The following is a 57,671-nucleotide window of genomic DNA, read 5'->3' on the forward strand; positions in this document are numbered from 1 at the left end:
CAAAAACTTAATGGCGAATAGCCATGACACCCTCACTCAAATTTACCTGAATGCTGGTTTTCAAACTAAATCTAACTTTAATCGTGAATTTAAACGGGTGACTGGCCAAAGCCCCAGTCAGTTTCGAGACTCACTCAATCACGCCAAGCCTTAAACCGCTAGTTTCCAAGTCCCCCGCCAAGCTTAACTTTGGGCACCGTGCTTAACAGTGCTTAACAGTGCTTCGCCATCTGGCCGAGCCCCTGTTAAGCTGGTTTATCCAGCGCAAAGCTAAATTGGCTTCCCTCACCTAAACAAGAATCAACGGTAATGCTGGCGTAATGCAATTGCACAATCCGCTTCGCAATGGCCAGACCCAGGCCACCGTGAGCGCTGCGATCCTGAGTTCGGTTTTCCGCCCGATAATGGGCATCAAAAATATACGGTAGATCATCGGCGGGAATGCCTGAGCCGGTGTCACTCACCACAATATTGAGTTTGTGTGGATCTTGGTGTTGCTGAATGCGCACGCTAATTCGATCGCCGATACTGCAATGACGAATGGCGTTTTCCAGCAGGTTAGTAAATACCCGCTCGATCCGTTGAATATCGGCGTTTACCATTAACGATGGATCTCGAGGCTCTACTTGCATCAGCAGCTGCTTGGCTTGCGCAGCTAAATGTAATTTTTGCATCACATCTTGCGCCAATTCGGCAATCGCCACCGGCTCTTGATTGAGCGTCGCCGATTCGCTGTCCAGATGGGCAAGTTCGAACAACTGCTCCACCAAGGCACTGGTTTTACGGGCACTACTCAGTGCTACCTGAATCAACTTTTCGCCTTCGTCGAAGTTTAAATCGCGATGTTTCAATTGCCAAGTTTCTAGGTAACCCTGCAAGGATGCCAGTGGCGTTCTTAAATCATGCGATACATAAGAGACTAACTCACGGCGCAATTGGTCGGTATCCTTCACCTTTTGATATTGACCTTGAATGGTGGTGGCCATATGACTAAAGGCCGAACCCAGCTTTTGCACCTCGTCGTAGGAGTTATTTTGCCAATGCTCGGCAATGTTGGCGTTTTTCTCTAAACCCACTTGTTGGAATTGATCGATATCTTTGGCGAGGCGACGCAATGGCTTGGTGAGCAGTCCAAAGACCAACACCACCACCAACAAACTAAAGCCCAAAATGAAAAACAAACCAATCAGGCTGAGCTTCATAATATGACTACTTTGTAAAAGCTCAGCCACACTGTCGTAGATCTCGCCACCAATAATGATATATAGGTAAGCTTTTAGCCCGCTTGCATCGCGTATTTCTGCCGCCGAAAATATTTTACTCCGGCTGTTAGAACGAGGATCTTGACCAACAATTGGCACCACATGCCCCCCCTGAATGAAAGCCCGGATCGGGCTTAAGTCAATTTGGGTGCGTTTAATTTTTTGCGGGTCGGCTGAATAAGTCAGCACCTTACCTTGCGGATCCAGAATATAAAATTCGAAACTTGGCCCCAGGATCATCATCGAATGAAAAGCTGCCTCAATCGCCTTGGGATCGAGCTGACCATCTTGAAACAACTGTTGATCGTTCACCAGGTATTCAGCCAACTTTAGGTGTAACTTCTGCTCGATTTCATTTTGATACTGTTGTGAGCTTTGATGGGCCAAGCCAAGCAGTAAGATCCCCGCCAGTATAAAACAAGCCACAACCGCCAACACTAATTTGCTATAGAAAGAGCTAAGCAAGCTAAACATCATTAAATTTATACCCCACGCCCCATACGGTGAGAACATACTGAGGATGAGAGGGATCGCTTTCCAACTTCGTGCGTAAGCGATTGATGTGCGAATTCACCGTGTGCTCATAGCCGCTGTGTTGATAACCCCACACTTCATCTAATAATTGAGTGCGGCTAAACACTAAACCCGGCGATTTAGCCAGATAATAAAGCAAGTCAAACTCGGTGGAAGTAAGCTCCACCACTTGCTGAGCCACCGAGACCTGACGCCGCGCCACGTCGATGCTTAAGTCTTGGCGCTGCATTAACTGCGGTTCGGGGTGATTCTGAGATTGCTGCAACAGGTCAACTCGGCGCAGCATCGCCTTCACCCGCGCTTGTAACTCACGCACACTAAAAGGTTTGGTGAGATAGTCATCGGCCCCCATTTCTAAACCCACCACCCGATCGGCTTCAGAATCCCGTGCGGTTAACATTAATATCGGGGTATTAATCTGTCGAGCCCGTAATTGCTGACAAATATCCAGGCCATTCATCCCCGGCAACATCAGATCCAATACAATTAAATCGAAGGCTTGTTGGCTGGCCTGGATAAAACCTTGGCCCCCATGATCACAACTTTCCACCTGATACAGCAGGTCACCGAGGTTCATAACGATTAAATTATTGATATCGTGGTCATCTTCAATCACCAAGATCCGTGCTGACATAAATGCTCCATAGCAGCTTAAATAGGTACGTCCGCAACTTTGCGGACGTCCCCATGGGGTGCTTAATCGATACGAGTGATCACCACCCGACCGACCTGATTCGATAAACGATGTTGGGGCATTAATACCGATGCAGCATCGTCTGCTTGAGTCACTAGACCGGGATGACGGGAAACTTTATTCATCACATCGTCACGAATTGCCGAAAATCCCTCACCGCCGTCGGCTGGACCGGGAATGGTGCCAGCCGCTTCGCTATTGGCTTCGGTGCCAGCATCATAGGCGGGCAAAGGATAAGTCAGGGTTTCACCCACCATCACCTTGGAGAGATCCAAAGCATTCAATCCGCTAAAGGCATCATTGCTGTTCACCAACATACTTGCCAATGACAAACGCATATCGTGGCGCGCCGCTGCAGTAATCATCAAACTATCTGTGTCGCCGGGGCCAACCGCCCCAGCGCCAAGCATGGCCACATCCTTGCCATTAAACATCGCGACTAAAGCACTTGCATCGCCGCCTTCAGCCAAGTTTTCTAAAGCCAAACTTGCCGGTGCACCAATGCTCCACAGCTGTATCGCGCTATCGTGGATCGCTAACATAACCGGCGATAAAGCCTGCGCTGCGGTATCATTGTATATGGTAACTTGATAACTTTGCATCGCAGCGCTGCTGCTTACATCGTCAGTGCCGCAGGCGCTTAAGCCTGCTGCCAGCAGCCCGATGGTCAAGGCTCGCTGAGTAAATTTTAAGATAGCCATCATTGCTCCTTACTTCACGGTAACCTGTACTTTAGCTACTGGGTTTAACCAGCGATGAATACGGCTATCTACATCACTGATGCCGCCGCTGGCATCACTATCGCCCACATTACCGGGGTGAATATGAATATTGCTGTTGCTAGAAACAGTCGTCACGCCGCTAGCCCCCGTTCCGCCATGCATTCCCGGATCGGCCGGAATTCCCGGAGTCCCCGGTGTGCCGCCGCCATTAATGATTTCATCGTTAGCTTCGGTTCCCGCATCATAAGCGTTCATATAAAAGGTATAGGTTCCCGCTTCGCTGGGAATTTGCCAGCTGTCGATGCCAACAAAACCATCATTGGTCGGCAACATCATCGCCACAATGCTCAACTGAGTATTGGCACCTGTATCCATATCGCTCAGCATGGCTTGGCTAGTTGGCGCTAATAAACCGCTGGCCGGATTTTGCACCGATACCGCAGCAATACCATCGGCAATGCTAACTAAGCCGGAAATATCTCCGCCTTCGGCCATCGCTTGCAGTGCACTTGAAGCCGCTTGACCCACCTCAAACAGATGGCTATCGGCAGCGTGTGCGGTCACGAGTAATGGGGTGAAGTAAATGCCTTGTGTTAGGTTAGTAATTTTTACATCGAGCATTGCGGCGTGGCTTAAGCTGCTTACCGCAAGCAGTGGCAGTGCCAATAAAGATGACTTGAGATCCATGATTCGCTCCTTTTGTGGTCCTAAATTAACAGTCGCACTCAGCTTAAACAGCAGCTATCCCAAGCAACTCACGAACTTATCACGTTTTTATCACATGCCATAAAGTCCTTATTTAACAATCAATTAAAGATAAAAATAATTGACACACCTCACTTAAAACCTACCCTCTGCCCAATATTAGTCACGCTCAACGCTTCATTAGGCGTTTCGTCAATCGCTTGATGCGCCAACAGAGCTGCACCGAAGTGCAACATTTGCCCTCAAAATGTGCAATTCGTCATACAAACCAAGCTAAAAATCTCCGCGAGCGACTGTTCCCGCCTCATCAACACCGAATTAAGCCCTTGTAATCTATTACGAATTAAAATTTTAAATGGATATTTTGTTGACTGGCTCAGTTGTTGCAAAACCAAACCCACAAGATTCAATCGTTTCAACTTTATTTCAATACACTCGCAAAGGAAGCACTATGTTTAAAATTAAATCTCTACTCGCTGGCGCCGCAATTGCGCTTAGCATGTTCAGCTCAACTTTGGTTCAAGCCAACCAGCTTGACACTTTAACCCAGCGCGGCGTACTAAAAGTGGCGGTTCCACAAGATTTTCCGCCATTTGGCTCGGTAGGTAGTGACCTGCAACCTCAGGGCTATGATATCGATATGGCCAGTTATCTTGCGAAAGAACTGGGGGTGAAATTAGAGCTTGTGCCCGTCACCAGCGCGAACCGCATTCCTTACTTACAAACGCGTAAAGTCGATTTGGTTATTTCGAGTCTGGGTAAAAACCCAGAACGCCAAAAAGCCATCGACTTTAGTGATGCTTATGCGCCATTTTTCTTGGGTGTATTTGGTAGCGAAGACGTGAAAGTGACCAGCGCCGCTGATCTCGCTGGAAAAACCATTGGGGTAACCCGAGGTGCAGTAGAGGATATTGAACTAAGCAAGTTAGTCGATAGCTCGACCACCATTAAGCGCTTTGAAGATAATAACACCACCTTATCGGCCTACTTATCCGGTCAAGTCGAGCTAATCGCTACCGGTAACCTAGTGGCTACCGAAATTGCCAAACGCGTCCCAGATCGTAAACCGATGACCAAATTCATGCTGAAGAATTCGCCTTGTTATGTGGGTGTAATGAAGGGTGAAGACGCCTTAGTTGCCAAGGTGAACAGCCTGATAGCCAAAGCTAAAAGCCAAGGTGAACTAGAAAAACTATCACTAACTTGGTTTAAAACCTCCCTTCCTGCAGGCCTTTAAATCGGAGAGACTAATGAGCTACCAGCTGGATTTTGCGGGCCTAGTGCCCTATTTACCGGAGTTAAGCAAAGGTTTACTCACCACCGCCGAGCTCACCTTATATTCCACTGTTGCCGGTATTTTACTTGGCACCGCTGGGGCTGCTGGCCGTGTGAGTCAGAAACCTTGGCTGCGGTGGCTCATTAGCAGCTACGTTGAAGTAATTCGTAATACTCCATTTATTGTGCAGTTGTTTTTTATTTTCTTTGGTTTGCCCGCACTGGGTTTTAAGCTAAGTGCTTGGCAAGCGGGTTGTTTAGCGATGGTGATCAACCTGGGTGCCTACCTGACCGAAATTATTCGAGCAGGCATAGAAGCCACTCCCAAAGGTCAGTGGGAAGCTGGTAAAACGCTCGGGCTAAGCCATTGGCAAATTTTTAGCCGAGTCGTCTTACCTACGGCTTTTCAACGGATTTATCCGGCGCTGGTCAGCCAATGCATTATTGTGATGTTGGGATCGGCTGTGGTGTCGCAAATCTCGGTTGAAGAACTCACTTTTTCCGCCAACTTTATTCAGTCTCGAAACTTTTTAAGCTTCGAATCGTATTTGGTCACCGCACTGATCTATTTGCTGCTAGCTATTGCAATGCGTCAGTTATTCGAACTCGGTGCTCGACGCATGTTCAAAAATCCAAGCTTATAGGAAGCCCAATAATGACGCAATTTACCGATTGGGACATTTTACGTAACTTATTATTGGCAGCACGCTGGACCCTTTTATTATCGCTAATAGCCTTTGCCAGCGGTGGTTTAGTGGCCCTGCTGCTTACCTTTATGCGGGTCAGCCGTAACCCAGTATTGGGGGCAATTGTAAGAGGCTACGTAGAACTCTTTCAAGGGACGCCTCTGCTGATGCAGTTATTCCTGATCTTTTTTGGTTTGTCCCTAGTCGGAGTCGATGTGAACGCTTGGACGGCGGCCATTATTGGCTTAACCCTGTTTACCAGCGCCTTTTTATGCGAAATATGGCGTGGTTGTATTGAGTCGCTCAACAAAGGTCAGTGGGAAGCGGCTCGCACTCTGGGTTTAAGCTTCTTACAAACCATGCGCTATATTATTCTACCGCAAGCGCTCAAAGTGGCCGTGGCGCCAACCGTTGGCTTCTCGGTACAAGTGGTTAAGGGCACCGCCCTCACTTCCATTATCGGCTTTGTTGAACTGACCAAAGCAGGCACCATGCTGAACAATGCCACCTTTCAACCCTTTAAGGTATTTGCCTTAGTCGCCGCCCTATATTTCCTACTGTGTTTTCCACTGTCGCTGTACAGCAAGTATCTGGAGAAAAAACTCAATGTCGCTGGTTAGTATTGAAAAAATTCATAAATATTACGGTCAACACCACGTTTTAAAAGGCGTCGACTTAAAAGTGAAGGCCGGAGAGGTCATTTCGATCATCGGTCGTAGTGGCTCTGGTAAAAGCACACTATTGCGCTGTATTAATGGCTTGGAGCCTTTTCAAGGTGGCGCTATTATTGTCGACAAACAAGCCGTGAGCGATGATGAAAGACAGCTGCGTTTACTGAGTCGTAGTGTGGGCATGGTGTTCCAAAACTTTAATTTATTCCCCCATATGACTACCGGGGAAAACATCATGTTAGCGCCGAAATTGGTATTAAAGAAAAGTGAGGCCGAATGCCGCGCCCTGGCCGAGTCGGTATTAGCCAAAGTTGGCCTGGCCGATAAGTTTGACCAATACCCCACCAGCATGTCGGGTGGTCAGCAACAACGTGTGGCAATTGCCCGCTCGCTGGCAATGTCGCCCAAGGTGCTGTTGTGTGACGAGATCACCTCAGCGCTTGACCCGGAGCTGGTCGGAGAAGTTCTCAAAGTGCTGGAGCAGCTCGCCGCCGAGGGCATGACCCTTATTTTGGTGACCCACGAAATGAACTTTGCCCGTGATGTGGGTGATAGAGTGGTATTTATGCACCAAGGCAAAGTATGGGAAACAGGCGAGAGTAAGGCCGTTTTTGCCAATCCTCAGACCAGCGAATTACAAAGCTTTATTTCGGCGGTGCTGTAATCGCATCAAGCCATAGCGAAACCAAGGAGTGAGTGGCCAATGAGTAAATCGGTTTGTCCGTTTAATCAACGAATTGTAGAGCATTACCAACAGCTATCTGGCACCGCCCGAGTGGTGGCCGATTACCTACAGCACCACCCAGACAAGGTTCTCATTTTATCCACCGCAGAAATTGCTCAGGCCTGTAAAGTTTCAAAAGCCAGCGTTAGTCGATTTTTTCGCCAGCTCGGTTATCAAGACCATCAGCAAGTTTGCGATGAACTGCGCCAGCAGCGCGAATGGGGCCAACCGCTGCTCACCAATCAGCCGGGCAGCCATGGCGATAAAGAGGATATTCAGAGCATCAATCAGCTCTATCAACAACTAGAGCCTCTCGATTTCCATTTACTAGTCGAACAAATTAGTCACGCCAAAGCGATCACCATTATTGGCTACCGCAATAGCTACCCTTTAGCGATGCACCTGCGCGAACAACTCACCCAATGTCGGCCAAACGTGAATTTGCTGCCGCTGCCAGGGCAAAGTATTGGTGAAGATCTCAGCCAGCTTAGGGCTGATGACTTAGTCATCGTGATTGGGATCCGCCGTCGCCCCAAATTGTTCTCCGCGCTAATTGAGCAAATTAGTCACTGTAATAGTGTGCTGATCACTGACCAATCGGGACAACGCTATGCCAAAGACGTAAAACACCTATTAGTTTGTCCGATGAGCAACCATACAGCACTCGACAGTTATGCGGCACCGATGAGTTTATTGGCACACTTAAGTAATAAAATTTACGACTATTTGGGCACTGCTGCGCAGCAACGTAGTGCCGCAATCAGCAAGCAATATCAGTTGCTGGATGAACTAGAGCATTATAACTAAGGCAAGTTTTACTCAATCTAGACATCAGGCCTATGCGCCGATGTCATATTAGTGATCAAACTTGGAACTGCTTAACATCGACCATGAAACGATTGCCTCTAGTTATGCTAAATTAGATGCATTTGACTCAAATCTTGAGTCTGTGAACACAACATACAAGAACAATAAGGACAATCATGAGCCAAGTAATCACCGCCAGCGCTAACACCGATGCGCCAGAGTTTAGCCGTCAATTTATCAACTTAGCCGATCACCGCCTCGGCAGCACTGTGGTTGCAGTCAGTGATGACTTTTTTGCCAAAGCCGACCGCATGCTTAATCACCTACCAGCGGTTTTTTATCCTGATAAGTATGACGATAACGGTAAATGGATGGATGGTTGGGAAAGCCGTCGTCGCCGCGATGCGGGCCATGATTGGAGCATTGTAAAACTGGGCGTAAAAGGTATCGTGAAAGGTGTACAAGTAGATACCCATTTTTTCACCGGCAACTTTGCCCCCGCCGTAAGTTTGGAAGTTTGTCATAGCGATCAGGAACAGCCCGACAGCGAAACCCAATGGCAAGCCCTGCTCCCTGCCAGCGCTCTCGCAGGCGACAGTAGCCAGTTTTTTGAAGTGAGCACAGCTCAGGCGGTGACCCATATACGAGTAAATATTTTTCCCGATGGCGGGATTGCTCGCTTAAGAGTATTTGGCCTGCCACAAGCCGATATTCAAAGTGACGAGAAAATCGATTTGGTCGCCTTAGTCAATGGTGGCCGGGTGGTTGGCTTTAACGATGCCCACTACGGTACTCCCAGTAATTTGCTGGCACCAGGCAAAGGCGTCAACATGGGAGATGGCTGGGAAACCCGCCGTCGCCGTGAACCCGGTAACGACTGGTGTATTATCGCCTTGGGTCAAGCAGGCAGCGTTGAAGAAATTGAAATCGCCACCACCCACTTTAAAGGTAACTTCCCCGATAAGTTATCGATTCAAGCGGCGCACATTAGTGACCCGAACGATTTAAGCCTCATTAGCCAGAGTATGTTTTGGCCGGAACTATTGGCAGCTCAGCCACTCAGCGCTGATCATGATCACCACTTCAGCCAAGTAAATCCACTGGGTCCGATCACCCATATTCGAGTTAACATCTATCCCGATGGTGGGATCAGTCGCGTCAGATTGTGGGGTAAGGCATAGGAAGTCATATGGTAAATCACATAGATTTATATCTGGAGCCTCTCAGCCAAAGCGCATTTAGCACCTTTGGCGAGGTGATACAAACCGATGGCAGCGAGCATTTCAGCATCAATGCTGGCAGCACCGAGCGCTATCACAACTTAGCCGACCTACAATGCAGTGGTCGCCACAGTAAAATGATCGCCTCAATCTTTCGAGGGCAAGCCTTTGGCTTGCCTTTAAGTATCAAGATGATGGAGCACCATCCTTACGGGAGTCAGTTATTTATGCCCCTGCAACAACGCCCCTATGTGGTGGTAGTTGCCCCCGCAGGCGAGCTAAAAGAAGGGCAAATCAAAGCCTTTTTGGCACAGGGTAATCAAGGGGTGAATTATCACAGCGGTGTATGGCACCATCCGCTGATTAGCCTTGAACAAGTTAGTGACTTTTTAGTGATTGACCGCAGTGGTGAAGAAGCTAATTGTGTCGAACAAAACTTAAGCCAATCCATCAGGCTATTGTTTTCTGAGTAAGCGCTTTGAATTCGGGCGGCAGCGTATCACGGCTGCGCCCGAGTGCAAGCCAACCACTTAAGCGCTAAGGCTGCAAGCACAGACTAACTCATCACGTATTCGCTGTAATAAGTAGCTTTCGCGCTCAATCGACATGCCTGCTTTGGGGTTATTAGCCAGCGTATCCAGATTATGGGCAATGGCTTGTTCGATGTTCACCCAACGCGGCTGCATCCCGTTGTTCACTTCATAATCTTCTAATGATGTTTTGCCAAGCTTTGGATCAATATTACAGGTGTAGCAATAAGAGCGCATATGCAAGTAGTCGGCGTCCTCTTTATACCAAGGACGATACTCTTCGTAGCAACCAAAAGCGGCAATATCGCGAATGTTTTGCGCGCCAGTTTCTTCGCTCAACTCTCGCACTAAAGCGGCAGTCAATGTTTCATCAGGATTGACCCCACCGCCAGGTAAGCTGTAGTCATGATAACGCTCGGTATACATTAGCAAAATATCATCGCCGCTTAATACAATCGCACGCGCCGCTAAACGCTCGAGGCTACGCCCTCCAAGACTGGCAATTTGAGGATGAACGGTAGATTGAAGAAGACGCATCGAAACAGCAAACCAGCAAACTAAAAATGAGGCGGCAAAATTACCAAACAAAATCGCTGTCCGCAAGCTGCAAGCGCTGCTCAACTCGCAGAGACCATGTGCATTAAGGCTGGTAAATATACTGCTGATAGCTAGGGTCGATGCCCTCGATATAGGGATTATCTAGTCGGAATATTTTACGATGTCTAAGATCCACAAAATCGAGACTTTCGCCATAGTATTTTTTCCATAACGCCATTAGAGAGCCATCGTAATAGGCCTTAAGCAAGCCTTGTTTAATTCGATTAGCCGCATCAGCATTTGCTTTATTGGTGAAAAAAAATCGAGGCAAAGGATAATAAAGCGCAATATGTTTATCGTATAGCAGCCCTTCAATGTTTTGGTGTGCTTGATACTCAGCTAAGAGCTCGTTACTACCCCGAGAAAATAAATCAAAGCGCCCTTTGGCGACCATTTTAAATAGCGCTTGATAAGTACCACCAAGCACTACCTTAAAATTATGATATTTTAAGATTTCACTATCAAGCCACCCAGCCCCCTGCCCAATCGTAAACTCTTTTAATTGCTCAATATTATCCACAGCCTGAAGCGCTTGCTGAGATTGAGCAGAAACAAAAAATACACGATAACCCACAATGCCCAAATCAACGGGGAAATCTGCATAACTATATTGCTTAAGATTTTCAGTTGAGACCGACAACTTAGTAAAAAAATTACTAAACAAATTCCCCTCAACGGACTTCAAGGCTCGACTAGAATTCATTCGAGGCACGAGATCTAGTTTATAGCTGCCATGAGAACTCACCGTTTTCTCTAAAGCAAGTCGAAACAAGGCGATACTATATTCACTACGCGTATCATTCACATGCTCTTTCCCCCGATAAGTAAAGGTTGTGAGCGCAAAAGAAGGTAATGATAATATCAGTAAACAAAGGCCAACTAGGCCATTGCGCAAAAAATAGCCCACGCATACTCCTCAATACATATTAACTATGCTTAAGTGTAATGTTTCACTCAGCGTTATCTTTTATCTCTATCGCAAGTTATAAAATTTCTGGGAGCAATAAATTGTATAAATCAATTAGGGTTGATAAATATACTGTTGATAACTGTTATCAATCCCTTGTAAAAATGGATTTTCAATCTGAAAAATCTTTCTATTCTTCAATTCGACCAAGCGAATACTGTCTGCATAATACTGGTTCCAAAGCTTCATCAAAGAGCCATCATCATAAGCCATTAATAATCCTTGTTTGATTCTTTGAGTCGCTTCAACATTCGAATGATGGCTAAAGAAAAACCTTGGCAAGGGGTAATATAGGGCAAGCCGTTTATCAATCAATAAATCGCCTATCGACTGGTGTACCTGATACTCTGCATAGATCTCATTACTACCGCGAGAAAATAGATCGAAACGACCTTTAGCAACCATCTTAAATAAACTCTCATAGGGACTGCCCAGAATCACGCGAAAACCATTGTGTTTAAGAATTTCGCTATCCAGCCAACCAATACCTTGCCCAATCGTAAAAGATTTAAGCTGCTCTATATTTTCGACTTCATCCAATTTATCTTTTGCTTGCGGCGAAACAAAAAATATCCGATAGCCAACAACTCCTAAGTCCACAGGAAAGTCGACATAACTAAGTTGCTCTAAACGCTTCTTTGAGACCGACTGCTTGGTAAAAAAATTAGGCCAAGTATTCGCTAATGCAGCTTTTAATCCTCGGGATGTATTCATGTTAGGAATAATATTTAACTGATATTCACCATGTGTCGAGACGGTTTTATCTAGTGCCAGACGAAACAGTGCAATATCGTACTCTGCGCGAATATCATTGGGGCTTTCCTTCCCACGGCAGGTGTAAATGGTGGTCGCTAAGCTAGAAAATGATAAGCCAACAAAGTACAGCGTAAGCACCACATACATAAGTAAAGATTTCACAGCGCCTCCTAGTGCCAGTGAAGCCATTCGCTTATTTGAGTATAAGTCAAAAATACAGATATTATTTTTGCCATATTCTCGCCTGATCGCGGTTCAAACAAAATCGCGCCAGGGCTAAGCTCTAGTGCGCTTTGACGGTCCATTTTTAATCTCGACCCGCACCTTGCCAATCAAAGTGAGAAGCAAATATGGCGCGCCTTTCTTACCGAAGAAAAAGAGTTTTTAACCGCCTCGCCGCTCGTTCCTTTAAGCTTAGCCAGGTTTAGTCGGTAACTGACACATTGGAACGCTTCGCAACCCTCTTCACTAGATGGGTAGCAAAATGCTACTGAATGATATCAAGAAGGCCTCAGCAGCTATCAACCGCAAAGCTGTCACTGAAATAAAACCTTACAAACTCATCAATTCATCACACCACATTACAAATGAATGTATCAGTAAAGTTTACAAAAAGTAACTCTATTATCAACAGAAATACCTAAGCGAATGATATTAAATGCATTACTACTTAGAGCGTTTTTACTTAAGAACTTGAAAATAATAAGACAGTAACGGAACTCTTCTTTGAGCATATTAAAAGAAATTAACAAGTGAATAAGAAAATTCTGGCCTTGACCGCTATTACAACGATTGTTATCCAAGCGAGTATGTTGACCAGTTTTGGCGGAGACGCTAGTTATGGCGAGCTTGCCATGCCTGCAGCGATGATAGCTCGTCTAATCGGCTCGACCTTCCCTTCGAGGTTAACTATTTTGGAAATCATGACCAAAGCTTCTTCGTTAATCATAATGGTAAGCTCACCTTCGAAAGCTCACTCAAAGGTTGTACGCCGCAACCCCTTCCGCTTGCGAACCAAGCGATGATTAGGCCATTTGGGGCCGACATAGACACACGTTGTGGCGATTGCGGGTCGGTCTATGTTGGTGGCCCATCCGATGGGTTGTGGCCGTGACCAGGGATAATGTTGGCTACGATGAAAATAATGACAATAAAACCAATAGTTTCCAAGCAGTGCTGATCGACCGATCTGATAAGGGTACAGGCAACTTTAATGTTGAATTTCGCTACGATCACCTAGACTGGACCACTGGTGATGCCTCTGATGGTAGCGGTGATTTTGGTGGAGCACCAGCGCAAGCAGGCGACGATGCAGGAGATGGCAAAAACTACTTTGCCTTATCGAGCTCATTCAGTGCCGAAATTGGTAATTTGGCCACCACTTCCAATACCGATGAAGACAGAGTGTGGCGCTTTGCGATTCGCGAGGGCGCGCTACCCGGAGCCACTCCCGAGAACCCAATTATGCCAGTGGTGGTTAACGGTGGTTGGTCATTTGACTTTAATGTTGGCGTCAATGAACCGATTTTTATCGATCCAGATGTGGCGGTCGGTCATGACTATATTGTTGACCAAGGCCCTAATATGATGCAACGCTCTGGCCTTCTTAAAAGTTTAGCGAGGCCAGAAGTCTTCGATTTTAGCGCTGTCATCTAAATACCTAGTGCCGAGAGATTCATCTTGCACTAAATCATATTTTAGAAGTGACCCCCTCCGCCGACCTCAGAGGTTTCAGCGGAGTTCCACAGACAAACCCGCCAAAATTCACTTTGCAGGTAACACTTGTCGGCTGACCAACTCGGCTCGGGATTGTGCATCCTGCTTTTCCTTACTGAATGATCACGCCTCAATTGTCGATACCATAAACCTACAAACCAAGCTCACTTAGCCCGAGATGCTCGTCTGGTCGACGCCCTAAGGGCCAGTGAAACTTTCGTTCCGTTTCATCAATGGCCAAATCATTAATACTGGCAATACGAAGTTGCATCAAACCATGCTCATCAAACTCCCAGTTCTCATTCCCGTAAGCCCGGTACCATTGGCCATCGGCTGCACACCATTCATAAGCAAAACGCACCGCAATTCGATGATCGCTATACGCCCATAGTTCTTTAATCAAACGATATTGCTGTTCTTTCTCCCACTTGCGCTGCAAAAATGCTTCTATCTGTCCTCGGCCCGTCACAAACTCAGCACGATTACGCCATTGACAATCTTTAGTATAAGCCGAGGCCACCTTCACCGGATCTTGAGAATTCCAGCCATCTTCAGCCACCCGAACCTTTTGTGCTGCGCTCTGCGCGTCAAATGGTGGTAGTGGTAAACGTTGTTCAGTGCTCATTGTCATCCTTCAATATTAGAGATTCATTAGAGTAAAAAATAAATAGCCTGTTGGTGATTTTTCCCTTAGCAAAATTTAAGGCCACGCTTTGATAAGACAAGATCAAGAATAACAACATCAAGCGAACTCGATGGACCTTCTCTGGCAATTCAAAGTCGTACAATTTCAACATGCTTATTTCCCTTGCTGCACCTTTAAGTGCCAGCCGAAGTATACAGACCTGTCTACTTCACGAGCAGTCTAGGAGACAAATCTGTCTACGTCAACTAAATTTTCACGCCACCTAAATGAAAAGAGGAGCCCAAAATCAACTTGTCGAAATGAGAGACAGAACGGTATACTAAAGAAAAACAGGACTTACGATGGCGAGCAGCAAACGAGACCAGCTTATCGATACCGCACAACGACTATTTTACCAACATGGCTTTCGTGCCACTGGTATCGATGCGGTATTAGCTGAGTCGGGGGTCGCAAAAAAAACGCTATACAATCATTTTAAATCTAAAGAAGAGCTAATCATTGCCACCTTAACAAGGCGTGACCAGCAATTTATGGATTTACTACAAGCAGAAGTGAAACGCTTAACGAGCAAGCAAGATTTTGCTCCACAGTTGGCCCCTATCATGGCCTTTTTTGATGGTTTAAATCACTGGATTAATTCTGATAGTTTTTTTGGCTGCATGTTTATTAATGCCTCAGCTGAATATCCACGTCACAATGACCCGGTCCACATCACCTGCGCCACTCACAAAGAACAAGTTATAAACTTCATTGAAGATCTACTCAGCGATTTACAACTCAATCACTCAGCAGCCATCGCTCGCCAGCTCTCAATCCTTGTGGATGGGGCGATTGTTGGTGCGCACACTACTGGTGATTATCATTCGCCACTCGATGCCAAAGCCATTGCTCAAGTGATACTCACTGCTCACCTCCAGTTGGCATAAAAATGCACCTATCACAACACCGACCTGCAAGCCATTTAAAACAACAACCATAGCATTCGATAGCGCAGCGGATAAAATAACAAATCGCTTATTTATTCTATTAACTATTTGATAAAGTGGCTAAAAATACTTATTTAAACAAGTGTAATCATTTTTATCACGACTAATTGACAACAAGGTTATTTACTTCCGTTCAAACATTGTTAAAACTAGCTATAATTTACTTCATTAATACTAATTTGAGCTAAATTCAAAGGAATATGATGGTTGTCGATGATGTTTTATTTCAAAAAGTTAAAGACTTTAGCCCACAGCCTTGGTCAATTGACATCGATAACCAACGATTAAACTGCTCTCGTCAACTCATGAGCGCTCTGGGTTACCCAAAGCAAAACATGCTCACTTTATCCCAACTTTATGCCGCCTTTGAAACTCAACAGTTACAGCTATTAAAACAACATATCTCTGAAGTTCGAGAAACCGGGATTGGGCTGAGCCAAACCACCGTCATCAATACATATAAACATCGTTATATCGCCGAAATAATGATTTGCGACATGCCCAAAAACGGAAATATGGTGAAAGGAACCATTCAATTTACGCAATATTTTCTAACCAAACAGCAAGAACTTGAGTTTCTTAAAAAACTATTTTCTAAGTCTAGCGAAGCATTCATGATTGCCGATGCAAACCATAGTATCTTGATTGTGAACCAAGCGTTTTGTGATGTTACTGGCTACGCCGAACATGAGCTGCTTGGCAAGCCAGCATCGATACTCAAAAGTGGTCGCTACACATTCTCCTTTTATGAAAAGTTATGGCAATACGTCGATGAACATAAAATATGGTTTGGTGAACGATTAGCTAAAACCAAACAAGGAGAAATTTTTGCTCATGAGGGCAGAATACAACGCATCGACTTAGAAGACTCTTCCCATGTATATGTTTCGGCGAGCCACAAACTCGATGTATCAACACATATGTGGCAACACGATAATCTCGAAGAAGTCTCTAAGGTTCATATTCCCGATAAACAATCCTTTATTAGCCTACTAGACGAAAGCTTTAAACAGCTGAGTCATGACATGACCATCATTTGCATTACTTTCGACCTTCAAATGCTACAAACACTCAGTAAACTCACACAACACTGGTTGATATCTCAACGCTTTGCTCGCTTAACCTTTACTGGTCACTTAGGCTTAGTCAACGAAAGTATGTATGCAGCCTATTTTGTTGTAAGCAAGCAAGTCGAGCCGATTGACCAAACCCTAAAAAAAGTCATATTCGTCTTAGAAGGCAATGATGAAAGCAATAACATGGGTTTATCAGCCAACATTACCGCTGGAGTATCAGTACTCTATATCGATGCCAAAAGTCCAACTCAGTTACTCAGTCACTCGGTCCAAGCCTTAATCGCCAACAGCCGTCTGGCAAAGTCCTCACTGTATTATTTTGACCGACGCCTAACCAAACGTTTTGATCGGAAAAATACTTTAGCCACCTTGTTAAAGCAGGCCTTAGCAAAAAAAAATATTGCGGTTTACTATCAACCCATTGTCGATATATCTGAGCTTAAAATAGTCAAGTTTGAAGCTTTATTCCGGGCACAATTAGAAACAGACATAAACTATTCCACCCAAGAACTTATCGAAATTGCCGAAGAATTTAATTGGATAGACAAAATTGATGACTTAGTCACAACACAAGCCTTAAAAGTTTTGCCCTTGCTACAAAAACACTACGCGAACGACCAAATAGGCTTGTCGATCAATCGTTCGGTCAATAATGATCGCATTGCTCACTGCTGCTTAGAAGATACGCTTAAGATCTTAGAACAAAGTAAAGTTGATTTAAACCTAGTCACCCTCGAACTCACTGAATCCGCATATTTCGAAGATTCAAACTATCATGCTAAATGGATTAATAAACTAAAAGCTCATGGCGTTTCTATCGCTCTCGATGATTTTGGTACCGGCTTTTCTTCTCTCTCTTATTTACGTCAGCTTCCAGTAAGCATTGTAAAAATAGACCGTTCCTTTGTGTCTGGCCTTACCAAGCAATCCAATGAATATGAAATGATTAATATGTTGTGTAGGCTAACACATAAAATTGGCGGAAAAATTATTGCTGAAGGCGCTGAAACCGAACAAGAGCTTCACCTATTATCCAGCCTAGGGGTTGATATGATCCAAGGTTATATATTTGATAAACCAAAGAGCTTACAGGACATACTCAGTACCCCAACTCATGGAACTTTCCTACAATTTCAGACGCTACTGTCTCGCGCTAATGCTGAGAATGCACAGGCAATCATGCGGCGTGACTTTCCCAAAATATCCACCGATGACAAACTAAAAAAAGCACTCGAGTCATTTACCAAACACAAGGCAAAGCAGCTCATCGTTATCGAACATAGTCAGTGTCGAGGGATATTACATATCTGTGATGTGAATGCTGCAATTAGCCCTTACCTCAATACCAAAGGAGAGCAACATAGAGACTTAGTCACGCTCAATAAAAGAGTTCATCAAGTGATGAGTAAAAACTTTTTAGAAGTTTCGATGGATACCCCAGTTAAACATTTCTATCCTAAACTCATCGAGGATCCTGATATGGTGGTGGTGGTGGTCGGCTCTAGCGGTGTTTGCGTTGGCGTAATTGCACTTAAAGATATATTAAGCCAACAAAGTGAAATACTTACATGCATCTAGACTTCAGACCTTATTCAAGTATTGGCGTCCACTTTCATACAAATTAACGGATCAATCATCGATTCAATTGAATGGTTATTTTGCCGACAAAGCATCCCCTGCGCAAAACCATATCATTCAACATAGAGTTCAGACCTTCAAACAAGCAACTCACCAAACAATAGTTCTTCTTGATAAATAAGTGCTAGAAACCCGAACCTGTATTCTATACTCATGTAATGAAAACAGGATTGAAAATACCTCTAACCATTTTGCTGGTAAGTCTTTTACTCCCTATCGGGCAAGCCTACCCAGAGACAATAATTCAAGTAGGGACGTTCAACCTCGACCTCGATAATAATCAGGAAGAGCCTCATCTACTTCATCTTAAGCAAGCCGCTAAGGCCTTAAACGTACAACTAGAACTAATACAACTCCCCGATGCGCGCTCGCATCATCTGGCAGAAGAAGGTCAATTAGGAGGAGAAGCATTTCCCTACGACCTGCCGAACCGCCAAGCGAGCAGCATGATGAAAGTAAATGTGCCCATCGAAAAAACAGAGCTTTGGGTATGGGTTCACAAAAGTAACTCATGCCTTAGCGATCATCGTCGACTCAACCAACTGAAACCCGTTGGAGTCAATGGGATCCCCTACTTTGAACTATTTTATCAGCTTTCCAATGTTGGTCATGCAAAAGTACAACATGCAGAGTCAATGCTAGAAATGTTGAACCGTCAACGAGCTGACTACTTTCCAGCATCGAAAAAAGCAGTCGCTTACTTGTTTAACCAAGTTCAACGCACCGATCTTAAAGCTTGTTTTGAACATCCCTATATAGAAATTCAAAGCTACTTCTATTTAAATAAACAATACCAACATCTCATTGAACCATTTGAGCAGCAACTACGAAAAGCCATTCAGCAACATACCGATGATGACACGTTGAAATAACGCCTCCGACCAAGAAGTCAACTTGATTTAAGCGAACTAAACGAGCATTGAGATAGAAAAAACTTAATCATGAGACACGAGTAGCCGCCTAGCCTAGTTAACTAATTTTCTAAAGTTAGTAGTGCCGCAATTCAACTGCTGCTACTGTTATGCCTCAATGATGCAAAACCACAGCAGGAGGATAGGTTTGAGTCGCTCTTCTTTCCAACAATTTCACTGGCATTCGAAACAATTTGCCTTAGCCAGTAATGACATTCATGCTTTTTACCACTTACTCGCCGAACAGATGCAGGGTTTAGCCTTGACCAAAAAGACCCTAGGTCATATTGAAGGCTATCCGCTGGAATTATATCAATCCGCTAATCCTCAACCGAAACTAGCAAATGTTTTGATTAGCGCGGGTTTTCATGGCGAAGAAGCAGCCGGCCCTTGGGGAATGCTCAAGTTTTTATCCACGCTTGACCCCAGTATCACTGAGCAACTCAACCTGAGCCTGTTGCCCTTGGTGAATCCCACCGGATTTAAAGCCGGTCATCGTTTTAATCAATTTGGCGAGAACCCTAACCGAGGTTTTCTTGTCGACAAAGGCCGTGCTAAACCAGCAGAAGATTGCTCGCGGGAAGGACAGCTATTAATCGCGCAACAAGCCCTGCTCAAAAACTTAAGCCAAGATGGGATCCTCACTTGTCACGAAGATGTATTACAACATAATTGTTATGTTTACTCTTTTGAGCCGGAGGCCGCAGCAGGTCCATTCAGCTATGCCTTACGCGATAGCTTAGCTGAATATTTCCCAGTTGCCGCCGACGAAAGCATCGATGGTTGCAAGCTTGAAGATGGTTTGATCCATAATCATTACGACAGCTCGTTCGAATCCTGTTTAGTTAAGCTAGGAGCCAAACGCGGTGCTTGTAGTGAGACACCAGCCTTAGAAGATTTTGATCAGCGCATCAATGCGAATTGCGCCGTGATGCAGCAATTTGTTAGTGCATCAATCGAATATCACACCAAACAAGTCTGAATATTGCCAGACTGAGGGGGATGAATCGTCGAGGATAAGTGTGGACAATATACTGATGGTGGATGTCTGCCAACCAGCCCCATGAAAGTTCGTCATCGACATAGTTCATGGGGCGAACCCGACTGTAAAACTGCCAGTAACAACAGGATTGCGTCGGCACTTAGATGTCGTAGCTTAGACGCTTATTCTTGCCGACAAAAATTCATCCGGTTCGCTTCCTTAAGTAAGCACCTAGCACTCGCTTCGATGATAAGTACACGTTTATCTCGAACTAAAATAAACCACGAAAACGCAATAACCGCCACGCTTATTCAGGCTTATTATCAGACTCTGACTGCAAATCAAGATGCATTTCGATGACCCCTTCTTCTAATTCAAATTTAACTCGAAACCCTAGATGTTTAGCCAATCCAGCCATGCCTCGATTTTGCATCATCGTAATACCACTTAAGGTCTGAGTTCCCGTACTTTGATAATAACGAATTAATTTTTGTAGCAATTGCTTACCAATTCCCTGCCCCTGTAAATCACTCCTAACCGCCATGGCAAATTCTGCTTCTAGGTTATCGGGATCAATCGAGGCTCGAACCACCCCTAAAATGGCTCGGTTATCACAGGCTTGTTCATCGACAGCAATAAAAGCCATTTCTCTGGCATAATCAATTTGAGTGAGCAAGGCCATTTCTTCGTGGGTCATTTGTCCACGAGCGCCAAAATAGCGTTTATAACGATCCTCTTCACTTAAAGAAGAGTCGAACGCTAAATGATTCGGCTCATCCTCAGGCAAAATAGGCCGCAGCAATACCCGAGTGCCACTCTTTATTTGGCAGTATTCTTCCAGCTCCTTAGGATAAGGACGAATCGCTAAACGTTGTACGCTCGGTTGCTCAGCATTCTGTAAGCGCATATTAACATCGAGTAAAATAATGCTATCTCCAGCAGCAAGAACCGGATTTAAATCTAAACGAGCAATTTCTGGACAATCGATGATCAAATTAGAGAGCCGAGTCAGCATGGTACATAAAGCCTCCATCTTCAGGCCATTGGGCAATTTTCGGTCTCGGATCTTTTGAGTCTTTAAGGCACTAATGACTAAGTAACGCGCCAAGCTCATATTTAATGGTGGCAGCGCTACGGCAGCATCTTTGGTTTCGTCCCATTCCGAGCCGCCTTCGCCTAAGAAAATCGCAGGGCCAAACACCGGATCGGTAATCACCGCAACTCTCAGTTCTTGAGCGCCTGCGGTCAGCGCCATTCGTTGCAAAATCATACCTTCCATTCTGGCGCTAGGAAAAGCCTGCTTCACTCGCGCCAACATCGATTCGGCTGCAATTGCCAACTCCTGTCGATTATTGATATTTAGGCTCACACCATGCACATCCGACTTATGTAGAATGTCCGGTGATTGTATTTTTAAGGCGACAGGGTAACCGATATCATCAGCACACCGCACCGCTTCTTCAACGTTAGGCACCAACCAGGTATCAATGGTTTGCAAGCCATAAGCTTGTAGTAATTGCTTCGCATCATGAGTTTCCAAGACCATTTTCTGTTGCTCTAAGGCTTGATGCAGTACCGCTTTGGCAGAACCATCGGGATCGAAAATGGGTTCGTCCATCGTACTTGGAGTTTCCGATAACAGCTTTTGATTGCGCCTAAATTCGACCATATGCATGAACGCCCCCACGGCACCCTCAGGCGTTCGATAACTTGGGATCCCAGCTTCGCTAAACGCTAAACGACCAGGATAAGCCGTTTTCTCCCCCATCCAATTAGTCAAAATATTAAGCCGTCGAGCGCGGCTATCTTGTTTAATTACCTCGATTAAAGCCGTAGCGGTGGCTTCCGCTCCCGCCAAGGCCGAGGGCGCATACATCAATAACAAAGCATCCGCTTCGCCACTACCAGCAACTATATCTAAGGCCTTCGCGTAACGACTCGGATCTGCATCACCAATAATATCTAAGGGATTTTGCCCGGACCAACCAACAGGTAACACCTTGGCCAAGTGAGCCAGAGTAGCGCTAGAAAACTGAGCTAGCTTTCCCCCCCGCTCCAATAGCGCATCAACCGCTAACACTGCAGGTCCACCACCATTACTAATGATCGCTAAACGTTCACCCTTTAAAGGATTGGCATAAGTTAATGTTTCAACAGCGGCGAACAATTCATGTAAGTCATTGACTCGTAACATCCCCGCGCGCTTAAACGCCGCATCATAAACCGCATCATTCCCCACGGGCCCGCCAGTGTGCAACGCCGCAGCCTGTGCCCCTAATCGACTACGACCAGACTTAATCACCAATATGGCCTTGTTACGCGACGCAGCACGTGCCGCCGACATAAAACGCTGGGTATCCTTGACCGAATCAATATATAGCATGATCACTTGGGTTTTCGGATCTCGTGAAAGATAATCCAGTAATTCGCCAAAATCGATATCTAAGGCATCTCCCAGAGAGATAAACGATGAAAAGCCGATCCCTTTGTTATTCGCCCAGTCTAAGACCGTGGTACATACCGCTGCAGACTGTGAAACAAACGCAATTTTTCCAGATCGGCAGTAAGTGTGAGCAAAAGAAGCATTTAGCCCGATATTTGGTAACATAATACCAAGGCTATTTGGTCCTAATATTCGCATCCCATAGCGCTGGGCAAACATTCGTAACTGCTCAAGAACTTTTAGCTCATTTTCGTCTTCAGCACTGTCCAAAACTCCTGCCGTAATAATTGCGGTTTTGCAGCCAAATTGGCCTAACTTTTCAATCTGCTCTGGAAGTCGCGCGGCATTCACACATAGAATGGCTAAATCGGGGCGTATAGGTAATTTCTCAATACTGGGATAAGCAAGCACCCCGAGCACCGCCTTATACTTTGGCGTCACTGGCATCACGGGTCCATTAAAGCCTGCGCTCATTAAATTTTTCATAACCACATTACCCGAGCGTAAACTTCGATTCGAGGCGCCAATAACCGCTATCGATTGAGGAGAAAACAGATCGTGGAGCTTTCGCTGACTCATTCTTTAATTCTCACATTAAATAAATTTAACTAGGGCCTGTTGAACTAATACGGTCAATATTAGCTCAAAATAAAACTACGTTAATCGTGTAGAAAGATATAAAACTTGGTTTAATAAGCGATTCCCTTGCAAACTTCCTTTAAAAGAGACAATTCTAAAAAACCGTTGAGCGCTATTAGCGAAGAATCAATACCCCGGAATCATCCGGAAATCACCTCTCCCATTGGCGTAATTAGAACTCTCTTTGTCGTTTGCCAAACTCAAGCCATCCACTAGCGCCATCCAACATTTATAGCTGAAAAATCGAGAAAAATTTTAAATTTGCCACTGGCTCAATAGATGCCGCCTGATGAAAATCGAAGCCACCTTGCAACATAGCAACTACAATAAACACAAAACAACTTAAGTTTTTTTAAGTTGAGCTACTTTTTCAAACAAATAACTAGACAAAAAAGTGTTTTTTATTCATACCTAGGGCATGTTGATACAAAACAAACCCTGCAATTTTAAGGAAAAAAAGCATGGCCTTAAGTTCTATGAGAGCAATCGACCACATGACCAAAAATCCGGTAACAGTAAAACCGGCGACCTCACTTTTTGAAGCTATTGATATCATGTTAGCTGCTAAGGTATCGGGTGCAACTGTGCTCAACGAACAGCGTGAAGTCGTAGGGGTAATTTCTGAGATAGACTGTTTACAAGCCATCCTAAAAGGCACCTATCATGGAGAGATCGGTGGCATGGTAAAAGAATTTATGACCGAAGAAGTGGATAGCGTGAGCCCAGATATGGATATCCTCGCCGTTGCCGAAAAACTCATCAACGATAAGCGCCGCAGATTACCAGTCGTAAAAGACGGCAAATTTATTGGTCAGTATAGTATCCGCAGTATTCTGAATGCAGTAAAAGACTTTAATATAAGCTAGCAGCAATTCGCACTTATATACCAATAGGCAGCAAACCGTTGCCTATTGGTGACGTTTAAAGCAAGCTTCTAAGCAGTTTGGTTCACCACCATTTGCTCTTGTAAACCTTCAATCTCAGCAATGATGTTTAGAGTGTTTTCACTATCAGGGATCATCAAGTCAAGCTCTGCGGTAAATACGTTTCCTCCAGCATCTGGCACACTCATACGATGACACTCTAACTTATTGACGCTCACCCCATGCCCCATCAATAAACGGGTTATATCATTAATCAAACCAGGGCGGTCCTCCGCATCAATCACTAAGCTCACCGCATCAGCACGACTAAGGTGGGCAGCCTTACACTCACAAATACTTAATTGTACATCGGGCAGATCTTGAAGGGCTTGTTGCAAGGCTTGATTATTCTTTTGCGGTACTTGCACTTTAAAGATGCACGCAAGCTGGCCATCAAGGTTCACCACTCGACTACTCAACCAAGTTCCTTGGTAGGAGTGGGTCAAATCAGCCAAGTTATTGAGTGTGCCTGGTTTATCTTCACCAATAACAGAAACTAAAAATAGCGCGCTCATACGCCTACCCCTTTTGCTATAAACCTAATTTAAGTCTATACCAAATAGGGGCGAACAGTGTGACCAAAGCCATTTTTTGATGGTGTATCTAGTAAAAGCCTTCAAAAATACCAAATAAGGACAAAATACTTTATTTTTTAATTACTTTTATATTTCACTCACAGAAATAGTTTGTGCTGCTCAAGCACAAAGCGACTATTGTTGGTAGACGCCTACATTGCTAAAACCAGCATCTTGTAAGTACAAAGCTTGCAGTTTACTCATGACGCCACGATCGCAATACAGCAGGTAATGTTTGCTCTGATCTAAGTCGCCAAATTGAGTGGCCAGTCTAAAGAAGGGAAGATGAATCACCGCCACCTTATCCATGGTAAAAGGTTTGAGCTCTTGCTCCTCTGGTGAGCGAATATCTAATACAACCGCTTCTTTGTCATTTTCAAGTTCAACAATATCAACTTGGTGAATTTGCGCATCGGATTCTTTCACAATGTCTCGAATATCGGTGATCCGGCATGCTTCGACAACCTGCTCCAAAATGCCAAAATCGAACTTTTCTTCTTCTGCCAATAATTTTGACTCAACCGCCTTCACGGTCGGTTTATTCGAAATCACCCCACAATACTCTGGCATTGTTTCAGCAAAATCACCGGTGCCAATACGCTTGGCAATATCGATAATATCTTGTTTATCGGTTGCAATCAGTGGCCGCAGGATCAATGTTTCGGAAACTCGGTCAATCATGCCTAAATTCACTAAGGTTTGGCTGGAAACTTGGCCCACAGCTTCACCTGTCACTAAGGCAGGGATATCGAGTTGTTGAGCCACCTTGGATGCTGCGCGTACCATCATCCGTTTCAGGACCACCCCCATTTGGCCGTTTTCAACTTTTTCCAAGATCTCATTCACCACCGGATCAAAATCAACGGCAACAAATTTAACCCGATGTGAAGAGCCAAAGCGTTTCCAAAGATGATGGGCAACTTGCTTCACGCCTAATTCGTGGGCCCGGCCTCCCAAATTAAAGAAACAATAATGAACCTTCGCCCCTCGCTTAATCAGCTGGTAGCTGGACACACCTGAATCAAAACCACCAGAAATTAAAGATAATACGCTTTCTTGAGTAGCAATTGGAAAACCACCCAAACCTTGATGTTTTGCCTGCACTAGGTAAACACAATCATCGGTTACTTCCAATTTCACGGTCACGTCTGGGTTTTTAAGCCGAACCCCATTACTCTCACAATGTTGATTTAAACCACCACCAACATAACGCTCCACTTCAATCGATGAGAAGTCTTGTTTGCCACTGCGCTTTACGCGCACGCAAAAGGTTTTATCTTTGAGCCGATCTTTCCACACGTCGTAAGTGAGTTCATACAAACTATGTAAATCGGTATAACTTTGCTGAGACACTTCTAAGAAATGGACAATACCGGGTGTCGACGACAGTGCGTCAATCAAGGCCTCTCGGTTTTGTTCGCTATCGTTACGAGAAGTAACAACCATCCGATCCCAATCTAAGCGCACCCGAATCGTTTCATCAATAGGACTGAGTACGTTACGAATATTACTTTGAAGGATCTTACTAAAGCGCTTGCGCACCGGCTTACTCTTCATCGCAATTTCAGGGAATAGTTTAACGATAAACTTCATAACTCAGGGCCTCGACAAATTTGGCCGCGAATTATAACGCGAGTTCAGCCAACGAGCCAATTTTGTTTAATGTGAACCCAAACTTAAGCGCGCAGCCAAACAGGGAGATAACATGCCAACAAGAGATGACAAGAAAAAGCCTCCCCTTAATAGGGAAGGCTTCGTTCACCAAAAACGACAGAAAATATGCTTGAAATTAAAAACAGACACTCGCCAAGTGGCAAATAAAACACGATTACCGCGATTCATTTCAAGACGAAATTAACCACGGCTATTTACCGAATGCGCTATAAAAAGATTATTGCTCGGAGACCGCAATCTCACCCGATTGCGCCGCTTTCCCCTGCATAATACCTATTTCAACTCGACGATTACGTCGACGATTCTCTTCGGTGTTATTTTTAACCAAAGGTTTGGTATCGGCCATACCGCTAACAATCAGACGATTTTCGTCAAACCCTTTCACTTTAATCAATTCATGAGCCACCGAAACCGCTCGCTGGCTAGAAAGATCCCAGTTAGAGCGATACAATTCCGACTCAGTTTGTTGATTATCCGTATGCCCGGAGACTGTGACTACCCCGGGGATATCTTTAATCACTTCCCCAACCCGCTGGATCACTGGACGGAACTTAGGTTGTAAGAATGCCGACCCCGAAGGAAAGGCTCCTTTTTCTCGGACCCGAATGATAATCTGTTGGCCCAGAGACTCAACTTCAATCGCCCCGTCTTCAATTTGATCGCGCAGTTGTTGAGCAATCCGCTTAGCCGTTTGATTCTGCTGACTCTGCTGCTGAGCCTGACTTTGTGCAGACTGCGCTTGAGTGGCCGTGGCCCGTCCACCGCTTTGTTCCCCAGTCTTATTTTGGCCCCCGGCATCGGCTTCTTCACCATCATGAAATTCAAGCTTTGCCTGAGTCATATCAATGGTTTGTTGCATAATGGTCTCAATCGGAGTTGGCTCTGGCCGACCAGGGCGGAACTCCTGAGCGATCACCGAAGTCCCTTTGGGAATATCCTTCACTTCAAGTAAGTTTTGTACCCCAAAGGCATATTTCATCGAGCCTGCAATCTGCTTGAACTTCATTACGTCCATTTCAGAGAATGCCAAAAGCAATACAAAGAAACACATTAATAAAGACATTAGATCAGCGAAGGTACCCATCCATGCAGGCAGACCAGGAGGAGGACATTTGCAAGGTTCTTCCATACTCAATCACCTATTCGTCAGTGGTACCCAAAGAACGCTTTCCTTCAGGAAGGTAATTTTTCAGAACACCTTCAATGACCCGCGGGTTTTGGCCATCTTGAATTCCCAAAACCGCATCCAAAATTAAACTACGATTGAGCTTTTCTTCACCCGCTCGTAAGCGTAACTTATCGGCAATCGGTATCGCGACCATGTTAGCTAAAACCGCACCATAAAGCGTGGTTAACAGCGCGACCGCCATCGAAGGTCCAATCGATTTTGGATCATCCATATTGGATAGCATCGCCACCAAACCAATCAGAGTACCAATCATCCCCATCGCTGGCCCTACATCGCCAATGGCCGTAAAAATTCCAGCACCAAATTCATGCCGTTCGGTGGTTAGCGCAATGTCTTTTTCCATGGTTGCGCGCACCACGTCCGCATCATGCCCATCAACTAACATATCGATGCCTTTTTGCATGAAGGGATTGGTAATTTCTGCTTCTTCTAAAGCTAGAAAACCACCTTTACGAGCTGCATCAGCCATCTCCACCGAGCGCTCAATTAAGTCATCAGGCTTATCGGTCTTAAACATAAAAGCCTTTACAGCTATTTTCACAGCCCCCAGAAACTGTCCTAAATTGTATTTCATCAATACAACAAACAAAGAGCCACAAAAAACAATTAATATCGAGGGGACATCGACAAAAATCCCGATCCCGCCCCCCATCACCATCGCCATTACAACGAACGCGAATGCACCAATAATCCCGATCAGCGTTGCTAAATCCACTACTTATTCCTTTTAACCGGTAGCCTGGAAACTCTAATTAAACTAATACTAGTCTACTCTCAAAACAGAATCGAAGGTATTTTTGTGTTCGTTTATCAATATCTTGAAAAAGTCTATCGTTCTTTATTTATCGACCGAAATTAAAATACTTGAATCACAAGTTTGACCTACCTAAACGCCTAGGGTAAGTTTGCGCCAGCAGAAGCATCATGGAGGCCTTAGCAATGGTTGCCAAAAAACCCGAAAAAATGAAGTTTGAAGAGACCTTAGACGAACTCGAAGATATTGTTCAACAACTAGAACAAGGTGAACTGAGCCTTGAAGATTCTCTCAAGCAATTTGAACGCGGCATTAGTCTAGCCAATGCAGGACAAAGTAAGTTGCAGCAGGCTCAACAACAGGTCGAGATTCTCCGCCAACAACACCATGGAGATAGCTTAGAGCCCTTAACACAGGAGCCCACTGAGTGAATCACAAATTGGCTCATGTTCTCGGCCACTATCAAACACAAATCAATACCTATTTAGAACAGGTATTACAGCAGCAGCCCGTCAGTGATCCCCGTTTATTAGCGGCGATGCAGCATGGTCTATTATTAGGTGGAAAAAGGATCCGTCCTCTATTGGTCTATTTAGTGGGCCAACTCAATCAAGCCCCAATGGCGGCATTGAATGCCGCGGCGGCCGCAGTTGAATGTATTCATGCCTATTCCTTAATTCATGACGACTTGCCAGCCATGGATGATGATGCATTACGTCGCGGCCAGCCGACCTGTCATATCAGCTTCGATGAAGCAACCGCCATCTTAGCTGGAGACGCCTTACAAAGCCTCGCCTTCAACTTACTCGCCGAAGCCCCCGTGAATGATGCGCAAAAAGTGGCGATGTTAAAAGTATTGAGCCAAGCGGCAGGTTACAATGGCATGTGTGGCGGACAAGCCTTAGATATTGCGGCGACCGACCAAACGGTTACGCTGGCACAGTTAGAAACCGTGCATCAACATAAGACTGGTGCATTGATTCAGGCAGCGGTCATGATGGGCGCAATTTGTGCCAATATCAGCCATGCTGAACAGCAAGCCTTGCTTCGGTACGCCGACGCGTTAGGCTTGGCATTTCAAGTCCGAGATGACATTTTAGATATTATTAGCGATACCGATACCCTAGGTAAACCACAGGGCTCAGACCAAGCTTTAAATAAAAGTACCTACCCCAGTTTATTGGGTATCGAGGGCGCTATCGCAAAAGCCGAAACTCTTGGTAAAGAAGCACTTCAAGCCTTAGAGACTTTGCCTTACAATGGCGAACAGCTCGCCCTTTTGGCGGATTATGTCGTGCATCGAGACAACTAGTCGCAGACGATAAAAAACGATAAGCATTTTATGACACTGAATATAAAAAATTACCCAACTTTAGCCTTAGCCGATTTGCCAGAACAATTACGTCAGCTAGAGCTACAACAGCTTCCTCAGCTGTGTGATGAACTTCGCCAATATTTGCTTAACAGTGTCAGCCAATCGAGTGGCCATTTGGCCTCAGGACTCGGTGCAGTAGAACTCACCGTTGCGCTACATTATGTCTACAATACTCCCTTCGATAAACTGGTATGGGATGTCGGCCATCAGGCTTACCCGCATAAGATCCTCACTGGTCGCCGTGAGCAAATGTCGACCATTCGCCAATTCAAGGGACTACACCCTTTCCCTTGGCGCGAAGAAAGCGAATATGATGTGCTCAGCGTGGGGCATTCCAGCACTTCGATTGGTGCAGCCCTAGGCATCGCCATAGCGGCCGAGAAAGAACAATTAGACCGTAAAGTAGTCGCGGTCATTGGCGACGGCGCAATTACCGCTGGCATGGCTTTTGAAGCCCTCAACCACGCGGGAGCCGCTCACAATGACATGCTGGTGATCTTAAACGACAACGAGATGTCGATTTCTGAAAATGTCGGCGCATTAAACAATTCCTTAGCAAATATTTTATCCGGATCGCTGTATTCTTCACTTCGAGAAGGAGGGAAAAAAGTACTCAGCGGCATGCCACCCATTAAAGAGCTCGCCCGCCGCGCCGAAGAACACCTGAAAGGAATGGTTGTCCCAGGCACCTTATTCGAAGAATTTGGCTTTAACTACATCGGCCCTATCGATGGACACGATGTCAAAGGCTTGGTGAGAACCTTAAGCAATATGCGCGACCTTAAAGGTCCGCAGTTGCTACATATTATGACCAAAAAAGGCAAAGGCTACTTACCCGCAGAGCAGGATCCGATTGGTTATCACGGGGTTCCCAAATTTGACCCGAGCCAAGATAACCTACCTAAAAGCAAGGGCTCTGCCCCCACTTTTTCAAAGGTATTTGGCGACTGGTTATGCGACATGGCGGCAATAGACGATAAGCTGATGGGTATCACTCCTGCCATGCGAGAAGGCTCAGGTATGGTGCGCTTCTCCAAACAATTTCCCGAACAATACTTCGATGTTGCGATTGCAGAACAACACGCGGTAACCTTTGCAGCAGGTTTGGCAATTGCTGGCTACCAGCCTGTGGTCGCCATTTATAGTACCTTTTTACAACGTGCCTATGACCAAGTCATTCATGATGTAGCCATTCAAAACTTACCGGTATTATTTGCTATCGACCGCGCCGGAATTGTTGGTGCTGATGGCCCAACCCATCAAGGAGCCTTCGATCTGAGTTATCTCAGAGCCATTCCAAATTTAGTGATTATGGCTCCAGCCAATGAAAATGAATGCCGACAAATGCTTTATACTGGCTATCAACATCAAGGCCCGGCAGCGGTGCGCTATCCTCGAGGAGGGGCAGATAACAGCCCCATCAACCCAGAGATGCAGGCGCTAGAAATTGGCAAGGCGCGTAGCATCCGAAAAGGTCGCTCGATTGCGATACTGAACTTTGGCAGTTTATTAGCCAAAGCCCTGCCCGTTGCGGAAGTCTTAGACGCCAGTTTAATCGATATGCGTTTTATCAAACCTCTCGACCAAGATTGTATTCGTAGCCTCGTGGGTCAACACCAACTACTGGTCACCTTGGAAGAAAATGCGATTCAGGGCGGTGCCGGTTCAGCGGTCAACGAGTTTTTGTTCGCTGAGCAGCTCAACCAAGTGCAGGTGTTAAATATCGGTTTACCCGATCATTTCATCGAACAAGGCAGCCAAGCAGAAATCTATCAGCTGTTAAAACTAGACAGTGACGGGATCCGTCAACAAATTGAAGCTTTTAGCCTAAAATCTCAAGGCCTTAACTAAGCGCCTTACAAAGTCGACATCAGTGATTGAGTCACTCGCCCCAGCGCGTGTTGCTTAGTCACTTGATGATTGACGATTAATTAAATTGTTCTAGATGTTCAAATAAAGGAACTGGACTCGCAGGATTAATACTTTCAAAGTTAACTTGCTGATTTATTGCCCAAATAGTGCGTTGCCAATAAAGTGGCACAAACACCGCTTCTTGATAAAGTTGTCGCTCTAGAACTTGAACAATCTTCGCCCGTTTCACTTCATCCAACTCTTGTTCACCAGCTAAGATAAGCTGTTCAACTTTATCACTTTGATAGCTGGCACATCGACTGGGCTCTGCATAGCTTTCAGGATCTTGCAAAAACATCGAGCGAGCGATGCTTAAAACATTTCCTGCATCACTCTGACGACGCGTTAAAATTACATCACTACTGCAGTGCTCAATACTTTGCTGATATTGCTGCTCATCCAGCCATTCCGGCTGCAAATTAATATTGACTCTATCCAGCATCGTCACTAATTGCTGAACCACCTTGGCGTTATCTTCAAAGATCCATTTTGGTACTGCCATACTCAATTGAAAACCTTTTGCATAGCCAGCTTGCTGCAATAATTGATGCGCCAGCTGCAAGTTATAACGTGGCACTAAATTCGAGTTATAACCCAGTTGCCCAGGAATACTGAGTTGAGTGGAAGCCACAGTATAAGGGCCAAGTACCTCCGCTAGATGAACATTATCAATGGCTAGATTAAGCGCTTGGCGCACCACCCGATTGGCCAAAGCGGGATGCCTTTGATTCAGTTCAATAGCCAGCCATTTCAATCCTTCGGTTTGGATCACCCGTAATTGCTTATCTTTATTTAGCATATCGACATAACTATCTGGCACATGATCAACTATATCAACATCACGAGAGAATAGACTCGCCATACGCATTGTTGCCTGCTTGATCGGCACCACTTTAACTTGAGTAATGTTGCCTCGATTCGCCCGCCAATAGTCAGAGTTAAGACTAAACTCCGTCACAATTCCTGGCACATAGCGACTTAACTTAAATGGTCCAGTGCCCGATACAATTGGTAACTGCTCTGATGATTCAGAACCTTCCTCTAAATGGGATAAATAGAACTGCTTATCCGCCGGAAAAATAAAACTAAGCCTTTGTATAAGTTCTGAAAATGGTCGATAGGTGCGAACTTCAAACTGTAATTGGTTAAGCGCAGTGATGCTCTTAATGGGGGCAAATAGTGCTTGTAGGTGGGGCAGATAACGTAATTGTTCAAAGGTCCATGCTACATCCTCTGCGCTTAAGCGGTTTCCAGAATGAAAATCCACATTTTCCCGTAACTGAAATTGGATCTGGGTTGGCGAAATAACTTTCCATTTAGTCACCAAACGCGGGGTTACTCGGCCCTGTTGATCGAGTAAAAAAAGTGGATCAAATAATAGATGATTCATGAAGTTACTAATGGCGTCAACTTCGTCCACGATAGCGCTTGGCCTTGTCTGAAACGCGGTCCCCCAAACTAATAATTTGGCTTCTACCTGAGTCAGCCCAATACAGCTTAACACTAGCATCAAGCCTAAATGCTTTAATCTTGCTTTGTAACGACTACGCAATCGGAGATCCTAATGGCTTTCTTAGCTTTCTGGCTAAGTTACACCGGATTAAGCAATAAAAAAAGCGGGACTCGCCCGCTTGTCATGGTTTTCAAATAACTTAGGCTATTCGCCCCTCTTCTCGAGCAAAACAAGCTACCTGAGCTAGACCATCAACAACCAACGACGGTTGCTCGGCGTAACAACGTTCCTTAGCATAACGACAACGCGCATGGAAAGCGCAGCCCACAGGCGGATTTAGCGGTGAGGGTAATTCCCCTTCCAGCTTTATCTTCTCTCGACGATGCGCTGGGTTTAGCCGCGGTGTACTCGACAACAAAGCCTGAGTATAGGGATGTTTGGGATTGGCAAACAACTCTTCACAACTAGCATATTCAACCGCTTTCCCAAGGTACATCACCATCACTTCATCAGCGATGTGTTCCACTACCGATAAGTCATGAGAAATAAAGATATAACTTAAGCCCATCTCCTCTTGCAGATCCATCATCAGATTAAGTACCTGTGCCTGTACCGACACATCTAAGGCAGAAACTGGCTCATCGGCAACCACCACCTTTGGATCGAGCATTAAACCACGAGCAATCGCGATACGTTGCCGTTGTCCACCCGAGAACATGTGCGGGTAACGATCGTAATGCTCGGGACGTAAACCAACTTTAGCAAGCATTGCTTGTGCTTTTTGTTTACGTTCAGACTTGCTCATACTGCTATTAATCAATAACGGTTCTTCTAAGATCGTTCCAACCTTCTTACGCGGATTGAGCGAACCATAGGGATTCTGAAAGATGATTTGGATCTTCTGCCGTAGCGCCTTCGCTGCATCTTTACCTAAGCTTAAGATGTCTTTACCATCAAAACACAACTCACCAGCAGTGGGGGTTTCGATCATGGTCAATACTCGGGCTAAGGTCGACTTACCACAGCCCGACTCTCCCACCACCGCCAAGGTTTTCCCTTTCGCTAATTCAAAGCTTACACCATCGAGGGCTTTCACCGTCGCATCGGGCTTAAACATCCCTGCTTTCACGTGATAATGTTTTTTCACAGCATTCACTGACAACACTGGCTCCAATACTTCAAGCTTAGTGTTCACAGTACTCAGTGCTGCGGCTTTCATAATACTGTCACTCATGCACTTGGTCTCCCAGCATCATCTAGGGGGGTGAAACAACGCACCTGACGCTCGCCATCGTGCTGCATCGTCGGTCGTTCATTGCGGCAACGATCGCTCGCATAGGCGCAGCGAGGATTGAGCAAACAGCCAACCGGACGATCAAAGGCACCGGGAACAACTCCGGGTAAGGCATCTAAACGCGCCTTACCAGCAGAGGACTCCGGTAACGAGCGAAGCAAGGCCTGCGTGTATGGGTGTTTAGGATTCGAAAAAATAGCATCGGCAGGACCAGTTTCGACCACTTGCCCTGCATACATCACAATCACCCGATGGGCTGATTCGGCGACTAAAGCAAGATCGTGAGTAATCAACACTAGGCCCATATTTTTTTGTTTTTGTAGATCTAATAACAAATCAACAATTTGCGCCTGAATTGTCACATCTAATGCGGTAGTGGGTTCATCGGCGATTAACAATTTGGGATCACAGGCAATCGCCATCGCAATCATCACTCGTTGGCTCATCCCACCAGAGAGTTGGTGAGGGTAAGTTTTTAAACGTGACTCAGGATCGGGGATCCCCACCTGATCCAACAGTTCAATCACCCGCTGGCGACGCCACTTCTTATTACCACTTTGGTGAATTTTCAGCGCTTCGCTAATCTGGAATTCAACCGTATAACAAGGGTTGAGACTCGACATTGGCTCTTGAAAGATCATCGCGATCTCTGCCCCGGTAATCGCGCGGCGTTTATTTTCCGACATCGCTAATAAGTCTTGGTCTTCAAACTTCAAGGTATCAGCACTCACTTTTCCTGGGTAATCAATCAGCCCCATGATCGACAAGGAACTAACACTTTTACCGGAACCTGATTCCCCTACAATCCCAACAATTTCACCTTTTTCAACACTGTAAGCCACTTGGTCTACTGCACGAAAGGGATTGGGGCCATCACCGAATTCAACAGTGAGGTTGTTCACTTCTAATAAAGACACGGATTCATCTCCTACTGCTTCAGTTTCGGATCGAGGGCATCACGTAAGCCATCACCCATTAAATTAAAGGCTAACACCGTCAGTAAGATCACCAGTCCAGGGAAGGTCACCACCCACCAAGCACTTTGCACAAACTGTAATGCATCCGCCAACATACTTCCCCATTCTGGCCTCGGTGGCTGAGCACCCAAACCAAGGAAGCCTAAAGCAGCCATATCTAAAATGGCATTTGAAAAGCCCAACGTTGCTTGCACAATCAGCGGAGCCAAACAATTAGGTAAAATGGTAATAAACATCAAACGAAAAGAACCTGCGCCAGCAACCCGCGAAGAGATCACATAATCTTTATTGAGCTCAGCAATGGTCGAGGCGCGAGCCAAGCGAACATAGTGAGGCATCGAAACAATCGCAATCGCCATCGCCGCGTTAAAGATACTGGGGCCTAAGATAGCCACAATCGCAATCGCTAACAATAAACTGGGCATGGCCAGCATAATGTCCACGGCTCGCATGATGATCGTTTCTACCACCCCGCGATAGAAACCAGCAATTAAACCGAATAGTACGCCAAAACCTAAGGAGAGCGTCACCACCAGGAAGCCAATAAATAACGACAACCGAGCACCGTGAATTAAACGCGATAAAATATCTCGTCCCACCGCATCGGTCCCCAGTAGATAAGTGCTATTGCCACCTTCTGCCCAAGATGGGGGTATTAATAAGGCATCCCGATATTGCTCGAAAGGCGAATGGGGAGCAATCAGCGGCGCGAATATCGCAAGCAAGATCATCGAGACAATGAAAATCAAACCAATCACCGCACCGGTATTCTGGCTAAAATAGCTCCAAAATTCCTGTAAGGGGGTTTGTACTTTTGGCCCTGTCACTTCAGGGCGAACAGTTTGTTCAGACATTAACAGTACTCCGCTATTTGCCGTGACGGATCCGTGGGTTTACCACGCCGTAAAGAATGTCGACCAACAAGTTGACCAGAATAATGATCGTCGCCACGATTAGAATGCCCCCTTGAACGACAGGGTAATCACGTCGACCGATCGATTCGATGAGCCATTTTCCAATCCCCGGCCAAGCGAAAATAGTTTCGGTTAAAATCGCTCCTGAGAGTAAGATCCCCACCTGCAAGCCAATCACGGTAATCACCGGAATCAGTGCATTACGTAAAGCATGAACCACGATCACCCGCATCGGTGCCATTCCCTTGGAACGGGCGGTTCGAATATAGTCTTCACCTAATACTTCAAGCATTGACGAGCGAGTCATCCGGGCAATCACCGCCATCGGGATGGTGCCAAGTACAATACTAGGTAAAATTAAATGATGCACAGCAGAAGCAAAAGCCCCCTCTTCACCCGACAACAAGGTATCAATTAACATGAAACCGGTGACTTCATCAATCCAATAGGTCACGTCAAGCCTGCCGGAGACTGGGGTAATGCCGAGGTTAACCGAAAAAACCAGCATTAATAGTAAGGCCCACCAAAAAATCGGCATCGAATAACCGGTTAAGGAAAAGGTCATCACCGAGTGGTCAAATATCGACCCTCGTTTGACCGCCGCAATAATTCCGCAGGGCAGCCCCACAAAAATAGCGAACAAGGCTGCACAAGAAGCTAATTCCACAGTCGCTGGAAACAGCGTAAGAAATTCTTCGGTAACGGGTGTCTTGGTAATTAATGAACGGCCAAGGTCACCACTCGCAATGTTTTTTACATAATCAAAGTATTGGACCAACAAGGGTTGGTCTAAGCCTAATTCGGCACGCAAGGCTGCGTGACGCTCAGGTGACACGCCTCTTTCCCCTGCCATCACTTCGATAGGATCACCAGGTATCATCCGGATCAGCGTGAAAGTAAGAAGAGTAATGCCGATGAAAGTGGGAACCACCAACATCATTTTTTTTATAATAAATTGGAACATAACTACAGCTCTGTGTCTGAAGGAAGGAAAGGGGCTGAATCCAGCCCCTTCGATATGGCTATTTTAGTGACACGCCATAGAAGTAATGACCGCCAAGAGGGTCAACTTTAAAGCCTTGAACTTCTTTACGAATTGGCTTGTAAGCCACCGAGTGGGCGATGGTTAACCACGGCGCCTGCTCTTTGAAGATTTTCTGTGCTTGTTTGTAAAGTTTAGCGCGATCCGCTTGAACCGATAGTTGCTTCGCTTTGTTGATTATATCGTCAAAGGGTTTGTAACACCACATGGCACGGTTACTACCGCCAACCGCATCACAGCTTAACAACACACCTAGGAAGTTATCTGGGTCACCATTATCGCCAGTCCAGCCTAGTAAGGCAGTATCATGCTCACCTTGCTTGGTACGCTTGAGGTATTCCCCCCACTCGTAACTAACAATGTCAGCCTTAACACCAATTTTCGCCCAGTCGGCTTGGATAATCTCGGCCATACGACGTGCATTAGGGTTATATGGACGCTGAACAGGCATCGCCCAAATATTAGTTTTTAGATTAGTAACACCGGCTTCCGCCAACAACGCTTTCGCCTTCACTGGATCATATGGATAATCAACGGTGTCTTCGTCATAAGACCACATTGTTGGTGGAATTGGGTTCTTCGCGATTTTACCGCTACCCTGGAAGACCGCATCGATAATCGCTTGTTTGTTCACTGCAAGACTTAGAGCCTTACGAACCTTCACATTATCGAACGGTGCTTTTTGAGTATTAAAGGCCAAGAAACCAATGTTCAAACCTTCCTGACTTAATAGATTAATATCCGGATCTTTCTTCATCTGCTCAACATCGGCAGGGTTAGGATAAGGCATCACATGACACTCACCCGCTTTTAGCTTAGCGTAACGCACTGAGGCATCAGGCGTAATGGAGAAGACTAAACGGTCGATAGCCGGTGCGCCGTTCCAGTATTCTTTATTGCCAACGTAACGAATTAACGAGTCTTTTTGATACTGTACTTTTTGGAAAGGACCAGTGCCTACTGGGTCAAGATCCAGTTTTTCTGGCGTTCCCGCCTTCATCAGCGCATCGGCTTGCTCAGCTGAGAAAATTGACGCGAAATCCATCGCAAGGTTAGCGATGAATGGTGCTTCTGGTTTGCTTAGTACAAACTTCACGGTGTAATCATCTACTTTGACGATTTCTTTCACCAATTCTTCCATGCCCATACCGCTGTAATACTCATAAGAGCCACCGGAGACTTTATGGTAAGGATGATTTGGATCATCCTGACGCTCGAAGCTAAAGACCACATCATCAGCGTTAAAATCGCGAGTCGGCTTAAAACCTTTCTTCTGGGTATGGAATTTCACCCCTTTGCGTAAATGAAAGGTGTATTCCAAACCATCTTCCGACACATCCCATGATTCAGCCAAAGCAGGGATCACATTGGTTGTACCGTTCTCAAACTCAACCAAACGGTTGAAAATGGTCTTAGACGACGCATCAAACGTAGTTCCTGCAGTATATAAACTGGGGTTAAACCCTTCTGGACTGCCTTCAGAACAGAAGACAAATGTTTGAGCTTGTACGCTCATAGCTACTGCGCCAGCAACTAATGCTAAAGACAGCTTCGCTAATCCTTTCTTCATTATGATTCTCCATGTGACATCATGTCATAGCTGTGACCTTTATGGTCACATTTCAGTGTGTTTGCGAATAGACCAATAATTTTAGTTTTTGTTAAGCCTACTCCTTAGCTCACAAAAAAAACTCATTTTATGGTAAGGCTAGGCTTAAACAAGCCCGTTCCGCTTTTTTGCCATATTAAACTAGTATTTTTATCTGCCGCTGTAAATAGCATATACAGGATTTTATATAGTAAAAGCTAAAACAAACAGATAAAGTGATTATAGATTCGATATATCATCATATTTATGCAATGCGGAATATAGTTATGCGGTTTTGATATAAAAATAAACTGAATACTGGTTTGGAAAAATTGAAATAAATATGAGATTTTACGAGTGACGTAGCGCCATAGTTATTGAACAACTGACGTCCAAAATAGAGTATATACTCAAACCTTAGGAAGAAGGTAGATTTTATGCGCATGCTACTTTGCTTGTCTGCTTCGGTTCAACAATAGCGATAGCTGGCACAAGAAGTATGACTGAAGGCGTATTAACCGATTACAGGGAGTATGAGTTGTAAACAAATGGCCGCAAAAATACCCGCTAACACATCATCAATCATGATCCCAAAGCCACCGTGTACCTTTTTATCAAGTAGTTTAATCGGCCAAGGTTTCCATATATCGAAGACTCGAAACAGCACAAAACCTAAACCCACCGCCAGCGGAGAAAGTGGTACTGCAATCATGGTAATCCAGTAGCCGACAAACTCATCCCAAACAATGGCGCCATGATCATGCACGCCCATTGCTTGACTCGCCTTATTGCAACACCAAATACCGAAAATAAACGACAATAACAATACAGCCAAATATAGCCATAACGGTAATTGGGCGAGCAATAGGTAGAAAGGAATCGCCGCCAAGGTACCAAAAGTACCGGGTGCTTTAGGGGCAAGACCACTGCCTAAACCCACCGCACACAAATGTAAGGGGTGACGTAAATTTAATTTAGCGACAGGATTATCCATTAGTACGACTTATTTGTTTTCATGACTAAAATGATCCCAACCCAGCCCTTCCAGATGATAGGGTTGCTCTTGGTAGTGCAGTCTAATTTCACCGGTACCGGGAGCTAATTGGCCAATCACCGTGTAGGGAACACCACTATAGGCTAAAGCGGTTTCTAAGGAGCCCTTGTTAGATTCTGGCACGGTAAAGCATAACTCGTAGTCTTCTCCGCCAGTTAAAGCAAATTGTAAACCCCGATCGACCCCAACCGCTTCGCTAAGCGTTTCTGACATAGGGATATGCTCCAAATTCAAAGTCGCTGAACAGTGACTCTGTCTAAGAATATGTTGCAAGTCATTATATAAACCATCAGAAATATCGATCGCTGCGCTAGCTACATCACGTAAACCATAACCTGCTAATACCCGAGGAAGAGGATAATAATGTCGTTTTAAACTCAACTCTAATTGTTGAGGCGTCAAAGACAATTGCTGCTGTAAATGCGCTAATGCAAGGCCCGAGTCACCCAGACTCCCGGTAACATAAACTCGGTCTCCGGGCTTAGCACCACTGCGATATAAGGCTTTCCCTGCAGGAACAATACCATGAACAGTCACCGTAATACTTAATGGCCCCTTGGTCGTATCACCACCAATTAAACTGACATTAAAGTATTCGGCCAAGTCAAAGAATCCGCTGCAAAACTGCTCTAACCAAGCTTCATCTACACCCGGTAAAGTGATAGCCAGAGTCACCCAACGCGGTTCCGCTCCCATCGCTGCCATATCACTCAAATTCACAGCGAGAGCTTTATGGCCGAGAGCATGCGGAGGAATATCAGAGAAAAAATGTACGCCTTCAACCAAGGTATCGGTTGAGATTGCAATCTGACTGTTTTCTGCGGGTATCACCAGCGCCGCATCGTCGCCAACACCAAGCAATACATCTTGGCGCAACTTACTTTGCTGGAAATACTTTTCGATAATATCAAATTCACCAAGAGGTGACGAAGAACGCATAAAACTATGACTTAAATTGTTGTAAACGAAGTACTTTATCTAATACGCCATTCACAAATTTATGGCTATCTTCGGCAGCAAAAGACTTTGCGAGTTCAATCGCTTCATTGATGACCACTTTGGGTGGAACATCAGTTACCATCAACAACTCATAAACACCAATCAATAAAATTGCGTGTTCAACTAAATCTAACTCTTCTAACTTACGCGATAACGATGAACTCATCGCTGCATCCAGCTTATCACTATTGCCAACAACACCAGCAATTAAAGTAGAAAAATAAGGAACATCGGCTTTACTCATATCCTGTTCGGTTAAGAACTGATGTTCGATAGTAGCAACGCTGTCCTTGGTCACTTGCCATTGATAAATTGCCTGAGTAGCAAATTGCCTAGCTTTACGACGTGCAGCTGGTTTCACAGAGAGATCCTCAATTTAAACTTCTATCTGATTAACTAAGTTAATCATTTCTAAAGCGCTTAGGGCGGCTTCAGTACCTTTATTACCCATTTTAGTACCAGCGCGTTCAATCGCCTGTTCAATAGACTCGGTAGTTAACACTCCAAACGATACCGGAATATCAAACTCCAACATCACTTGAGCCAAGCCCTTATGACATTCATTAGACACCAGTTCAAAGTGGTAAGTACCGCCACGAATCACGGTACCTAAAGCAATAATTGCATCGTACTTTTTAGATGCGGCGATACGCTTGGCTGCTAAAGGAATTTCTACAGCGCCCGGGACGCGAACAACGGTAATATTATCGTCATTCAAACCACCTTGGCGGGTCAATGTGTCCACAGCCCCTGATAACAAATTCTCATTAATAAAGCTGTTAAAACGAGCAATAACAATCGCGACTTTAGCATTCGGAGCCGCTAAATTTGCCTCTATTACTTTCATAAATCTTTTGCCTTTTCTTTGAGTCCATCAAAAAAATCGCGCTATTCTAGCACAACAATAAGGATAGACTGGTAATTTAATTCATTTGCTCAAATTTGTGCGAGCTATTCTTGGTCGATATATTCAACCACCTCAAGGCCAAACCCAGAGAGGGCGTGATAACGCTTAGGTGAACTCAACAAGCGCATTTTACTTACCCCAAGATCAGCTAAAATCTGCGAACCAACGCCCACCATTCGCGAAGCACTTTGAGCTTCTTTTGGGGCTGGTGTTTCACCGATATCTTGCAAAGCAAAAGCTTTCACCTGTTCAAGCAAATTATCACCATTATCGTCGGTACTCAGTAATACTAATATCCCTTTCTCATCGGCGATTTTGGCTAAGGCTTTATCAAGTGGCCAACTCATTTTTCCGGCCCGGTCACTTGCCAGTAAGTCGCTGAAAGGATTATGTAAATGAACTCTCACTAGGCTTGCTTGCTCGGCTTGTACTTCACCCGCTTGCATCACAAAATGAACTTTGTTGTCGATGGTATCTCGGTAGCTAATCAATTTGAAATTACCGTAACGGGTTGGCATTTCACACTCAGCTACTCGCTCAATGGTGGTTTCATGATTGTTACGATATTCGATTAAGTCAGCAATTGTGCCTATTTTTAAACCATGTTGCTGGCAAAAAACTTCTAGATCTGGGCGACGCGCCATGCTGCCATCTTGATTCAAAACCTCAACAATCACTGCTGCTGGTTCTCGCCCGGCTAAACGCGCAAGATCAACCCCCGCTTCAGTATGCCCGGCACGGGTTAGCACCCCACCTTCTTGAGCCATTAAAGGAAAGATATGCCCAGGCATCACGATGTCCGCAGGCCCAGCATTTGCAGCCACGGCGGCTTGTACAGTGCGAGCACGATCGGCGGCTGAAATGCCGGTAGTTACACCTTCTGCCGCTTCAATAGAAACGGTAAAATTGGTTGAAAATTGTTCGGTGTTTACATCTACCATCAGTGGCAATTTGAGTTGCTGACAACGCTGTCTCGTCATGGGTAAACAAATTAGACCGCGACCATGGGTGGCCATGAAATTGATCGCTTCTGGGGTCACCATGTCTGCGGCCATAATAATATCGCCTTCGTTCTCACGATCTTCATCATCCATGAGCACCACCATTTTTCCATGGCGTAAATCTTCAATAATTTCTTCAATACTGCTTAATGACATAACAAACCTTCTAAACTTAATAAGGGGGCCTATTTAGCGTGCTAGCCTTTGGAGCACTAGGCACCGCTTTATTTCACAAAACCATGTTGCGCTAGAAATGCAGCATCGATCTTCGATGATGATTTATTCTCTTCTGCGTAACCAAATAATCGCTCCACATAGCGAGCGATGACATCGACTTCCAAGTTAATTTTTTGACCTACAGACCAATTTGCAATGGTTGTTTGTTCAGCTGTATGCGGAATGATAGTCAGGCGCAACTGTTGCTGATTGACCTCATTCACCGTGAGACTAATGCCATCGACAGTGACCGAACCCTTATGGGCAATATAACGCGCGAGATCCTTGGGGACTTGTAGCCAAATGTTCACCGCACGGGCACTAGGACTAATGCTAAGTACTTCGGCTAAACCATCCACATGTCCACTAACAATATGTCCCCCAAAGCGACTTGTGGCTAACATCGCCTTTTCCAAGTTCACTTTATCACCCTGCTTACAACCAGCTAAAGAAGTTAGACTCAAGGTTTCAGTTGAGACATCTGCACAAAAATATTGTCCGCCATACTCAACCACAGTTAAACAAATCCCGTTAACTGCAATACTATCCCCTAAACAAACATCTTCCATATTTAGCTTGGCGCAGGCAATTCTCAAACGTACATCACCCTGACGATGCTCCAAGCTCTTTATTTCACCGAGAGCTTCAATGATACCAGTAAACATTATTATTACGCTTCCTCATTCTGGGGAACCCAGATGGTTTTTGTGTCTGGACCAATACGACGAATATCTAGGCAACGCCAAGATTGAAGCTGCTTCATCTGTTGGTATCCGTTAAGAGCCACCAAACTTTGAGCATCCGCGCCCATCAGTAGCCCCGCCTGATAAACAATCAACTGGTCAACCAAATTTGCTTTGAGTAAAGCTGCCGCCAAACTGGCCCCAGCTTCGACCCACAAGTCATTAATCTCCGCGGAAGCTAAAGCTGCCATAAGGCGCTCTAACCAATGCTCACCCTTAGCAATTGTGAATTGTTTCGCCACATCAAGTTGGTTTTGCTCAGCAAACCCAGCCAAGCATAGCGATGATGGGTCCTTAAAAATATCCAGTGTTTTTGGCGCAGAGTTCAAGCGTTGCTGACGATCGATAATCACCCTAAGCGGCTGGCGTAAGGTCGATCGATCGAGCTGTTCAGCCAAGCTGCCCAGTTGATGATGACGTACATTTAAACTTGCGTTATCCCGAATGACAGTTGTTGCAGTGGATAATATAGCGTGACTAGCAGCCCGCTCTCGTTGCACATCACTGCGGGCATGAGTCGAGGTAATCCACTGACTTTCACCATTGGCTAATGCCGTTTTAGCATCGATAGAACCCGCTAGCTTTAAGCGTACAAAGGGTCGCTTTCGCTCAACTCGGCTCAAGAAGCCAGGATTTAACGCACGAGCCGCCGATTCCATTAAGCCAAGACGAACCTTAACGCCTGCCTGTTCGAGCATGGCAATTCCCTTGCCCGCGACTTGTGGGTTGGGATCAATCATAGCAATTACCACTTCCGTGATCCCTAGCTCGACGATCATGGCAGCACAAGAACCAGTTCGACCTACATGGCTACAAGGTTCTAAGGTGACATAACAACACGCGCCATCAAGGCTGAAACCGGCTTGTTTTGCATCCGTAACTGCGTTTACCTCAGCGTGTCCTTGACCCGCTTGTCGATGGTAACCTTCACCGATGATACGACCATCTTTAACAATGACACAACCAACGTTAGGATTTGGTGCCGTGGTATATCGGCCCAGCTTCGCTAAGGCTATCGCCCGAGCCATAAATTGACAATCAAGTGCAGAAAACATTCGCTACTTTTCCAACTTAGCAATCTCTTCGCTAAACTCTTTAATGTCTTCAAAAGAATGATAAACCGATGCAAACCGCACATAAGCGACTTTATCCAACATGATCAACTGCTCCATCACCACCTTACCAATCAGTTTGGTCTCGACTTCTCGCTCACCAGTGGCTCGAAGGTGAGACTTTATTTTGTTCACCGCTTGTTCAACCTGATCAACACTCACAGGACGCTTTTCTAGCGCGCGCATCATACCTGAGCGCATTTTCTCTTCATTAAAAGGTTCGCGAATACCGTTGCCTTTGATAACTCGGGGCATCACCAGTTCCGCGACTTCAAATGAGGTAAAACGCTCATGACACTCTAAACATTCTCGACGTCTGCGCACTTGGTGGCCATCAGCAACCAAACGAGAATCAATAACTTTAGTTTCATGAGCGGAACAAAATGGACAGTACATGCGCATAACCTTTAAAAAACCTGCCGTGATTTTATCCGGTTAGGCAACGAAGGTACAGGCTCGCTATAAGCTAAGTGAGGAATATTTTGCAGCTTAAAATCATTCGCACTGATGAATCACACCATACATAGTTTATCAGCTCGTTCCAAAATAGCGCTCATCTACAACAGTAAATACCTATATTTAGCCAAATAATAATGCTCACAACTCAACGATTCCAAGCACAGTATCAACTAACTAGATATATTTAGAATATGCTTACCGCTATTACGAGTATATTTGACTATAAGCTTTGCTCACTCCAGTTCGACCAAAAGTAATCCTCTTATCAAAAGAATCACCAAGGAGGAAGCCAACTTTATTGGAGCTGACTCTGATCGATACTCAAACAGTAGTTGCACACTAAATGGATGATTTACACACTCGTTTGGCAACACCATCACCTTGCTCAATGAATCGGCATTCACGCTCTCGCCCGCCCTGAGAAGGATAAAAATTACATGTTTATAAAGAGCAACAAACTCTGGTAGTAAGGCCATTGGGATAGCGTAGCTTTGCTCACGGCAAAATAATTACCCGGCTAAAAATATCACCGCATGATTAATTCTAAATACGAGGCATTGATACAATGAAGATGCATAGTTTAACCTACGAGACATAAACCTGTAAGGCTCGAACCCGAAGACTGAGAGTTAAAGAGTAGGATAGCGAACGCCGCCGTATGCAAGCAGCTCGACGAAAATAGCTAGACTGCACATATAAAAATGCACGATAGCGGTTTACCTTCGCTAATTAGCAAGCACTAACAACATAAAAGCCCCCCAAATAAACAACTGTAGGATCACCAAACGCTTTGCATTTTTTAAAGTGCTCATATCCATTACATTTCTCTCTCTTAGAATTGACCAACCACGGTAGTAATTTGACTGTTCCTTACTATTTGAGATAACAAGCAAAAATAGCACCAATAATAAAGTAGTATCATTACTGAACCCAACCCACTAGTAATAAATAAAACAATAGTAGTTATTGACAACAAAGTCTATTTTACACACCAATAAAAAAAAGAGGCTCAAAGCCTCCTTTTTTAACACTGTTAGTCCCTAACTATTTCACTGGCTACTTAACCATAGACAGGGAAACGTTGGCAAAGTTCTAACACTTGGCCTTTGACACGCTCAATAACAGTATCATCTTGTAAATTATCCAGTACATCACACATCCAGCCCGCAAGCTCTTTTGCAGCTGCGACATCAATACCGCGACGAGTAATTGCTGGAGTACCAATACGTAAACCACTGGTCACAAAAGGTGAACGAGGATCATTTGGCACCGAGTTTTTGTTCACCGTAATATTGGCGCGACCCAGAGCTGCGTCAGCATCTTTGCCCGTAATATCTTTGTCGATTAAATCGACCAAGAACAAATGGTTTTCAGTACCATTTGACACGATTTTATAACCACGCTCTTGCATCACCGCAACCATCGCTTTAGCGTTATCTAAGACGCGCTGTTGGTATTGCTTGAACTCTGGCTCCATCGCTTCTTTAAAAGCGACCGCTTTAGCAGCGATCACATGCATCAAAGGACCACCTTGACCACCGGGGAATACCGCTGAATTTAGCTTTTTCTCAATGGCTTCGTTAGCACGAGCCAAAATCAAACCACCGCGTGGACCCGCTAAAGTTTTATGCGTTGTGGTTGTCACCACATCAGCAATTGGCACTGGGTTTGGATATAAACCTGCAGCGACCAAACCAGCAATGTGGGCCATATCTACAAATAGGTAAGCACCGACTTGATCCGCGATATCACGGAAGCGTTGCCAATCAACGACCCCTGAATATGCAGAGAAACCAGCTATAATCATTTTAGGTTTATGTTGTTTTGCTAAGCGCTCAACTTCTTCATAATCTAACTCACCAGTTTCTGGATTAATGCCATACTGAACAGCATTATAGATTTTACCAGAGAAGCTAACGCTCGCACCGTGAGTTAAATGACCACCGTGCGCTAAGCTCATTCCTAAAACCGTATCACCCGCATTCAGTAAAGCCATAAAAACAGCTGAGTTTGCTTGTGAACCAGCGTGAGGTTGAACGTTAGCATAATCGGCACCAAACAATTTTTTTGCACGCTCAATCGCGAGCATTTCTGCTTGGTCAACATACTCACAACCACCATAGTAACGCTTACCAGGGTAACCTTCAGCGTACTTGTTAGTGAGGTAAGAGCCTTGTGCTTCCATTACACGTGGGCTGGCATAGTTCTCAGAAGCAATCAATTCGATATGCTCTTCTTGGCGAACTTCTTCTTTCGTAATGGCTTGCCATAGTTCGGCATCGTAATCGGCGATATTCATATCACGCTTTAACATCAGTATCTCCTGACTCTTATATAACATGTTGGTGGGTGATTTTGCGAAGGCGCATTCTAACCTGAGTCCCTTACAGATCACAGTAAAATTTTAGCTTATAAACGGTCACCACAAAGGAGCATTCAAGCCAATACTTCACTCATCTTCACCGAAGTATGATGAGATTTCTAGCGAGAATAAGCAATTTTTTACTCACTTGCTTTAAAGTTTATGAAATTTATTCACCTTTAAAAAACTTCTAACAAAAGCTAATTAGCTATACCCGCTCAGACTATTTAAGGACGATTAAGCATCTGTCATGATGGCATTTAAACAAAGCAGATGATGCAAATCATCGGCATTGTCGATCAATCTACGCACAACGGCAATCAGCCGAAACACGAGTAAACTGCAGTAGCAACCTTTTTACAAGGAACAGCGACCAAGGTTAACGCAAATGAAGCAAGCTACATATCTCCTAGCTCAATAAAAATACACTTAGCTCAACCAGCAAGGGGAACAAGCGGGCATTTCAGTGCCTGCAACTCAGTAGCAGAACGCTTGCGACTTAACTTTTACGCCAATAAACATTTTTCATCTTGCTAAGCACAACGCAGTGCGTGGCTTAGCGAATACTTGATGTCTATGCTTAGAAAGTTGATAAAGCTGCTTAAATAAAGTTGCCAATATTCACACAATCTGAACAATGCGTTTGTATTAACATATTTTTTGAAAGGTTCCACCAACATGTTAATAAGTTGTTACCGAAAGACTTAAATACCTGTATTACACACAATTTTCTTTTGCTTTTATCAACAAAGGCTTGCAGCTTGATATTATTGAGCCATAATCATAGCAGCGGCTCACTGCTCGCAGTGAATGGCTTTGCATAAACAAATCGACGATCTAATATCGATCGCTAGAATTGATAAAAAAGGACGGACTTACCATGAATAAGTTTTTAGTTGCAGGCGCTATTGCTTCTACTATTTTACTAGCGGGTTGTACTAACACCACAGCTCTAGAAAACAACGTACAATCTTTAAGCGACAAAGTAGACGCCTTGTCTAACGAAGTTGCAGCTCTTCGTACTGAGCAAAGCTCTTTAAGTGGCGACATCAAATCAGCTCAAATGAGTGCTGATCAAGCAAAAGCTGAAGCGATGCGTGCCAACGAACGTATTAATAACATCGCATCTTCTTACACTAAGTAAGTAACTGCTGATGTAGTCAAAGGTGATGCTTAGCATCACCTTTTTTTATCCGCGTTTTTCGCCGACCAACAGGGCAATCCCTTGCTGATTTTTCAGCGCTTGATTCACAATGGCACTATCCACGCCAGTTTGCGTCACAAACTTTATATCTTCGCGAGTCAGCTTCAAAGAAGTAGCTTGATGTACTTCTTCTATCGAACGATTTAAAGGTTGGTGTACTTCAAGTAAATATTCGCCATTGGGCTCAGCAGAGTGTTTGATAGATTGATCAATAATCCTGACTGGTGTGTTTAGCGCGACCTGCTTAAATAAATACTCGATATCCTTAGGAAATAAACGAATACAACCTGAGCTCACTCTTAAGCCCACACCAAACTCTTTGTTAGTTCCATGGATTAAATACTCGCCGCTTCCATAGGCAAGCCTTAATGCATATTCACCGAGAGGATTTTCGGGCCCAGCTGGCACCACTTTTGGCAAAATCACCCCTTTCGCTGCATATTCATTACGGATATTTTGGGTTGGAGTCCAGGTTGGTTTTTCACGTTTTTGGCTAACCACGGTTTTCATCTCCGGCGTTTCTCTGCCGATCCGACCGATACCAATAGGAAAAACATCTACTTTGCGCGAATCAGGATGAAAATAGTACAAACGTAATTCAGCCAAGTTAACCACCACCCCTTGATATTCTGCATTCGGTAATAGAATTTGGGTGGGGATCAACAACTTGGTACCCGGTTTGGGGAGAAAGGGATCCACCTCTTTATTGGCAGCCATCATCGCTAAAAAACCGACTTGATAATGTTCGGCAATCATCGCAACAGTTTCACCTTTTTGTACCGTATGCCACTGATTTCCGCCAATCAATCGGCTTCCTTCGTTTGGTAAGTCATAGGTGAGAGCAGCAGCAGAAAATGCTAAGCATAGAGCCAAGCAAGCAAACAGCATTCGTTTCATGAGTAACTTTAGTCTGATAAATGTATGACAAACATAACACTAAATACCGATAAATTGGAACACGCTTTAAATGAATAAAGAAAATGATAAAGCTCAGAACATCGTGAAGGATCCATCATGTCACTTCAAAAACTTAAACAATAAATTATTCTTCCCCTAGTATCCCTTAACGAAGCCAGTATCATAGCGTCCTATGGTATTGAAGCTGTTTATATCTTTACAAAACACAGCAAATTATTAAGACATCTTAAAGGAAAGGCGAATGGCCCAATTTATTTATACGATGAACCGTGTTGGTAAAATCGTTCCCCCTAAAAAGCATATCCTAAAAAATATTTCCTTAAGCTTTTTCCCAGGCGCAAAAATTGGCGTATTAGGTTTAAATGGCGCAGGTAAATCTACCTTGTTACGCATTATGGCTGGGGTCGACACTGAAATTGAAGGTGAAGCCCGTGCTAACCCTGGGACCAAAATTGGCTACCTTCCTCAAGAACCGCAAATGGATTTAAGCAAAACGGTTCGCGAAGTTGTAGAAGAAGCGGTTGCGGTGGTTAAAAACGCCCAAGTTAGACTCGATGAAGTGTACGCAGCTTACGCCGAACCCGACGCTGATTTTGATGCGCTCGCCCAAGAGCAAGGAGAATTGGAGGCTATCTTAGCCACTCATGATGCGCATAGCCTCGACAACCAATTAGAGCGTGCCGCCGACGCATTACGCCTCCCTGATTGGGACGCAAAAATAGCACAACTTTCCGGTGGTGAGCGACGTCGCGTCGCCTTATGTCGACTATTACTAGAAAAACCAGACATGCTGTTACTCGATGAACCAACCAACCACTTGGATGCTGAGTCCGTCGCATGGTTGGAGCGTTTCTTACATGACTATGAAGGCACCGTTGTTGCCGTAACCCACGATCGGTACTTCCTCGACAATGTCGCTGGCTGGATCCTTGAACTCGATCGCGGTGAAGGTATTCCTTGGGAAGGAAATTACTCTTCTTGGCTAGAACAAAAAGAAAACCGCTTAAGCCAAGAAGCATCTCAAGAAAAAGCACGTATGAAATCGATTCAGAAAGAGTTGGAATGGGTTCGCTCTAATGCTAAAGGTCGCCAAAGCAAGAGTAAGTCTCGTATGGCTCGTTTTGAAGAACTAAATAACCAAAGCTTCCAAAGTCGTAATGAAACCAATGAGCTATTCATCCCTGCCGCCCAGCGACTCGGCGACAAGGTGATTGATGTTACCAATCTCAGTAAGTCCTTCGATGGTCGAGTCCTGATTAACGACTTATCGTTTAGCATTCCAAAGGGAGCTATTGTTGGGATCATTGGACCGAATGGTGCAGGTAAGTCGACTCTGTTTAAAATGATTACCGGTGTTGAACAAGCAGATTCTGGGAATATCGAGGTGGGAGATACCGTACAAATTGCCAGTGTTGATCAGTTTCGTGATGACATGGACAATAAAGCAAGCGTTTGGCAAGAGGTCTCTGGAGGCTCCGATATTCTCAAGATCGGTAATATCGAAATCCCAAGCCGAGCCTATGTGGGACGTTTTAACTTCAAAGGCTCCGACCAGCAAAAACGGGTTGGAGAACTCTCTGGTGGTGAGCGCGGGCGTTTACATTTAGCCAAGTTATTACAAGCGGGTGGCAATGTATTGCTGCTCGATGAACCGACCAACGATTTAGACATTGAAACCCTACGTGCGCTGGAGAATGCACTGCTAGAGTTTGCCGGCTGTGCCATGGTCATTTCACATGACCGTTGGTTCCTAGACCGCATTGCTACCCATATTCTCGACTACCGAGATGAGGGACAGGTGAACTTCCATGCTGGTAACTTTACCGAGTATGAAGCGTGGCTCAAAGAAACCATTGGTGAAGCTGCGGCTCAACCGCACCGTATCAAGTACAAACGGATCAACTAGCAAGCTCACCAAGCAAGTCATGCCGTTCATAGCTCTTGAACGGCATTTTTATTTCTAGGCCTGCTTCGTTTGGCCGAATCAAATTGTCGATTTACGCCAACCGATCCTTGGGCTGTGCTTATTGGGACTTGCTAAGCCTTTTCCCGTTTAATTTCGAAGAGTAAATGGCATAGCACAACGGTTTTTCTTGTTATCAAAAACCCGTAGACAAGCGAAAAATCTACTTTTGCGAAGTAAAGCTGAAAAACTTACAGCGTCTTCAACAGGCAGATCCCGCGCAACAGGCTGCATATTCGACAGCGCCAAGAATGTACTAAATAGTGCGATTAATGGCCCCACTCGCATGGCGAATATTCACTGTTACGGCAAAGGAGCAGCAATAAAAAATCCGAGAGGGTATCATCTCTCGGATCATGAGTATAAGACGCTCCCAGATGACTTTTGTTTATTAGGCTTTATTCTTTTCTAAATCGCTGAGCAATTGTTTTGCGTCTTCATATTCCGCAAAATTTTGCGCAATAGCCAAAGCCGCTTTCAATTCAATTTTGGCCTCTGTGACACGACCTAGCTTGGCTAAAACATAGGCAAGGTGATAACGAATCGTTGGATCCGAGGAATCGGTGGTATAAGCTTCCCGCAAATACAACAAGGCTTGGTCGAAGTGACTTCGCTGGGCTTCTATCCAACCAATTGTATCCAGCGTCGCTGAACTTTTACTACCTTGTTGAAGGCTAATTTCGATCAAAGCAAAAGCCTTATCTAAATCACTCTTCGCATAAATATTAGCCAAGTTATTAATTAAACTAGGCTCATCTTTTAGGCTTGGGAATTTACGCAAGGCTTCATAGTGCGATTGGGCCTTGGCATAATTTTTTTGCCGCATATAAGTATCGGCTAACAAGCGGCGATGCCAAGCCATTTGCGAACTGTTATCAAGTAAACCTTCAAACTGTTCAGTGAACTCATCAACTGCTATATTTTGTTGCGCCAGTTGATATAGATGAATTGCAGCACCTCGATTAAATTTATTTAGAGTCAAGGCTTGGCTATAAGCTTTCTGGGCTGCCAAGGGATCATCTTTAGCGAGAAATATGCCACCTTGCAAAGCATATAATTCGCTGCTTTCACCAAATTGTTCTGTCAATTGGCTCACCACAACTTCAGCACTGGCGATGTTTGCTTGAGCCAAGTCGATTTGCCCTTGCATGAGCAAGGTTGACATATCTTCTGGGGCTAAAGCGCGGGCTTTTGCCAAGCTCGCTTTCGCCCCATCAAGATCCTTCGCTCTTACTTGCAAGCTTGCAAGCAACTTCAGTTTAGGGGCTTGTTCCTTCCATAAACTATCTAACAAACCTAAAGGGTAGGCTGTATCTTGATAGCGCTCTAATTGTATCAATATCTCGGCATAACGAGTCAGGTAAGCCTCATTTAGAATATATTCTCTATTCAACTTTTCCACTAAAGTTAAGGCTAAGGGCCATTGTTGAGTTTGCATATAAATATCTAATTTCAACTCTTTCGCTACACGATTATCCGGCTCATATATCAATACTTTATCTAGCTGAGCTGTCGCATCAGCATAGGCTTGTTGTTGGAAGTAAATACGGGCGACAACTAAGTGACTCGGTGAATGCTGAGGTTCAATTTTTAGAATTTGTTGAAAGATGGTCAAGGCTTGGTCAAGATCATTATTCGTTTGAAAAATCAGCGCCTTATTAAACATTGCACTGATATTTTCTGGACTTTTCGCTAATACTTTATTTAGATATTGAAGAGCTAAATCAGCTTGATTCATCTTAATATAATAGGCGGCAATCAAATTTTGGGCCTGAGTCGTATTCACCTTACGTTTAATCAGGCTATCGATGCTTAGTTTCGCCGCATCTATATCATCAATTTCTAAAGCCAACTCTCCTTTGAGTTGCAACCATTTTAAAGGCGATTGATCATCACTATAAGGCAAAGACGTGAGCTGCAAAAATGCTTGTTGAGGCTCCCCACTCGCGCGTAATAACTCAGCTTCTAAAATACCAATATAATTAGATTTACTATGGTACGCCCGCATCTGTTCAAAAGCTTGTTGCGCCGCCCGAATTCGCCCGGATTCAATATACAAATAGACCAACTGTGCTGATAAACCCAGATCGGGAAGAATGTATTCGAAATTATCTTGTAGCAATAATTGCAACTTATAAGCCTGATCTGAGCGAAGGTAAACCTTGGCCAACATTCGAGTCGCCCCTAAGTCACTCGGTTTTGCCTTTAAATACTGACTCAAATACTGTTGCGCTTTTTCATCATTCTGGCGAATAAACTCCGATGCGCCTTGAATAAACAGCAGCATACTGGGGTCAGTTAACTCACTCCCTTCCGCTGCAGAAATTTTCTGGGATAACTCGGCCAGGCTTTGCTCTGCAAGCTCAAATTCGTCTTGCTTCGCGAGTAAGGTCGCATTGATCAGAATGGCAGTCGGATCATTGGGGGTTTGTTTTTGAATACGCTGTAGGTAATGCTTAGCTTGCTCAAGACGATTCAACTTAAGATTGGTCATCACCAAACTACGCAATATCTTAGGATCCTCTGGATCAATGGAAATAGCATGTTCATAACTCACCAAAGCTTGCTCGAGCATGCCTTGAGCCGCGACCAGATCACCCTTCAACTTCCAAGTTCGTTCATTATTATTGTTAATTGCTAAGGAGTGAGTGACTAATTTATCCGCTAAAAGGTATTCCTTTTGAGCTAAATAAAGGGTTGCCAGCGTATTGATTGCACTCGATTGATTCGGCGCCAACTGCAGTGCTTGTTCAAATTCTAACTTCGCGAGCTCAACTTGTGATTTGCGTAAATAGATGCGTCCACGTAATAGCTTCCATTCAAATTGACTATTTTTTGAAAACTCAGCAGAACGTTGCTCTAGCGCCAACACAGCGTCAACTTTCCCTTGCAGCAATAGCACGTTACCGAGCAAGGGGAGAACCAGATTAATATCCGCACCTAGAGATAAAGCTTCTTCTAACTGCTCCTCTGCTGCAGCTAAGTTATTTGCATTAAAATACACTTTAGCTAATAACAATTTAGAAGAGAGATGTTGTGGATTTGCTTTTAAGGCATTTTTCAAATGAATGAAGGCTTCATTCTCGTCACCTAATTGATAAGCCTTAACTGCCAGTTCATAGTTATTGGTTTGTTCGTCGGCAAAGGTAACGTTTCCCATTAACAGCAGCGTGAGAGCAATAATCGTTTTATTCATTCTTAACATGCATTTCCTTTACTTCGCGTGAACAATCAATTGATTCAACAAGCAGTATCTAATGAACAAGCAGCAAAAAAAAGACAAAAAAATACGAAATACAGCGTATTTCGTATTTTTAAACTAAAAAGGAGTTCAGTTAAATTATGCTTGGCGCTTGTTCTTACGTAAAGCAAGTCCAAATAGACCCATGGCTAACAACATCACCGTGCCAGGTTCAGGAACACTGGTTGCTGGTTGTAAAGGATCTTCACCTGGAGTCGCCTTAGCCCCCGCTAATTTAAAGGCATCGTTGTTATCAGACCAACCTAAGCTTCCAAATATCGGATTGTATGCCCCAATCAACCAGTATTTAGAGCTAGCACTGGAATCAATGGCCTGATAGGCAAATTCATCTGCATCCGCAACTTCCGCTTCGGTGGTCCAACCCAAGCCAGCCAAATCGTCCCAAGTTTGGCCATATAAAACTGGCGTATCACTACCGGAATAGGCGAGAACGCTCACATCGGCACTACTTGATGAACTATAACCGTAGTCTTCATAGGCCCAACCAAGCGTAAAACCAGACAGGTTAACTGACTGATCAAAGCTTAATAGCACCATGTCATGGTCATTACCAAAGCTGTCGATAGCATGGCTCGGTGACCCAGAGCGTTCGTCCTGATTTTTAGACATCAGGCCCCAATAATCGCTATAACTCAATCGAGTATTCGCTAAGGTTTCATCTTCGCGACGAGTCCCGGTATCGGACCAACCTTGAACACTCAAACCATCTAAATCTAGCGTATTGCCATAATTTGTTCCGGACAGAGTTCCATCATCGAAATCCCACACTTGCTCTGCAGCAACAGCCGACAAAGATAAAGCACAACTTGCTACTAACAAAATATGTTTAAACACAACGCCTCCCAACTAGCATCCTGCTATTAAAATTTAATCTTTTACTGCCTCATACAAAGCAAATTTCAAGCCAACTATAATTAATCTATTTAAACAATAACTTACAAACCAAACCTGATATTTTAAACGCTAAGTGTAAAAAAAGCTGACAAATGATTCCTTTGCTTTACATGCCGCAAAACTGAATGCAGCTGTAAACGCAGTGTAATTTTCAAGCGATTCTATCACAATAAAGTCAATCCACACTACCAATAGCGCTCTACGGTGATCTGTCCGGGCTTCCTGCGCAGGTTTTTAATCAAAGCTTTATGCTCTAGCTCTCGCTGTGCATCCGCGATCATCTCAGGATTTCCACAGATGATCACTTGCGAATTGTCTACCTTAAACTCTAAACCAACGGCGCGCTCCAGAGCCCCATTGGCGATCGCCAAAGGAATACGACTCTTGAGTGCATCAGGATAAACTTCGCGAGTCACCATTGCTTGAAAAATAAATTGCTCTGCATATTGAGCTTTATATTTATCAATCAACGGTTGATAGGCGATATCTTGAGCGTAACTGACGGCATAAACTAATACAATTTTTTCAAAGCGCTGCCATACCGCAGCAGTTTCTAACATTGAAAAATATGGACCAATCCCCGTCCCACTGCCGAGCAGCCATAGATGCTTCCCCTCAGGGACTTCATCTAAAACCATAAAGCCTGAGGCTCTGCTGGATACTTCGATACAATCGCCAAGCTGCAGGGAATGTAGATTGGGCGACAATAAACCTTGCTCAACTTTAATGGCTAAAACCTCTAAATAATCACTGTCAGGAGGATTCACCAAAGAATAAGCTCGAGCGATACGTTTTCCATCTCGCATTTCCGATAACTTAATGAACTGGCCGGCAGTGAATGGTTCAATATCGGCTTTTATCCGTAAGCTAAATAATTGTTCATTCCAATCAATACGTTGTATAACCAAACCTTTAGTCCACATCATGGTTCCCTCGTGACTAAATCAAAATATGCAACACTGTTATATTGCTCATAAAGCGCATAGCTCTCAGCTCAGGAATAGCACCAAATTTGATTCAACAATGATTTATCGTCGCCGGCGTTGTTCGACAAAAATCAATTGACTGGTATCAAAACCATAGCTTTTGGCTTTCTTTAATAAATCAATTCGAAGCTGAGGAGAGATCTCGGGATGACGCGCCAAAATCCATAAATAATCTCGATTGGGTCCAGCAACCAACGCATATTGATAGTTTTTATCTAATACAAAAACCACATAGGCTCCGTAGAAAGGACCAAAGAAAGAGACTTTTAAATGCGCAACCTTTGGTGAATCGACAAACTTGGCGATGCCCTTCGCCTCAGACCAAGTTTGTTTTTGCTCAGAGAAGCCTTTGTTAAGCACTCTCACTCGGCCATCCCTAGCTAAACTGTAAGTCGCAGTCACTTGGCTTAAGCCTCGCTCAAAGGAATGATCGAGGCGCGCAATTTCGTACCAAGTCCCCAGATAACGAGACAAATCAAAGTTGTCTACAGGCTCTATACCCTCAGGCTTAGCAGTGCAAGCAGACATCAACAGCAGACTAAAGCAAACCAGTAACAAACGATTCATGAGCATGCTTCCAAATTAAAACCAAAGCGCCGCAATACAGCCCACTAAGGTCATCACAAATAAAAACCACTTCAAAGTTGTGGGGGCAGCCTTAATGGCAAATTTAACCGCATAATGCGCGCCAATGATATAACCCACCGCTAATACGCTCCCTGGTAACCACAACAC

The 57,671-nt window shown here is 44.7% G+C and carries 53 protein-coding genes and 1 pseudogene (2 of these 54 only partly in view); 20 read left to right on the plus strand and 34 right to left on the minus strand.

What is annotated here, in order from left to right; all coding sequences use genetic code 11:
* Positions 1 to 154: the end of a helix-turn-helix domain-containing protein gene (locus ACRRS0_RS15260; RefSeq protein WP_432452347.1), read on the plus strand. It extends 902 nt beyond the left edge of the window; 154 of the gene's 1,056 nt are visible here — the last part of the coding sequence; the start codon falls outside the window, past its left edge; its stop codon occupies positions 152 to 154.
* A 91-nt stretch (positions 155 to 245) separates the two neighbouring features.
* On the opposite strand, the gene ACRRS0_RS15265 is transcribed toward ACRRS0_RS15260, so the two are convergent.
* From ACRRS0_RS15265 to ACRRS0_RS15280, 4 genes are all read right to left on the minus strand, one after another.
* The gene (locus ACRRS0_RS15265) at positions 246 to 1,739 is read right to left on the minus strand and encodes a sensor histidine kinase (RefSeq protein WP_432452346.1); all 1,494 of its coding nucleotides are present in this window, start codon (positions 1,737 to 1,739) and stop codon (positions 246 to 248) included.
* A complete protein-coding gene (locus tag ACRRS0_RS15270) occupies positions 1,729 to 2,430 on the minus strand; it encodes a response regulator transcription factor (RefSeq protein WP_432452345.1) in 702 nt (233 codons plus the stop codon). Before ACRRS0_RS15270 ends, ACRRS0_RS15265 begins: the two co-directional genes overlap by 11 nt.
* A 62-nt stretch (positions 2,431 to 2,492) precedes the next feature.
* Positions 2,493 to 3,191: a spondin domain-containing protein gene (locus ACRRS0_RS15275; RefSeq protein WP_439022888.1), complete on the minus strand. Its 699-nt coding sequence runs from the start codon at positions 3,189 to 3,191 to the stop codon at positions 2,493 to 2,495.
* A gap of 9 nt (positions 3,192 to 3,200) precedes the next feature.
* The gene (locus tag ACRRS0_RS15280; RefSeq protein ID WP_432452343.1) at positions 3,201 to 3,899 is read right to left on the minus strand and encodes a spondin domain-containing protein; all 699 of its coding nucleotides are present in this window, start codon (positions 3,897 to 3,899) and stop codon (positions 3,201 to 3,203) included.
* 469 nt (positions 3,900 to 4,368) lie between these two features.
* On the opposite strand from ACRRS0_RS15280, the gene ACRRS0_RS15285 reads away from it, so the two are divergent.
* The 7 genes from ACRRS0_RS15285 to ACRRS0_RS15315 all read left to right on the plus strand — a co-directional run bounded on the left by ACRRS0_RS15285 (position 4,369) and on the right by ACRRS0_RS15315 (position 9,773).
* The gene (locus ACRRS0_RS15285) at positions 4,369 to 5,154 is read left to right on the plus strand and encodes a transporter substrate-binding domain-containing protein (RefSeq protein ID WP_432452342.1); all 786 of its coding nucleotides are present in this window, start codon (positions 4,369 to 4,371) and stop codon (positions 5,152 to 5,154) included.
* 13 nt (positions 5,155 to 5,167) lie between these two features.
* Complete coding sequence (locus tag ACRRS0_RS15290) at positions 5,168 to 5,836, plus strand: amino acid ABC transporter permease (RefSeq protein WP_432452341.1); 669 nt, start codon at positions 5,168 to 5,170, stop codon at positions 5,834 to 5,836.
* An 11-nt stretch (positions 5,837 to 5,847) separates the two neighbouring features.
* Positions 5,848 to 6,498, plus strand: a complete 651-nt coding sequence (locus ACRRS0_RS15295; protein ID WP_432452340.1) for an amino acid ABC transporter permease — start codon at positions 5,848 to 5,850, stop codon at positions 6,496 to 6,498.
* On the plus strand, positions 6,491 to 7,213 hold the full coding sequence (locus ACRRS0_RS15300; RefSeq protein ID WP_432456161.1) for an amino acid ABC transporter ATP-binding protein: 723 nt from the start codon (positions 6,491 to 6,493) through the stop codon (positions 7,211 to 7,213). Before ACRRS0_RS15295 ends, ACRRS0_RS15300 begins: the two co-directional genes overlap by 8 nt.
* A gap of 39 nt (positions 7,214 to 7,252) precedes the next feature.
* A complete protein-coding gene (locus ACRRS0_RS15305) occupies positions 7,253 to 8,080 on the plus strand; it encodes a MurR/RpiR family transcriptional regulator (protein ID WP_432452339.1) in 828 nt (275 codons plus the stop codon).
* A gap of 176 nt (positions 8,081 to 8,256) precedes the next feature.
* Positions 8,257 to 9,261, plus strand: coding sequence for an allantoicase (gene alc, locus ACRRS0_RS15310; protein ID WP_432452338.1), 1,005 nt, complete (start codon positions 8,257 to 8,259; stop codon positions 9,259 to 9,261).
* Between the two features lie 8 nt (positions 9,262 to 9,269).
* Complete coding sequence (locus ACRRS0_RS15315) at positions 9,270 to 9,773, plus strand: ureidoglycolate lyase (protein WP_432452337.1); 504 nt, start codon at positions 9,270 to 9,272, stop codon at positions 9,771 to 9,773.
* A 57-nt stretch (positions 9,774 to 9,830) separates the two neighbouring features.
* Here the strand turns inward: ACRRS0_RS15315 and ACRRS0_RS15320 are convergent, their stop codons facing one another.
* The 3 genes from ACRRS0_RS15320 to ACRRS0_RS15330 form a co-directional block, all read right to left on the minus strand.
* Positions 9,831 to 10,367: an NUDIX hydrolase gene (locus ACRRS0_RS15320; RefSeq protein WP_432456160.1), complete on the minus strand. Its 537-nt coding sequence runs from the start codon at positions 10,365 to 10,367 to the stop codon at positions 9,831 to 9,833.
* 103 nt (positions 10,368 to 10,470) lie between these two features.
* A complete protein-coding gene (locus ACRRS0_RS15325; RefSeq protein WP_432452336.1) occupies positions 10,471 to 11,334 on the minus strand; it encodes a hypothetical protein in 864 nt (287 codons plus the stop codon).
* A 114-nt stretch (positions 11,335 to 11,448) separates the two neighbouring features.
* Positions 11,449 to 12,312, minus strand: a complete 864-nt coding sequence (locus tag ACRRS0_RS15330; protein ID WP_432452335.1) for a hypothetical protein — start codon at positions 12,310 to 12,312, stop codon at positions 11,449 to 11,451.
* 829 nt (positions 12,313 to 13,141) lie between these two features.
* Here ACRRS0_RS15330 and ACRRS0_RS15335 point away from each other — a divergent pair.
* Together ACRRS0_RS15335 and ACRRS0_RS15340 are read left to right on the plus strand one after the other, a co-directional pair.
* Positions 13,142 to 13,264: pseudogene (locus tag ACRRS0_RS15335) on the plus strand (hypothetical protein); the annotation flags it as partial.
* On the plus strand, positions 13,255 to 13,806 hold the full coding sequence (locus tag ACRRS0_RS15340; RefSeq protein WP_432463621.1) for a nidogen-like domain-containing protein: 552 nt from the start codon (positions 13,255 to 13,257) through the stop codon (positions 13,804 to 13,806). The pseudogene ACRRS0_RS15335 and the gene ACRRS0_RS15340, both read left to right, overlap by 10 nt.
* Positions 13,807 to 14,017: 211 nt before the next feature.
* On the opposite strand, the gene ACRRS0_RS15345 is transcribed toward ACRRS0_RS15340, so the two are convergent.
* A complete protein-coding gene (locus ACRRS0_RS15345; RefSeq protein ID WP_432452333.1) occupies positions 14,018 to 14,491 on the minus strand; it encodes a DUF1348 family protein in 474 nt (157 codons plus the stop codon).
* Between the two features lie 362 nt (positions 14,492 to 14,853).
* Here ACRRS0_RS15345 and ACRRS0_RS15350 point away from each other — a divergent pair, with 362 nt between their 5' ends.
* The 4 genes from ACRRS0_RS15350 (at position 14,854) to ACRRS0_RS15365 (ending at position 20,105) form a co-directional block, all read left to right on the plus strand.
* Positions 14,854 to 15,438, plus strand: a complete 585-nt coding sequence (locus tag ACRRS0_RS15350; protein WP_432452332.1) for a TetR/AcrR family transcriptional regulator — start codon at positions 14,854 to 14,856, stop codon at positions 15,436 to 15,438.
* Between the two features lie 260 nt (positions 15,439 to 15,698).
* Positions 15,699 to 18,152, plus strand: coding sequence for an EAL domain-containing protein (locus ACRRS0_RS15355; protein ID WP_432452331.1), 2,454 nt, complete (start codon positions 15,699 to 15,701; stop codon positions 18,150 to 18,152).
* Positions 18,153 to 18,382: 230 nt separating this feature from the next.
* Positions 18,383 to 19,084 (plus strand): hypothetical protein, encoded by a 702-nt coding sequence (locus ACRRS0_RS15360; protein ID WP_432452330.1) that lies wholly within the window; start codon positions 18,383 to 18,385, stop codon positions 19,082 to 19,084.
* Positions 19,085 to 19,271: 187 nt separating this feature from the next.
* The gene (locus tag ACRRS0_RS15365) at positions 19,272 to 20,105 is read left to right on the plus strand and encodes an N-acetyl-ornithine deacetylase (RefSeq protein ID WP_432452329.1); all 834 of its coding nucleotides are present in this window, start codon (positions 19,272 to 19,274) and stop codon (positions 20,103 to 20,105) included.
* A 307-nt stretch (positions 20,106 to 20,412) separates the two neighbouring features.
* Here ACRRS0_RS15365 and ACRRS0_RS15370 read toward each other — a convergent pair whose 3' ends face one another.
* Positions 20,413 to 23,127: a bifunctional acetate--CoA ligase family protein/GNAT family N-acetyltransferase gene (locus ACRRS0_RS15370; protein ID WP_432452328.1), complete on the minus strand. Its 2,715-nt coding sequence runs from the start codon at positions 23,125 to 23,127 to the stop codon at positions 20,413 to 20,415.
* Between the two features lie 521 nt (positions 23,128 to 23,648).
* Here ACRRS0_RS15370 and ACRRS0_RS15375 point away from each other — a divergent pair.
* Positions 23,649 to 24,053, plus strand: coding sequence for a CBS domain-containing protein (locus tag ACRRS0_RS15375; RefSeq protein ID WP_432452327.1), 405 nt, complete (start codon positions 23,649 to 23,651; stop codon positions 24,051 to 24,053).
* Positions 24,054 to 24,121: 68 nt separating this feature from the next.
* On the opposite strand, the gene ACRRS0_RS15380 is transcribed toward ACRRS0_RS15375, so the two are convergent.
* The 4 genes from ACRRS0_RS15380 to pomA form a co-directional block, all read right to left on the minus strand.
* Positions 24,122 to 24,625 carry a glycine cleavage system protein R gene (locus ACRRS0_RS15380; protein ID WP_432452326.1) on the minus strand — a complete coding sequence of 168 codons (504 nt, stop codon included), beginning with the start codon at positions 24,623 to 24,625 and terminating at the stop codon, positions 24,122 to 24,124.
* Positions 24,626 to 24,820: 195 nt separating this feature from the next.
* Positions 24,821 to 26,278 carry a tRNA uracil 4-sulfurtransferase ThiI gene (gene thiI / locus ACRRS0_RS15385; RefSeq protein ID WP_432452325.1) on the minus strand — a complete coding sequence of 486 codons (1,458 nt, stop codon included), beginning with the start codon at positions 26,276 to 26,278 and terminating at the stop codon, positions 24,821 to 24,823.
* Positions 26,279 to 26,576: 298 nt separating this feature from the next.
* A complete protein-coding gene (locus ACRRS0_RS15390) occupies positions 26,577 to 27,488 on the minus strand; it encodes a flagellar motor protein MotB (RefSeq protein ID WP_432452324.1) in 912 nt (303 codons plus the stop codon).
* 10 nt (positions 27,489 to 27,498) lie between these two features.
* Positions 27,499 to 28,263 carry a flagellar motor protein PomA gene (gene pomA, locus ACRRS0_RS15395; RefSeq protein WP_432452323.1) on the minus strand — a complete coding sequence of 255 codons (765 nt, stop codon included), beginning with the start codon at positions 28,261 to 28,263 and terminating at the stop codon, positions 27,499 to 27,501.
* A gap of 224 nt (positions 28,264 to 28,487) precedes the next feature.
* Between pomA and ACRRS0_RS15400 the strand changes: the two genes are divergently transcribed.
* The 3 genes from ACRRS0_RS15400 to dxs are packed head-to-tail and all read left to right on the plus strand — an operon-like array spanning position 28,488 to position 31,528.
* Positions 28,488 to 28,733: an exodeoxyribonuclease VII small subunit gene (locus ACRRS0_RS15400; protein WP_432452322.1), complete on the plus strand. Its 246-nt coding sequence runs from the start codon at positions 28,488 to 28,490 to the stop codon at positions 28,731 to 28,733.
* The gene (gene ispA / locus ACRRS0_RS15405) at positions 28,730 to 29,614 is read left to right on the plus strand and encodes a (2E,6E)-farnesyl diphosphate synthase (RefSeq protein ID WP_432452321.1); all 885 of its coding nucleotides are present in this window, start codon (positions 28,730 to 28,732) and stop codon (positions 29,612 to 29,614) included. The genes ACRRS0_RS15400 and ispA overlap by 4 nt, the downstream gene beginning before the upstream one ends.
* A 30-nt stretch (positions 29,615 to 29,644) precedes the next feature.
* Entirely contained in the window at positions 29,645 to 31,528 is a 1,884-nt protein-coding gene (dxs, locus tag ACRRS0_RS15410; RefSeq protein WP_432452320.1) for a 1-deoxy-D-xylulose-5-phosphate synthase, read from the plus strand.
* 76 nt (positions 31,529 to 31,604) lie between these two features.
* Here the strand turns inward: dxs and ACRRS0_RS15415 are convergent, their stop codons facing one another.
* From ACRRS0_RS15415 to glyA, 15 genes are all read right to left on the minus strand, one after another.
* Complete coding sequence (locus tag ACRRS0_RS15415) at positions 31,605 to 33,140, minus strand: ABC transporter substrate-binding protein (RefSeq protein WP_432452319.1); 1,536 nt, start codon at positions 33,138 to 33,140, stop codon at positions 31,605 to 31,607.
* A gap of 100 nt (positions 33,141 to 33,240) precedes the next feature.
* Positions 33,241 to 34,275 carry a peptide ABC transporter ATP-binding protein gene (locus tag ACRRS0_RS15420; protein WP_432452318.1) on the minus strand — a complete coding sequence of 345 codons (1,035 nt, stop codon included), beginning with the start codon at positions 34,273 to 34,275 and terminating at the stop codon, positions 33,241 to 33,243.
* Positions 34,272 to 35,252 (minus strand): dipeptide ABC transporter ATP-binding protein, encoded by a 981-nt coding sequence (dppD, locus tag ACRRS0_RS15425; RefSeq protein WP_432452317.1) that lies wholly within the window; start codon positions 35,250 to 35,252, stop codon positions 34,272 to 34,274. Before dppD ends, ACRRS0_RS15420 begins: the two co-directional genes overlap by 4 nt.
* 11 nt (positions 35,253 to 35,263) lie before the next feature.
* Positions 35,264 to 36,166 (minus strand): dipeptide ABC transporter permease DppC, encoded by a 903-nt coding sequence (dppC, locus tag ACRRS0_RS15430; RefSeq protein WP_432452316.1) that lies wholly within the window; start codon positions 36,164 to 36,166, stop codon positions 35,264 to 35,266.
* Positions 36,167 to 36,179: 13 nt separating this feature from the next.
* On the minus strand, positions 36,180 to 37,190 hold the full coding sequence (locus ACRRS0_RS15435; RefSeq protein ID WP_432452315.1) for an ABC transporter permease subunit: 1,011 nt from the start codon (positions 37,188 to 37,190) through the stop codon (positions 36,180 to 36,182).
* Positions 37,191 to 37,248: 58 nt separating this feature from the next.
* The gene (locus tag ACRRS0_RS15440; RefSeq protein ID WP_432452314.1) at positions 37,249 to 38,838 is read right to left on the minus strand and encodes an ABC transporter substrate-binding protein; all 1,590 of its coding nucleotides are present in this window, start codon (positions 38,836 to 38,838) and stop codon (positions 37,249 to 37,251) included.
* 532 nt (positions 38,839 to 39,370) lie between these two features.
* Positions 39,371 to 39,850, minus strand: a complete 480-nt coding sequence (locus ACRRS0_RS15445; protein ID WP_432452313.1) for a phosphatidylglycerophosphatase A family protein — start codon at positions 39,848 to 39,850, stop codon at positions 39,371 to 39,373.
* Positions 39,851 to 39,859: 9 nt separating this feature from the next.
* Positions 39,860 to 40,849: a thiamine-phosphate kinase gene (thiL, locus tag ACRRS0_RS15450; RefSeq protein WP_432452312.1), complete on the minus strand. Its 990-nt coding sequence runs from the start codon at positions 40,847 to 40,849 to the stop codon at positions 39,860 to 39,862.
* Between the two features lie 4 nt (positions 40,850 to 40,853).
* Positions 40,854 to 41,270: a transcription antitermination factor NusB gene (gene nusB, locus ACRRS0_RS15455; protein WP_432452311.1), complete on the minus strand. Its 417-nt coding sequence runs from the start codon at positions 41,268 to 41,270 to the stop codon at positions 40,854 to 40,856.
* A gap of 15 nt (positions 41,271 to 41,285) precedes the next feature.
* Complete coding sequence (gene ribH, locus ACRRS0_RS15460) at positions 41,286 to 41,756, minus strand: 6,7-dimethyl-8-ribityllumazine synthase (protein WP_432452310.1); 471 nt, start codon at positions 41,754 to 41,756, stop codon at positions 41,286 to 41,288.
* A gap of 104 nt (positions 41,757 to 41,860) precedes the next feature.
* On the minus strand, positions 41,861 to 42,973 hold the full coding sequence (gene ribBA / locus ACRRS0_RS15465; RefSeq protein ID WP_432452309.1) for a bifunctional 3,4-dihydroxy-2-butanone-4-phosphate synthase/GTP cyclohydrolase II: 1,113 nt from the start codon (positions 42,971 to 42,973) through the stop codon (positions 41,861 to 41,863).
* Between the two features lie 68 nt (positions 42,974 to 43,041).
* Positions 43,042 to 43,698, minus strand: coding sequence for a riboflavin synthase (locus ACRRS0_RS15470; RefSeq protein ID WP_432452308.1), 657 nt, complete (start codon positions 43,696 to 43,698; stop codon positions 43,042 to 43,044).
* A gap of 5 nt (positions 43,699 to 43,703) precedes the next feature.
* A complete protein-coding gene (gene ribD, locus ACRRS0_RS15475; protein WP_432452307.1) occupies positions 43,704 to 44,831 on the minus strand; it encodes a bifunctional diaminohydroxyphosphoribosylaminopyrimidine deaminase/5-amino-6-(5-phosphoribosylamino)uracil reductase RibD in 1,128 nt (375 codons plus the stop codon).
* A 3-nt stretch (positions 44,832 to 44,834) separates the two neighbouring features.
* Complete coding sequence (gene nrdR, locus ACRRS0_RS15480) at positions 44,835 to 45,284, minus strand: transcriptional regulator NrdR (protein WP_432452306.1); 450 nt, start codon at positions 45,282 to 45,284, stop codon at positions 44,835 to 44,837.
* 1,123 nt (positions 45,285 to 46,407) lie between these two features.
* Positions 46,408 to 47,661 carry a serine hydroxymethyltransferase gene (gene glyA, locus ACRRS0_RS15485; RefSeq protein WP_432452305.1) on the minus strand — a complete coding sequence of 418 codons (1,254 nt, stop codon included), beginning with the start codon at positions 47,659 to 47,661 and terminating at the stop codon, positions 46,408 to 46,410.
* Positions 47,662 to 48,589: 928 nt separating this feature from the next.
* Between glyA and ACRRS0_RS15490 the strand changes: the two genes are divergently transcribed.
* The gene (locus ACRRS0_RS15490; RefSeq protein ID WP_432452304.1) at positions 48,590 to 48,853 is read left to right on the plus strand and encodes an Lpp/OprI family alanine-zipper lipoprotein; all 264 of its coding nucleotides are present in this window, start codon (positions 48,590 to 48,592) and stop codon (positions 48,851 to 48,853) included.
* Positions 48,854 to 48,898: 45 nt separating this feature from the next.
* Here the strand turns inward: ACRRS0_RS15490 and ACRRS0_RS15495 are convergent, their stop codons facing one another.
* Entirely contained in the window at positions 48,899 to 49,810 is a 912-nt protein-coding gene (locus tag ACRRS0_RS15495; protein WP_432452303.1) for a L,D-transpeptidase family protein, read from the minus strand.
* A 262-nt stretch (positions 49,811 to 50,072) separates the two neighbouring features.
* Here ACRRS0_RS15495 and ettA point away from each other — a divergent pair, with 262 nt between their 5' ends.
* Positions 50,073 to 51,737, plus strand: a complete 1,665-nt coding sequence (ettA, locus tag ACRRS0_RS15500) for an energy-dependent translational throttle protein EttA (protein ID WP_432452302.1) — start codon at positions 50,073 to 50,075, stop codon at positions 51,735 to 51,737.
* 448 nt (positions 51,738 to 52,185) lie between these two features.
* Here the strand turns inward: ettA and prsT are convergent, their stop codons facing one another.
* From prsT to ACRRS0_RS15525, 5 genes are all read right to left on the minus strand, one after another.
* Positions 52,186 to 54,999 carry an XrtA/PEP-CTERM system TPR-repeat protein PrsT gene (prsT, locus tag ACRRS0_RS15505; RefSeq protein WP_432452301.1) on the minus strand — a complete coding sequence of 938 codons (2,814 nt, stop codon included), beginning with the start codon at positions 54,997 to 54,999 and terminating at the stop codon, positions 52,186 to 52,188.
* A 135-nt stretch (positions 55,000 to 55,134) separates the two neighbouring features.
* Positions 55,135 to 55,890, minus strand: a complete 756-nt coding sequence (gene xdp1, locus ACRRS0_RS15510) for an exosortase-dependent surface protein XDP1 (RefSeq protein WP_432452300.1) — start codon at positions 55,888 to 55,890, stop codon at positions 55,135 to 55,137.
* A gap of 245 nt (positions 55,891 to 56,135) precedes the next feature.
* A complete protein-coding gene (locus ACRRS0_RS15515; protein WP_432456159.1) occupies positions 56,136 to 56,873 on the minus strand; it encodes a ferredoxin--NADP reductase in 738 nt (245 codons plus the stop codon).
* 105 nt (positions 56,874 to 56,978) lie between these two features.
* Entirely contained in the window at positions 56,979 to 57,503 is a 525-nt protein-coding gene (locus tag ACRRS0_RS15520) for a lipocalin family protein (protein WP_432452299.1), read from the minus strand.
* Positions 57,504 to 57,518: 15 nt separating this feature from the next.
* On the minus strand, positions 57,519 to 57,671 hold the 3' portion of the coding sequence (locus ACRRS0_RS15525) for a sulfite exporter TauE/SafE family protein (protein WP_432452298.1). The gene runs 609 nt beyond the window's last position; only the last 153 of its 762 coding nucleotides appear in the window; the start codon falls outside the window, past its right edge; the stop codon is at positions 57,519 to 57,521.

Source organism: Agarivorans sp. QJM3NY_29 (genome assembly GCF_050870835.2).
Classification (GTDB): domain Bacteria; phylum Pseudomonadota; class Gammaproteobacteria; order Enterobacterales; family Celerinatantimonadaceae; genus Agarivorans.

What these genes read in the sequence shown, in the direction of transcription:
- ACRRS0_RS15520 (WP_432452299.1), bottom strand. Translation starts at nt 57,503, where the DNA reads ATGAATCGTTTGTTACTGGTTTGCTTTAGTCTGCTGTTGATGTCTGCT.
- ACRRS0_RS15370 (WP_432452328.1), bottom strand. Translation starts at nt 23,127, where the DNA reads ATGAGTCAGCGAAAGCTCCACGATCTGTTTTCTCCTCAATCGATAGCG.
- ribH (WP_432452310.1), bottom strand. Translation starts at nt 41,756, where the DNA reads ATGAAAGTAATAGAGGCAAATTTAGCGGCTCCGAATGCTAAAGTCGCG.
- thiL (WP_432452312.1), bottom strand. Translation starts at nt 40,849, where the DNA reads ATGCGTTCTTCGTCACCTCTTGGTGAATTTGATATTATCGAAAAGTAT.
- ACRRS0_RS15345 (WP_432452333.1), bottom strand. Translation starts at nt 14,491, where the DNA reads ATGAGCACTGAACAACGTTTACCACTACCACCATTTGACGCGCAGAGC.
- ACRRS0_RS15440 (WP_432452314.1), bottom strand. Translation starts at nt 38,838, where the DNA reads ATGAAGAAAGGATTAGCGAAGCTGTCTTTAGCATTAGTTGCTGGCGCA.
- prsT (WP_432452301.1), bottom strand. Translation starts at nt 54,999, where the DNA reads ATGTTAAGAATGAATAAAACGATTATTGCTCTCACGCTGCTGTTAATG.
- ACRRS0_RS15495 (WP_432452303.1), bottom strand. Translation starts at nt 49,810, where the DNA reads ATGAAACGAATGCTGTTTGCTTGCTTGGCTCTATGCTTAGCATTTTCT.
- ACRRS0_RS15390 (WP_432452324.1), bottom strand. Translation starts at nt 27,488, where the DNA reads ATGGAAGAACCTTGCAAATGTCCTCCTCCTGGTCTGCCTGCATGGATG.
- ACRRS0_RS15275 (WP_439022888.1), bottom strand. Translation starts at nt 3,191, where the DNA reads ATGGCTATCTTAAAATTTACTCAGCGAGCCTTGACCATCGGGCTGCTG.
- ettA (WP_432452302.1), top strand. Translation starts at nt 50,073, where the DNA reads ATGGCCCAATTTATTTATACGATGAACCGTGTTGGTAAAATCGTTCCC.
- ACRRS0_RS15435 (WP_432452315.1), bottom strand. Translation starts at nt 37,190, where the DNA reads ATGTTCCAATTTATTATAAAAAAAATGATGTTGGTGGTTCCCACTTTC.
- ACRRS0_RS15315 (WP_432452337.1), top strand. Translation starts at nt 9,270, where the DNA reads ATGGTAAATCACATAGATTTATATCTGGAGCCTCTCAGCCAAAGCGCA.
- ACRRS0_RS15320 (WP_432456160.1), bottom strand. Translation starts at nt 10,367, where the DNA reads ATGCGTCTTCTTCAATCTACCGTTCATCCTCAAATTGCCAGTCTTGGA.
- ACRRS0_RS15470 (WP_432452308.1), bottom strand. Translation starts at nt 43,698, where the DNA reads ATGTTTACTGGTATCATTGAAGCTCTCGGTGAAATAAAGAGCTTGGAG.
- ACRRS0_RS15490 (WP_432452304.1), top strand. Translation starts at nt 48,590, where the DNA reads ATGAATAAGTTTTTAGTTGCAGGCGCTATTGCTTCTACTATTTTACTA.
- ribD (WP_432452307.1), bottom strand. Translation starts at nt 44,831, where the DNA reads ATGTTTTCTGCACTTGATTGTCAATTTATGGCTCGGGCGATAGCCTTA.
- ACRRS0_RS15295 (WP_432452340.1), top strand. Translation starts at nt 5,848, where the DNA reads ATGACGCAATTTACCGATTGGGACATTTTACGTAACTTATTATTGGCA.
- ACRRS0_RS15285 (WP_432452342.1), top strand. Translation starts at nt 4,369, where the DNA reads ATGTTTAAAATTAAATCTCTACTCGCTGGCGCCGCAATTGCGCTTAGC.
- glyA (WP_432452305.1), bottom strand. Translation starts at nt 47,661, where the DNA reads ATGTTAAAGCGTGATATGAATATCGCCGATTACGATGCCGAACTATGG.
- thiI (WP_432452325.1), bottom strand. Translation starts at nt 26,278, where the DNA reads ATGAAGTTTATCGTTAAACTATTCCCTGAAATTGCGATGAAGAGTAAG.
- nrdR (WP_432452306.1), bottom strand. Translation starts at nt 45,284, where the DNA reads ATGTACTGTCCATTTTGTTCCGCTCATGAAACTAAAGTTATTGATTCT.
- dppC (WP_432452316.1), bottom strand. Translation starts at nt 36,166, where the DNA reads ATGTCTGAACAAACTGTTCGCCCTGAAGTGACAGGGCCAAAAGTACAA.
- ACRRS0_RS15270 (WP_432452345.1), bottom strand. Translation starts at nt 2,430, where the DNA reads ATGTCAGCACGGATCTTGGTGATTGAAGATGACCACGATATCAATAAT.
- ACRRS0_RS15515 (WP_432456159.1), bottom strand. Translation starts at nt 56,873, where the DNA reads ATGTGGACTAAAGGTTTGGTTATACAACGTATTGATTGGAATGAACAA.
- ACRRS0_RS15375 (WP_432452327.1), top strand. Translation starts at nt 23,649, where the DNA reads ATGGCCTTAAGTTCTATGAGAGCAATCGACCACATGACCAAAAATCCG.
- ACRRS0_RS15280 (WP_432452343.1), bottom strand. Translation starts at nt 3,899, where the DNA reads ATGGATCTCAAGTCATCTTTATTGGCACTGCCACTGCTTGCGGTAAGC.
- ACRRS0_RS15445 (WP_432452313.1), bottom strand. Translation starts at nt 39,850, where the DNA reads ATGGATAATCCTGTCGCTAAATTAAATTTACGTCACCCCTTACATTTG.
- ACRRS0_RS15290 (WP_432452341.1), top strand. Translation starts at nt 5,168, where the DNA reads ATGAGCTACCAGCTGGATTTTGCGGGCCTAGTGCCCTATTTACCGGAG.
- ACRRS0_RS15355 (WP_432452331.1), top strand. Translation starts at nt 15,699, where the DNA reads ATGATGGTTGTCGATGATGTTTTATTTCAAAAAGTTAAAGACTTTAGC.
- dxs (WP_432452320.1), top strand. Translation starts at nt 29,645, where the DNA reads ATGACACTGAATATAAAAAATTACCCAACTTTAGCCTTAGCCGATTTG.
- alc (WP_432452338.1), top strand. Translation starts at nt 8,257, where the DNA reads ATGAGCCAAGTAATCACCGCCAGCGCTAACACCGATGCGCCAGAGTTT.
- ACRRS0_RS15380 (WP_432452326.1), bottom strand. Translation starts at nt 24,625, where the DNA reads ATGAGCGCGCTATTTTTAGTTTCTGTTATTGGTGAAGATAAACCAGGC.
- ACRRS0_RS15350 (WP_432452332.1), top strand. Translation starts at nt 14,854, where the DNA reads ATGGCGAGCAGCAAACGAGACCAGCTTATCGATACCGCACAACGACTA.
- ACRRS0_RS15265 (WP_432452346.1), bottom strand. Translation starts at nt 1,739, where the DNA reads ATGATGTTTAGCTTGCTTAGCTCTTTCTATAGCAAATTAGTGTTGGCG.
- ribBA (WP_432452309.1), bottom strand. Translation starts at nt 42,973, where the DNA reads ATGTCATTAAGCAGTATTGAAGAAATTATTGAAGATTTACGCCATGGA.
- ACRRS0_RS15305 (WP_432452339.1), top strand. Translation starts at nt 7,253, where the DNA reads ATGAGTAAATCGGTTTGTCCGTTTAATCAACGAATTGTAGAGCATTAC.
- ACRRS0_RS15400 (WP_432452322.1), top strand. Translation starts at nt 28,488, where the DNA reads ATGGTTGCCAAAAAACCCGAAAAAATGAAGTTTGAAGAGACCTTAGAC.
- ACRRS0_RS15420 (WP_432452318.1), bottom strand. Translation starts at nt 34,275, where the DNA reads ATGAGTGACAGTATTATGAAAGCCGCAGCACTGAGTACTGTGAACACT.